Source organism: Microbulbifer sp. ALW1, from assembly GCF_009903625.1.
Lineage (GTDB): Bacteria > Pseudomonadota > Gammaproteobacteria > Pseudomonadales > Cellvibrionaceae > Microbulbifer.
The window spans coordinates 20,001-77,671 of record NZ_CP047569.1 but is presented as its reverse complement, the minus strand read 5'-3'; the positions used below and the strand labels follow the sequence as shown (position 1 = coordinate 77,671).

General features: G+C 60.1%; 49 protein-coding genes (1 of these 49 only partly in view). 23 read left to right on the top strand and 26 right to left on the bottom strand.

Annotated elements, in window-relative coordinates; genetic code table 11:
* Nucleotides 1-1,478: the 5' portion of an LPS-assembly protein LptD gene (locus tag GRX76_RS00345; RefSeq protein WP_160151473.1), read on the bottom strand. It extends 1,138 nt beyond the left edge of the window; 1,478 of the gene's 2,616 nt are visible here — the first part of the coding sequence; the start codon lies at nucleotides 1,476-1,478; its stop codon lies beyond the left edge, outside the window.
* Between the two features lie 375 nt (nucleotides 1,479-1,853).
* On the opposite strand from GRX76_RS00345, the gene GRX76_RS00340 reads away from it, so the two are divergent.
* The 8 genes from GRX76_RS00340 (at nucleotide 1,854) to trpC (ending at nucleotide 10,196) form a co-directional block, all read left to right on the top strand.
* Nucleotides 1,854-2,963 carry an aminoglycoside phosphotransferase family protein gene (locus GRX76_RS00340; protein WP_160151472.1) on the top strand — a complete coding sequence of 370 codons (1,110 nt, stop codon included), beginning with the start codon at nucleotides 1,854-1,856 and terminating at the stop codon, nucleotides 2,961-2,963.
* A gap of 7 nt (nucleotides 2,964-2,970) precedes the next feature.
* On the top strand, nucleotides 2,971-3,663 hold the full coding sequence (murU, locus tag GRX76_RS00335; protein ID WP_236250486.1) for an N-acetylmuramate alpha-1-phosphate uridylyltransferase MurU: 693 nt from the start codon (nucleotides 2,971-2,973) through the stop codon (nucleotides 3,661-3,663).
* Nucleotides 3,664-3,884: 221 nt separating this feature from the next.
* Nucleotides 3,885-4,553: a ribulose-phosphate 3-epimerase gene (gene rpe / locus GRX76_RS00330; RefSeq protein ID WP_160151471.1), complete on the top strand. Its 669-nt coding sequence runs from the start codon at nucleotides 3,885-3,887 to the stop codon at nucleotides 4,551-4,553.
* Nucleotides 4,554-5,195: 642 nt separating this feature from the next.
* Entirely contained in the window at nucleotides 5,196-6,677 is a 1,482-nt protein-coding gene (gene trpE, locus GRX76_RS00325; protein ID WP_160151470.1) for an anthranilate synthase component I, read from the top strand.
* A gap of 36 nt (nucleotides 6,678-6,713) precedes the next feature.
* Nucleotides 6,714-7,571 carry an ion transporter gene (locus GRX76_RS00320; protein WP_160151469.1) on the top strand — a complete coding sequence of 286 codons (858 nt, stop codon included), beginning with the start codon at nucleotides 6,714-6,716 and terminating at the stop codon, nucleotides 7,569-7,571.
* The gene (locus GRX76_RS00315; protein ID WP_160151468.1) at nucleotides 7,568-8,146 is read left to right on the top strand and encodes an aminodeoxychorismate/anthranilate synthase component II; all 579 of its coding nucleotides are present in this window, start codon (nucleotides 7,568-7,570) and stop codon (nucleotides 8,144-8,146) included. The genes GRX76_RS00320 and GRX76_RS00315 overlap by 4 nt, the downstream gene beginning before the upstream one ends.
* Nucleotides 8,147-8,362: 216 nt before the next feature.
* Nucleotides 8,363-9,397 carry an anthranilate phosphoribosyltransferase gene (gene trpD, locus GRX76_RS00310; RefSeq protein WP_160154740.1) on the top strand — a complete coding sequence of 345 codons (1,035 nt, stop codon included), beginning with the start codon at nucleotides 8,363-8,365 and terminating at the stop codon, nucleotides 9,395-9,397.
* A 4-nt stretch (nucleotides 9,398-9,401) separates the two neighbouring features.
* Entirely contained in the window at nucleotides 9,402-10,196 is a 795-nt protein-coding gene (gene trpC, locus GRX76_RS00305; protein WP_160151467.1) for an indole-3-glycerol phosphate synthase TrpC, read from the top strand.
* A 126-nt stretch (nucleotides 10,197-10,322) separates the two neighbouring features.
* Here the strand turns inward: trpC and GRX76_RS00300 are convergent, their stop codons facing one another.
* Entirely contained in the window at nucleotides 10,323-11,450 is a 1,128-nt protein-coding gene (locus tag GRX76_RS00300) for an S-(hydroxymethyl)glutathione dehydrogenase/class III alcohol dehydrogenase (RefSeq protein ID WP_160151466.1), read from the bottom strand.
* 161 nt (nucleotides 11,451-11,611) lie between these two features.
* Here GRX76_RS00300 and GRX76_RS00295 point away from each other — a divergent pair, with 161 nt between their 5' ends.
* Entirely contained in the window at nucleotides 11,612-12,499 is an 888-nt protein-coding gene (locus GRX76_RS00295; RefSeq protein WP_160151465.1) for a LysR substrate-binding domain-containing protein, read from the top strand.
* A 234-nt stretch (nucleotides 12,500-12,733) separates the two neighbouring features.
* Nucleotides 12,734-14,920: a M3 family metallopeptidase gene (locus tag GRX76_RS00290; RefSeq protein WP_160151464.1), complete on the top strand. Its 2,187-nt coding sequence runs from the start codon at nucleotides 12,734-12,736 to the stop codon at nucleotides 14,918-14,920.
* A 63-nt stretch (nucleotides 14,921-14,983) separates the two neighbouring features.
* Here the strand turns inward: GRX76_RS00290 and GRX76_RS00285 are convergent, their stop codons facing one another.
* Both GRX76_RS00285 and crp read right to left on the bottom strand, forming a co-directional pair.
* On the bottom strand, nucleotides 14,984-17,134 hold the full coding sequence (locus tag GRX76_RS00285; protein WP_236250485.1) for a transporter substrate-binding domain-containing protein: 2,151 nt from the start codon (nucleotides 17,132-17,134) through the stop codon (nucleotides 14,984-14,986).
* 276 nt (nucleotides 17,135-17,410) lie between these two features.
* Entirely contained in the window at nucleotides 17,411-18,046 is a 636-nt protein-coding gene (gene crp / locus GRX76_RS00280) for a cAMP-activated global transcriptional regulator CRP (protein WP_160151462.1), read from the bottom strand.
* Nucleotides 18,047-18,366: 320 nt separating this feature from the next.
* Here crp and GRX76_RS00275 point away from each other — a divergent pair, with 320 nt between their 5' ends.
* Nucleotides 18,367-18,774, top strand: a complete 408-nt coding sequence (locus GRX76_RS00275; protein ID WP_201276951.1) for an OsmC family protein — start codon at nucleotides 18,367-18,369, stop codon at nucleotides 18,772-18,774.
* Nucleotides 18,775-18,872: 98 nt separating this feature from the next.
* On the opposite strand, the gene coq7 is transcribed toward GRX76_RS00275, so the two are convergent.
* The 12 genes from coq7 to GRX76_RS00215 all read right to left on the bottom strand — a co-directional run bounded on the left by coq7 (nucleotide 18,873) and on the right by GRX76_RS00215 (nucleotide 32,004).
* Entirely contained in the window at nucleotides 18,873-19,517 is a 645-nt protein-coding gene (gene coq7, locus GRX76_RS00270; protein WP_160151460.1) for a 2-polyprenyl-3-methyl-6-methoxy-1,4-benzoquinone monooxygenase, read from the bottom strand.
* Between the two features lie 25 nt (nucleotides 19,518-19,542).
* Entirely contained in the window at nucleotides 19,543-20,838 is a 1,296-nt protein-coding gene (gene purD, locus GRX76_RS00265; protein ID WP_160151459.1) for a phosphoribosylamine--glycine ligase, read from the bottom strand.
* Nucleotides 20,839-21,125: 287 nt separating this feature from the next.
* A complete protein-coding gene (gene purH / locus GRX76_RS00260; protein ID WP_160151458.1) occupies nucleotides 21,126-22,700 on the bottom strand; it encodes a bifunctional phosphoribosylaminoimidazolecarboxamide formyltransferase/IMP cyclohydrolase in 1,575 nt (524 codons plus the stop codon).
* Entirely contained in the window at nucleotides 22,693-22,938 is a 246-nt protein-coding gene (locus tag GRX76_RS00255; RefSeq protein WP_160151457.1) for a hypothetical protein, read from the bottom strand. The genes purH and GRX76_RS00255 overlap by 8 nt, the downstream gene beginning before the upstream one ends.
* 58 nt (nucleotides 22,939-22,996) lie before the next feature.
* Nucleotides 22,997-23,302 (bottom strand): DNA-binding transcriptional regulator Fis, encoded by a 306-nt coding sequence (gene fis, locus GRX76_RS00250; protein WP_160151456.1) that lies wholly within the window; start codon nucleotides 23,300-23,302, stop codon nucleotides 22,997-22,999.
* Nucleotides 23,299-24,309 (bottom strand): tRNA dihydrouridine synthase DusB, encoded by a 1,011-nt coding sequence (gene dusB, locus GRX76_RS00245; protein ID WP_160151455.1) that lies wholly within the window; start codon nucleotides 24,307-24,309, stop codon nucleotides 23,299-23,301. Before dusB ends, fis begins: the two co-directional genes overlap by 4 nt.
* Before the next feature lie 209 nt (nucleotides 24,310-24,518).
* Entirely contained in the window at nucleotides 24,519-25,841 is a 1,323-nt protein-coding gene (locus GRX76_RS00240; protein ID WP_160154739.1) for a DUF3426 domain-containing protein, read from the bottom strand.
* 231 nt (nucleotides 25,842-26,072) lie between these two features.
* Nucleotides 26,073-26,963, bottom strand: coding sequence for a 50S ribosomal protein L11 methyltransferase (gene prmA, locus GRX76_RS00235; RefSeq protein WP_160151454.1), 891 nt, complete (start codon nucleotides 26,961-26,963; stop codon nucleotides 26,073-26,075).
* A gap of 418 nt (nucleotides 26,964-27,381) precedes the next feature.
* On the bottom strand, nucleotides 27,382-28,725 hold the full coding sequence (gene accC, locus GRX76_RS00230) for an acetyl-CoA carboxylase biotin carboxylase subunit (protein WP_160151453.1): 1,344 nt from the start codon (nucleotides 28,723-28,725) through the stop codon (nucleotides 27,382-27,384).
* A gap of 16 nt (nucleotides 28,726-28,741) precedes the next feature.
* Nucleotides 28,742-29,218, bottom strand: a complete 477-nt coding sequence (accB, locus tag GRX76_RS00225; RefSeq protein WP_160151452.1) for an acetyl-CoA carboxylase biotin carboxyl carrier protein — start codon at nucleotides 29,216-29,218, stop codon at nucleotides 28,742-28,744.
* A 116-nt stretch (nucleotides 29,219-29,334) separates the two neighbouring features.
* A complete protein-coding gene (gene aroQ, locus GRX76_RS00220; protein ID WP_160151451.1) occupies nucleotides 29,335-29,769 on the bottom strand; it encodes a type II 3-dehydroquinate dehydratase in 435 nt (144 codons plus the stop codon).
* A 339-nt stretch (nucleotides 29,770-30,108) separates the two neighbouring features.
* Nucleotides 30,109-32,004, bottom strand: coding sequence for a protein-disulfide reductase DsbD (locus tag GRX76_RS00215; protein WP_160151450.1), 1,896 nt, complete (start codon nucleotides 32,002-32,004; stop codon nucleotides 30,109-30,111).
* A gap of 291 nt (nucleotides 32,005-32,295) precedes the next feature.
* On the opposite strand from GRX76_RS00215, the gene GRX76_RS00210 reads away from it, so the two are divergent.
* The 4 genes from GRX76_RS00210 to GRX76_RS00195 all read left to right on the top strand — a co-directional run bounded on the left by GRX76_RS00210 (nucleotide 32,296) and on the right by GRX76_RS00195 (nucleotide 36,380).
* Nucleotides 32,296-33,075, top strand: a complete 780-nt coding sequence (locus GRX76_RS00210; protein ID WP_201276870.1) for an N-acetylglucosaminyltransferase — start codon at nucleotides 32,296-32,298, stop codon at nucleotides 33,073-33,075.
* 47 nt (nucleotides 33,076-33,122) lie between these two features.
* Nucleotides 33,123-33,674 (top strand): copper chaperone PCu(A)C, encoded by a 552-nt coding sequence (locus tag GRX76_RS00205; RefSeq protein WP_160151449.1) that lies wholly within the window; start codon nucleotides 33,123-33,125, stop codon nucleotides 33,672-33,674.
* A 116-nt stretch (nucleotides 33,675-33,790) separates the two neighbouring features.
* Complete coding sequence (locus GRX76_RS00200) at nucleotides 33,791-34,369, top strand: YajG family lipoprotein (RefSeq protein WP_160151448.1); 579 nt, start codon at nucleotides 33,791-33,793, stop codon at nucleotides 34,367-34,369.
* A 229-nt stretch (nucleotides 34,370-34,598) separates the two neighbouring features.
* Entirely contained in the window at nucleotides 34,599-36,380 is a 1,782-nt protein-coding gene (locus GRX76_RS00195; RefSeq protein ID WP_236250484.1) for a bifunctional diguanylate cyclase/phosphodiesterase, read from the top strand.
* A gap of 65 nt (nucleotides 36,381-36,445) precedes the next feature.
* Here GRX76_RS00195 and GRX76_RS00190 read toward each other — a convergent pair whose 3' ends face one another.
* Nucleotides 36,446-37,450 (bottom strand): adenosine kinase, encoded by a 1,005-nt coding sequence (locus GRX76_RS00190; RefSeq protein WP_160151447.1) that lies wholly within the window; start codon nucleotides 37,448-37,450, stop codon nucleotides 36,446-36,448.
* A gap of 305 nt (nucleotides 37,451-37,755) precedes the next feature.
* On the opposite strand from GRX76_RS00190, the gene mrcB reads away from it, so the two are divergent.
* The 4 genes from mrcB (at nucleotide 37,756) to GRX76_RS00170 (ending at nucleotide 44,102) form a co-directional block, all read left to right on the top strand.
* Nucleotides 37,756-40,494 carry a penicillin-binding protein 1B gene (gene mrcB / locus GRX76_RS00185; protein ID WP_160151446.1) on the top strand — a complete coding sequence of 913 codons (2,739 nt, stop codon included), beginning with the start codon at nucleotides 37,756-37,758 and terminating at the stop codon, nucleotides 40,492-40,494.
* A gap of 81 nt (nucleotides 40,495-40,575) precedes the next feature.
* Nucleotides 40,576-41,586: a response regulator gene (locus GRX76_RS00180; RefSeq protein WP_160151445.1), complete on the top strand. Its 1,011-nt coding sequence runs from the start codon at nucleotides 40,576-40,578 to the stop codon at nucleotides 41,584-41,586.
* Between the two features lie 202 nt (nucleotides 41,587-41,788).
* The gene (locus GRX76_RS00175) at nucleotides 41,789-42,115 is read left to right on the top strand and encodes a response regulator transcription factor (RefSeq protein ID WP_160151444.1); all 327 of its coding nucleotides are present in this window, start codon (nucleotides 41,789-41,791) and stop codon (nucleotides 42,113-42,115) included.
* 229 nt (nucleotides 42,116-42,344) lie between these two features.
* Nucleotides 42,345-44,102: a cellulase family glycosylhydrolase gene (locus tag GRX76_RS00170; RefSeq protein WP_160151443.1), complete on the top strand. Its 1,758-nt coding sequence runs from the start codon at nucleotides 42,345-42,347 to the stop codon at nucleotides 44,100-44,102.
* 50 nt (nucleotides 44,103-44,152) lie between these two features.
* Here the strand turns inward: GRX76_RS00170 and hemB are convergent, their stop codons facing one another.
* The 7 genes from hemB to GRX76_RS00135 all read right to left on the bottom strand — a co-directional run bounded on the left by hemB (nucleotide 44,153) and on the right by GRX76_RS00135 (nucleotide 52,040).
* Nucleotides 44,153-45,166, bottom strand: coding sequence for a porphobilinogen synthase (hemB, locus tag GRX76_RS00165; RefSeq protein ID WP_160151442.1), 1,014 nt, complete (start codon nucleotides 45,164-45,166; stop codon nucleotides 44,153-44,155).
* Between the two features lie 163 nt (nucleotides 45,167-45,329).
* Nucleotides 45,330-45,950 carry a GntR family transcriptional regulator gene (locus tag GRX76_RS00160; protein ID WP_160151441.1) on the bottom strand — a complete coding sequence of 207 codons (621 nt, stop codon included), beginning with the start codon at nucleotides 45,948-45,950 and terminating at the stop codon, nucleotides 45,330-45,332.
* An 8-nt stretch (nucleotides 45,951-45,958) separates the two neighbouring features.
* Nucleotides 45,959-47,155: a benzoate/H(+) symporter BenE family transporter gene (locus GRX76_RS00155; protein ID WP_201276869.1), complete on the bottom strand. Its 1,197-nt coding sequence runs from the start codon at nucleotides 47,153-47,155 to the stop codon at nucleotides 45,959-45,961.
* Between the two features lie 110 nt (nucleotides 47,156-47,265).
* Nucleotides 47,266-48,549 (bottom strand): glutamate-1-semialdehyde 2,1-aminomutase, encoded by a 1,284-nt coding sequence (hemL, locus tag GRX76_RS00150; protein ID WP_160151440.1) that lies wholly within the window; start codon nucleotides 48,547-48,549, stop codon nucleotides 47,266-47,268.
* A 141-nt stretch (nucleotides 48,550-48,690) separates the two neighbouring features.
* The gene (locus GRX76_RS00145) at nucleotides 48,691-49,482 is read right to left on the bottom strand and encodes a hydroxymethylpyrimidine/phosphomethylpyrimidine kinase (RefSeq protein ID WP_160151439.1); all 792 of its coding nucleotides are present in this window, start codon (nucleotides 49,480-49,482) and stop codon (nucleotides 48,691-48,693) included.
* A 185-nt stretch (nucleotides 49,483-49,667) separates the two neighbouring features.
* Nucleotides 49,668-50,102, bottom strand: a complete 435-nt coding sequence (gene hemJ / locus GRX76_RS00140; RefSeq protein ID WP_160151438.1) for a protoporphyrinogen oxidase HemJ — start codon at nucleotides 50,100-50,102, stop codon at nucleotides 49,668-49,670.
* A 102-nt stretch (nucleotides 50,103-50,204) separates the two neighbouring features.
* Nucleotides 50,205-52,040, bottom strand: coding sequence for a chloride channel protein (locus tag GRX76_RS00135; protein ID WP_160151437.1), 1,836 nt, complete (start codon nucleotides 52,038-52,040; stop codon nucleotides 50,205-50,207).
* A 131-nt stretch (nucleotides 52,041-52,171) separates the two neighbouring features.
* Between GRX76_RS00135 and argC the strand changes: the two genes are divergently transcribed.
* From argC to erpA, 4 genes are all read left to right on the top strand, one after another.
* A complete protein-coding gene (argC, locus tag GRX76_RS00130) occupies nucleotides 52,172-53,227 on the top strand; it encodes an N-acetyl-gamma-glutamyl-phosphate reductase (RefSeq protein ID WP_236250483.1) in 1,056 nt (351 codons plus the stop codon).
* A gap of 62 nt (nucleotides 53,228-53,289) precedes the next feature.
* Entirely contained in the window at nucleotides 53,290-54,030 is a 741-nt protein-coding gene (locus GRX76_RS00125) for a DUF6776 family protein (RefSeq protein ID WP_160151435.1), read from the top strand.
* Between the two features lie 115 nt (nucleotides 54,031-54,145).
* Nucleotides 54,146-54,553 (top strand): polymer-forming cytoskeletal protein, encoded by a 408-nt coding sequence (locus GRX76_RS00120; protein WP_236250482.1) that lies wholly within the window; start codon nucleotides 54,146-54,148, stop codon nucleotides 54,551-54,553.
* Between the two features lie 151 nt (nucleotides 54,554-54,704).
* Nucleotides 54,705-55,058, top strand: coding sequence for an iron-sulfur cluster insertion protein ErpA (gene erpA, locus GRX76_RS00115; RefSeq protein WP_160151433.1), 354 nt, complete (start codon nucleotides 54,705-54,707; stop codon nucleotides 55,056-55,058).
* A 90-nt stretch (nucleotides 55,059-55,148) separates the two neighbouring features.
* Here the strand turns inward: erpA and GRX76_RS00110 are convergent, their stop codons facing one another.
* Nucleotides 55,149-56,261 (bottom strand): anhydro-N-acetylmuramic acid kinase, encoded by a 1,113-nt coding sequence (locus tag GRX76_RS00110; RefSeq protein WP_160151432.1) that lies wholly within the window; start codon nucleotides 56,259-56,261, stop codon nucleotides 55,149-55,151.
* Nucleotides 56,262-57,644 carry a peptidoglycan DD-metalloendopeptidase family protein gene (locus tag GRX76_RS00105; protein ID WP_160151431.1) on the bottom strand — a complete coding sequence of 461 codons (1,383 nt, stop codon included), beginning with the start codon at nucleotides 57,642-57,644 and terminating at the stop codon, nucleotides 56,262-56,264.
* Nucleotides 57,645-57,671: the final 27 nt, after the last annotated feature.

The following is a 57,671-nucleotide window of genomic DNA, read 5'->3' as shown; positions in this document are numbered from 1 at the left end:
GGATCATCAACGTCGGCAATGAATTCGATGGTCTGGGTTTCCGCGTGGTCGAAGCTGGTGACCTCGTTCTGCATCAGCAGTTGCCAGTCGCCCCATTTGTAGTTGCCGTCCACATTCAGGCGAGGCAGCTGGCTGAAGGTGTCAAAGCGGTCCTTCACCAGCTGCTGGTACTCCTGGGCCCGCAGGCTGGCGCTCCAGTGCTCGGTGTTCAGGCGTGCTTCGGCCTTCTGGCTGAGCGCGGTCTCTGCAGAAGCGCGCACATTGTCCCGCACCTTGATATTGGCGGTGTCCAGGTCGCGGAAATAGTCGGCGTCGCTGACCTTGGTGTAGTCGATATTGGTTCGCCAGATACCGCCATTGCCGCCCTGCTGTTCCAGGTTGACCAGCCAGCGGTCCTCGCCCTTGGCGGGCAGTACCAGGTCTTCCGGAAAGCCGTCATTGATCAGCTTCTTGGCCTCATCGTCATTGCCGCCCTTGTCGTCAGGCAGGCCGGCGAGGCGTATTTCGGTATTGAACCAGGAGCTCAGGTGGCGGGTTTCCAGCTCCAGACCAGTGCCGCGATACTGGATATAGCGCGGGGTGATGGTGGCATCCATCTGCGGCGCAATGTTCCAGTAGTAGGGCACGGCGATATCCCAGCCGTTGTCTTCGTCGTTGCTGATACTGGGGAAGAGGAAGCCCGACATGCGATCGGTACCCACCGGAAAACGCAGGTAGGGGAAGTAAAAAACCGGCACGTCGGCAATTTCCAGGCGCACATTGCGCGCGGTGCCCTGGCGCTCCACATTGTCGATGGTGATCTCGCCGCCGGTCATTCGCCAGAAAACGTTGTCCGGTTCACAGCGGGTGTAGTTGCCTTCCGTCAGAATCAGCTCCCCGCTGGCCTCGCGGGATGCGTGGCGGGCAGAGCCGTGGACAAATTCGTCGTGGACTACATAGGTGGCGTCTTCGATAGAGGCCGCTTTACTGTCGGTGTGTATCTCTGCCGCCTTGCCGCGCACCAGCAGGCTGGGCTCGCGCATTTCGATGGCGCCGCTCAGATAGGCCGTACTTTCTTCGCGGTTGACATCCACCTGATCCGCGAAGAGCTGGCGGTTACCCTGGGTAATGTGGACCTTGCCGCGCAACTGGGCGGTGCCGTCTTCCAGCCAGTCGGAGCTGTCGGCGGTGGCGCGCAGTGGCGCTTCTTCCGGCAGCATGTCGGCATTGGGGTAGTTGCGTGTCGGCTCGATAAACATGCCGCCGCAAACCGGCCCCAGTTGCTCGCGTGTCAGTGGATCCAGCTGGCTCTTGGGGAACCAGTCGAGATACAGGTAGGGATTGTCTTCCGGTTGCGGCACAGTATCTTCGGCTTCCGCCGCAGTGGTTGCCTGAGCCCACAGGGGCTGGGCGGCGAGCAGGCCGAAAGCGAGAGTGCGCGGGCGTGATAATTGTCCAATGGCCAGCGCGAGACGGCGCCAGCGGGAAGCTTCCAGCATCGAGTGATTTGTTCCGGCTATCTTTAGAGTCTGTTCCGTTGGCGAGATTGCGCGATCCATATCGCGATTGCGCAGCCTGAACGCCCGGGTATCCAGTTCATGTGACAACGTTTATGCAACGTTTGTGGCATTGATTGTGCCATCAATTGTGACAATGACTGGAATTTCAGGCAGCGCCGGCAGGGCTGATGCGCAAAAATCAGCGGTCGATTCTACTTGAATGGCCGTGACCATGGAAACAATAGCGGGTGAACCGCGCCGCCAGCGCAGTTACAATGCGCAGTTTTTAGGCGGTCAGCGAGCAACCGCGCCGGAAAGTTGTCGTAAGTTATCGAAAGTTGTCGAAAAAAGTTGTCGAGTGAAAGCAGGTAACGGATGAATGAATGTGTAAACCCGGTTCCCGATGAGCGCCGCGAGCAGCTGCGCCAGTGGGCCGCCCGTGCCCTGCAGTCTGGCCACGAAGGCCTGCAAGTCGCGCCGCTTGAGAGCACCCTCGGGCTGAAGCCGCTGTCCGGAGATGCCGGCTTCCGCCGTTACTTCCGCACCGATACCAGCCCCTCGCTGATCGCGGTGGATTCGCCGCCGAGTAAAACCAACGTCAACCGCTTCGTAGCGCTTGCCGACTACCTGCGCCGCAATGGCATTCATACGCCACTGGTCATCGCCGCGGATATCGAACACGGCTATATGCTGCTCGAAGATCTGGGGGATACCCAGCTGCTGCGGGAGCTGAACCCCGACAGCGTCTCCGGCCTCTACGCCGAAGTCATGAATGAATTGCTGTGCCTGCAGCAGATCCAGCGCGCCGAGGGCATGTTCCCTCCATACAACCGCGAATTGCTGCACATGGAAATGCGCCTGCTGCCGGAGTGGCTGATCGGCAAACTGCTGGGGCGTGAACTGAGCGAGCAGGAAAACCATTTACTGGAGCGTACCTTTGCGCACCTGCTGGACAGCGCCTGCGCCCAGCCTCAGGTACTGGTGCACCGCGACTACCACAGTCGCAATCTGATGATTCGCGACGGCGAACGCCCCGGTGTGGTGGACTTCCAGGACGCTGTCTGGGGGCCTGTCACCTACGACCTCGCATCCCTCCTGAAAGACTGCTACATCCGCTGGCCCCGCGAACAGGTAGAAAACTGGACCCTGGCCTACGCCTCCAGCGCCATGGACGCCGGCGTCATCCCCGAAGTTGCCCCGGCGACCTTTCTGCGCTGGTTCGACTGGATCGGCCTGCAGCGCCACTTCAAAGTGCTCGGCCTCTTCCCACGCCTCTACCTGCGCGACGGCAAACACGGTTACCTGCCGGACCTGCCACTGGTGATCCGCTATACCCTGGAAGTGTGTGATCGATATGACGAAATGCAGCCCTTCGGCCAGTGGTTCCGCGCTGAAATCCTGCCGCTGATCGAGCAACAGGACTGGTATCGCGACTACCGCACCGCCGGCGAGCGGAGCGCTGTCGAAACGGAACTGCCTCAGTGATTGCACAATGACTAGCAACCAACAGCCGCCCGTCGCCATGCTCCTCGCCGCCGGATTCGGCAAGCGCATGCGCCCGCTCACCGACTACACACCCAAACCGCTGATTCCGGTACTGGGCAAGCCGTTGATCGAATACGCCATCGAGCGTCTCGCCGGCGCCGGTGTGAAAAAAGTGGTCATCAACCTCGCCCATCTCGGCAGCCAGATTCGCGACCACCTGGGTAGTGGCGAGGATTGGGGTGTGGAAATCCAGTACTCGGAAGAGCACGATCCCCTGGAAACCGCTGGTGGTATCACCAAAGCCCTTCCTTTACTTGGTAGCGAGCCATTTCTGGTGGTCAACGGCGATGTCTGGTGCGACTTTGACTTCTCCGGTTGGATCGCCAATCCACTCCCTGCGAACGTCCCCGGACGCCTGCTGATGGTGCCCAACCCGCCCCACAACCCGGAGGGGGATTTCGGAATCGAAAACGGCCTGCTTTCCGGCACCACCAAGCCCAGATTCACTTTCGCCGGAATCAGCTACCTGCGCCCCGAGATTCTCACCGGCTACCCCAATGCCCGCGAACGCTACGGCCTGGGCGAAGTATTCGCCCACAACGAAGACAAAATGCAGGCGGAAGTCTATGAAGGCGACTGGTGCGATGTGGGCACCCCGGAAAGATTGAACAACCTGGAAGAACGATTGCGAGCTGAATAATGGCTAAGCCTGAAGAAATGTATGGGCTTACTAAGTACGAAAACCAGAATTGAAGGCCGGGTGCCGGGAGGAGCTTTTCGGGATCGTCGCAAACAGGATGTTTGCGCCGAAGCGCCCAGGGATGGGTTCACAGCGGTCCCGAAAAGCTCCTCCCGGCGCCCGGCCGCCACCGAGCTGAAACAAAGCTCCGGGGCGAAACCTCCAAGCATCGAGACGAGAAAATGCCAGACTACAAAATTGCACCCTCCATCCTCTCCGCCAACTTCGCCCGCTTGGGTGAAGAAGTCGATAACGTCCTCGCCGCCGGCGCCGACTGGGTGCACTTCGACGTAATGGACAACCACTATGTCCCCAACCTCACCATCGGCCCCATGGTCTGCAAGGCGCTCCGCAACCACGGTGTAACTGCCCCCATCGACGTCCACCTAATGGTCGAACCCGTCGACGACATGATCCGCATGTTCGCGGACGCCGGGGCCACCTATATCACCTTCCACCCGGAAGCCAGCAAGCATGTCGACCGCTCCCTGCAACTGATCCAGTCCCTCGGCTGTAAATCAGGCTTGGTGTTCAACCCCGCCTCCAGCCTCGACGCCGCCAAATATGTCATGGACAAGCTCGACATGATCCTGCTCATGTCCGTAAACCCCGGCTTCGGTGGCCAGAAGTTCATCCCCGCCACCCTCGATAAGCTGAAGGAAGCACGCAAACTGATCGACGATTCCGGCCTCGACATCCGCCTCGAGATCGACGGCGGCGTAACCAAAGACAACATCCGCGAAATCGCCCAGGCCGGTGCCGACAGCTTCGTCGCAGGCTCCGCCATCTTCAATGCGGATGACTATGCGGAAGTGATCAAGGTGATGCGTTCGGAGTTGGCTCAGGCTTGAGCTTCGTAGCCTTGGAGGCTTCGTAGTGGGCTCCGTAGCGGCTGGGCACCGGGTGCTGCCTTTCGAAACCGCTGTGAATACATCCCTGTACGCTGCGTGAGCGACGTCCCTGTCGCTCACGCTTTCGAAAGGCAGCCCCCGGCACCCAGCCTTCGCATCTGAGTTCAGAGCTTCATTAGTCCGAATTGAAGCCGGAGTACCGGGTAAAGGTTTTTGAAAGCGTCGCAAACAGGATGTTTGCGCCGCAGCGCCCAGGGATGGGTTCACCGCGTTTTCAAAAACCTTTACCCGGTGCCTCGGCGCCTCCGCGACTGAAAAGAACCACCAAGGACCACAAATGGTCTAAAACGGCCAATTTCAAGTCACGAAATCCCAAGCTTGCCGCCTTTACCAGAGATTTGTACACTTGCTCGCCGGAATACAGGGAAGCAACTCGACGCTGCGACGTCAACGCTGTGAGAAAGCGAACATTGAACTGCACTGCCCCCCACATCAACAGCTGGCGATGGCGCCACTGATCCGCTGAAGCCTGAAGACCAGAACTGGTCCGACGGGCGCCTTTCTCGCGGGTAGGATTCCACCAAAGATGCGCAATCCAGGCCCGAATACAAAATACGAAGCATTGCACAGACCGGAGTCGCCATGACCCCCAGCGAATACGCCCAACTTGCGTCTGCAGGATACAACCGCATACCTCTTGTCCGCCGCGTACTGGCCGACATAGAAACCCCGCTGACGACTTATATGAAGCTCGCCGCCCGCGATGGCGGCCGCTACAGCTACCTGTTTGAGTCCGTACAGGGCGGGGAAAAGTGGGGGCGTTACTCCATTATCGGCCTGCCCGCGCGCACCGTACTGAGAGTGGCCGGTCACGATGTGGTAGTCGAGCGCGATGGCAAAATCGTCGAGCAGAAAACCGTTGCAGACCCGCTGGCCTTCGTCGAGGAGTTCCGCGGTCGTTACAAGGTGCCGGAAATCGAGGGCCTGCCGCGCTTCAACGGCGGCCTTGTGGGCTATTTCGGCTATGACGTGGTGCGCTATATCGAGCCCAAACTCGCCGACAGCTGCCCGCCCGACACCCTGGGTAATCCGGATATCCTGCTGATGGTCAGCGACGAGCTGGTGGTGTTCGACAATTTGGCCGGCGCGGTGCTGTTTATCGTGCACGCGGACCCGCAACAGGAAGACGCCTTCGAGTCCGCCCAGCGTCGCCTGGACCAGCTGGTGGGCCAGCTGTCGCAGCCGCTGGCCAGCGTCGAGCCATTGGGCATCGACGGCGAACACACCGCGGAAGACATTTTTACTTCCCATTTCGGCGAAGAAGCCTTCAAGCAGGGCGTGCACAAGGTCAAAGAGTACATCCTGGCCGGCGATGTCATGCAGGTAGTTCCGTCTCAGCGCCTGTCGGCACCGTTTACGGTTCCGCCGCTGAACTTGTATCGCGCCTTGCGCAGCCTCAATCCGTCTCCATATATGTACTTCCTCGACCTGGGGGATCATCAGGTAGTGGGTTCGAGCCCTGAGATCCTGGTGCACCTGGAAGATGGTGATATGACCGTGCGCCCGATCGCCGGCACCCGCCGCCGCGGCGCCACCGAGGAGCAGGATCTGGCGCTGGAAAAAGACCTGCTGGCGGACCCGAAAGAGATTGCCGAGCACCTGATGCTGATCGACCTGGGTCGCAACGACGTGGGTCGGGTTGCGCAAACTGGCACAGTGCAGGTGACCGAAAAGATGGTGGTGGAGCGTTACTCCCACGTAATGCACATCGTCTCCAACGTGACCGGCAAGATCAAACCGGAGCTGCACGCCATCGACGCCCTGCGTGCGGCCCACCCGGCAGGAACCCTGTCCGGCGCGCCCAAGATTCGCGCGATGGAAATTATCGACGAGCTGGAGCCGGAAAAGCGCGGTATCTACGGCGGTGCCGTGGGTTATCTGGCGTGGAATGGCAATATGGATACCGCCATCGCGATTCGCACCGCGGTGATCAAGGACGAAAAAGTGTACGTGCAGGCCGGTGCCGGCCTGGTCGCGGATTCCGATCCGCAATCCGAGTGGGATGAAACCATGAACAAGGCGCGGGCACTGTTTCGCGCTGTGGCCATCGCTACCGGGCAATAACCTTATTTTCTTGATCCATTGGAAGCTGTAGAACCGATGAGTAGTGAAGTATCAGTAGGGCAGAACAGCAGTTTTGCTGAACAGTGCCGCCGCTGGGTCGACGCACCGATTTTCAATCAGGTGATTATCGCCCTGATCTCGGTGAATGCCGTGGTGGTGGGACTGGAAACCTCCACCTGGGTGCTTGAGCGATTCAGCAGCACCCTGCACGGTATCAACCAGCTGATCCTGCTGGCGTTTATGGTGGAGGCCGCGATCAAAATAGCCGCGCACGGCAACCGCCCCTGGCGCTACTTCGCTAACGGCTGGAACTGTTTTGATTTCAGTATCATCGTGCTGAGTCTGATTCCGGCCGCGGGCCCCATGGCCACACTGGCGCGGCTGGTGCGCGTACTACGGGTTTTACGACTGGTATCGGCGTTTCCGGAACTGCGACTGCTGGTGGATACGCTGCTGCGCAGTCTGCCGAGCATGTTCCATATCAGCTTGCTGATGGGGATCATTTTTTACATTTACGGGGTGGCCGGTTATTTCCTGTTTCACGAAATCGACCCCACCCACTGGCGTACCCTGCCGATTGCTTTGTTGAGTCTGTTCCGTATCGTCACCTTTGAGGACTGGACGGACATCATGTACACCGCGATGGAGGCCATGCCCTATGCGTGGATTTACTTCATCAGCTTTGTGGTGATGGGCGCGTTTGTGATGATCAACCTGTTTATCGGGGTGGTTCTGAACAACCTGGAAGAGGCCAAGTTGCGCCGCCTGGACGAGCTGGCGATGCCGCCGAGTCAAACCGAAATTCTGCGCGAGCTCCGCGCAACCCAGGAATCCCTCGCCCGCTTGCAGAAGCGCTTGGGAGACATGGGAGATGAGAAAGGAAGCGAATCATGATCCTGATGATCGACAACTACGACTCCTTCACCTTCAACATCGTGCAGTATCTGGCGGAGTTGGGGGCTGACGTCGTAGTGAAACGCAACGACGAAATTACCGTTGCGGATATCGAGAAACTGAACCCGGAGAAAATCGTGATATCCCCGGGCCCCTGCACGCCGAACGAAGCGGGTATCTCCATGGAGACCATTCGCGCTTATGCGGGCAAATTGCCGATTCTCGGTATCTGCCTCGGTCACCAGAGTATCGGCCAGGTGTTTGGCGGTCGCGTGGTGCGCGCCGGAGAGGTGATGCACGGCAAGACCTCGCCGATCATTCACAACAACCTCGGCGTGTTTCACGGCCTGTCCAATCCGTTTGAGGCGACCCGCTACCATTCGCTGGTGGTGGAGAAGGGCAGTCTGCCGGATTGTCTGGAAGTTACCGCTTGGACCGAGACCGCAGACGGCGAGATCGATGAGATTATGGGAATTCGCCATCGCGAGTTGCCGATCGAAGGGGTGCAGTTCCATCCAGAGTCGATCCTGACTCAGCACGGTCACGATATGCTTCGGAATTTTTTGGAGTCTTGAGGTATTTGGTTCGGTGCTTCGCAAATGGTCTGGTGGCGGCGCTGCTACCGGTATCCGTTTGCGAGACACGCCGTGAACCCATCCCTGGGGGCTTTTCTAAAACATCCCTGTTTTAGAAGGTCTCGCAAACGGATCCCGGTATCAGCACCTTAGCTTTGGATGCCGGAGACATAGCGAACCCCCGGGAAACGAAAATCTTAGGGAAGGGGAAGAATGATGAATATCCAACAGGCCATCGGAAAACTGGTCGAGGGTGAGCATCTCACCCGCGGAGAAATGCGCGAGGCCATGGGCCAGATTATGCGTGGGGAAGCGGAAGACGCGCAGATTGGTGCGTTTCTTGTGGCGTTGCGTATGGCCGGTGAATCCGTGGAGGAAATCACCGGTGCGGTAGAAGTGATGCGCGAGTTGTGCACCAAGGTCGAGATCGATCAGACCAACGCGGTGGATATCGTTGGTACCGGCGGTGATGGTGCCAACCTGTTTAACGTCTCCAGTGCTTCCAGTTTTGTCGCCGCCGCAGCCGGTGCGCGGGTGGCCAAGCATGGTAATCGTTCCGTTTCCTCTTCTTCCGGTGCAGCAGACCTGCTGGAAAAAGCGGGTATCTATCTACCTTTGACTCCCGAACAGGTTGCCCGCTGCATCGACGGTGTGGGGGTGGGGTTTATGTTCGCTCCCAGCTATCACAGCGCCATGCGTCACGCCATAGGCCCGCGCAAGGCATTGGGACTGCGCACCATTTTCAATCTGCTGGGGCCGCTGACCAATCCCGCCGGCGTCAAGCGCCAGGTCATCGGCGTGTTTGATTACCACTACTGCCGCATGCTGGCGGAGGTGCTGCAGACCCTGGGTGCCGAGCATGTGCTGGTGCTGCACAGTGATGACGGCCTGGATGAAGTCAGTCTGGCCGCAGATACCCGCGGTTGGGAGCTGAAGAACGGTGAATTGAAAAAGGTCACCATCGCGCCGGAAGATTTCGGTATCGAGCGCCAGAATCTGGACGGGCTGTGTGTGGACGGTTCCGAAGCGTCCCTGGCCCTGATCCGCGATGCCCTCGGCAAGCGTGAAACCCCCGCAGGGGACAAGGCAGCTGATATCATTGCCATGAATGCCGGCATGGCCATCTACGTCAGTGGCGTGGCTGCAAGCCGGGCGGAAGGGGTGAGCATGGCGCAGGACGCCATCTACAGCGGCCTCGCCGGAGAGAAGATAAACGAGCTGGCCGCCTTTACCAGCGCATTCAGAGAGTGAAGTAATGAATACGCCAACAATTCTGAAAACCATTGTCGAGCGCAAATGGGAAGAAGTGGCCGAACGCAAGAAGCTGGTCAGTCAGGATGAAATGCAGCAGCGCGCCCTGCAGCAGCCTCCCTGCCGTGGTTTTGTGAATGCCATTGAGACCAAGCGCAATGCCGGTGAAGCGGCGGTCATCGCCGAGATCAAGAAGGCCTCGCCGAGCAAGGGTGTGATCCGGGAAGACTTTATCCCCGCGGAGATCGCCACCAGCTACGAGAAAGGCGGTGCCGCCTGTCTGTCGGTGCTGACCGATGTGGACTTTTTCCAGGGTGCCGACGAGTATCTGCAGCAGGCCCGCAATGCCGTGCGCCTGCCAGTGATCCGCAAAGATTTTATTGTCGATCCTTACCAGGTGTATGAAGCCCGCGCTATCGGTGCCGACTGTATCCTGCTGATTGCCGCCTGTCTGGACGACGCACAGCTCACCAGCCTGAATGACCTGGCGCTGGAGCTGGGCCTGGATGTGCTGGTGGAAGTGCACGACCGCCAGGAACTGGAGCGGGCCCTGAAGCTGCCCAACCGACTCATCGGTATCAACAACCGCAACCTGCACAACTTCGAAGTACAGCTGGAAACTACTTTCAAGCTGCTGGACCTGATTCCGGAAGATCGTATCGTGGTGACCGAAAGCGGCATCCACACCACTGACGATGTGGCGGCAATGCGCGGCCACAATGTGGATACCTTCCTGGTGGGGGAAGCGTTTATGCGGGAAGAAGAGCCGGGCCGTCGTTTGCTGGAATTGTTCAATTAAGTTGTGCCGTTCAGGAACGGCGTTCGCCGATAAAAAACCGGGCAGCGCCCGGTTTTTTTATGCCTGTGGGATAGGGCTGAGACCTAGCCTTAATTTCAGCCCTAATTTTCAGCCCCAGTTTTGCGCTCACCGATCGAAATGGATTACCGAGCGGATGCTCTCGCCACTGTGCATCAGGTCAAAGGCCTCGTTGATAGAGTCTAGCCCCATGGTGTGGGTGATGAAATCGCTCAGTTTGAACTCGCCTGCGAGGTAGCGCTCCACGTAGTCCGGTAGTTCCGAGCGACCCTTCACGCCGCCAAAGGCGGTGCCTTTCCACACCCGGCCGGTGACCAGTTGGAAGGGGCGGGTGGCGATTTCCTGGCCGGCACCGGCGACGCCAATGATGATGGACTCGCCCCAGCCCTTGTGGCAGCACTCCAGCGCGGAGCGCATCACATCCACATTGCCGATGCACTCAAAAGAATAATCCACACCACCGTCGGTCAGCTCGACGATCACTTCCTGGATCGGCCTGTCGAAGTTTTTCGGGTTGATGCAGTCGGTAGCGCCGAGCTGACGCGCCAGGTCGAACTTGCTCTCATTGATATCGATGGCAATGATGCGCCCGGCCCTGGCCATGGCCGCGCCAATCACCGCAGACAGGCCGATGCCACCGAGGCCGAAGATGGCCACGGTTGCGCCTTCCTCGACCTTGGCGGTATTCATCACCGCACCCATGCCGGTGGTGACGCCGCAGCCCAGCAGGCAGACCTCTTCCAGCGGCGCATCTTTGTTGACCTTGGCCAGGGAGATTTCCGGCAGCACCGTGTACTCGGAGAAAGTGGAGCAGCCCATGTAGTGGTAAATCGGCTGGCCGTCCCTGGAGAAGCGGGTGGTGCCGTCCGGCATCAGGCCCTTGCCCTGGGTCTCACGGATCTTGCCGCACAGGTTGGTCTTGCCGGATAGGCAGAATTTGCACTCGCCGCACTCAGGTGTATATAGCGGGATCACATGGTCGCCCACCGCCACACTGGTCACGCCTTCGCCCACGGATTCGACGATACCACCGCCCTCGTGACCGAGAATGGCCGGAAAAATACCCTCGGGGTCATTCCCGGACAGGGTGAACGCATCGGTGTGACAAACACCGGAGGCGATCACGCGGATCCGCACCTCGCCAGCCTGCGGTGGCATCACATCCACTTCCTCGATAGACAGCGGCTTGCCCGGGCCCCAGGCCACGGCAGCTCTGGATTTGATGGTCTCGGTCATATCTGACTCCTGTTCAGCTCCTGTTGATTTCTGGCGGCGGTCTGGTGCCAATTTGGGCGCAGTCTATCTTTTTCTGATTTGCGTATAATCCGTACCAATTGCAAAACATTTTTTCCATCTGGTAACAATCCAGTCCCGTGATTACGAGAGGTGACAGATCAGTGAGCGCAGGTAACTGGGAGGGGGTGAGTGAATTTGTGGCCGTGGCCGAGTCCGGCAGCTTTACCGGCGCTGCGCGCAAGCTGGGGATTTCCACGGCCCAGGTCAGTCGGCAGGTGAGCGCACTGGAGGGGCGGCTATCCACCCGATTGCTTTATCGTACCACCCGCAAGGTATCGATGACGGAAGTGGGGCAGGTCTACTACCAGCACTGCCGCCAGGTGCTGGATGGGCTGGCGGAGGCCGAGCGCGCGGTGACGGACCTGCAACAGGTGCCTCGGGGCCGATTGCGGCTGACGGCGCCGGTGACCTACGGCGAGACCACGCTGGCACCACTGGTCAACGATTTTGTCCTGCGTTATCCCGAGTTGCAGGTAGAAATGGAACTCACAAACCAGAAGCTCGACCTGGTAGCGGAAGGCTATGACCTCGCCATTCGCCTCGGCAAGCTGACAGACTCCAGCATGATGGCGCGACGGCTGGGGTCGCGCACCCTGTATGTCTGCGCCTCCCCACACTACCTGTCTTCCCACGGCGAACCACACAGCCTGTCCGAGCTGGCGCGACATAGCTGCCTGCCGGGCACTCTGGATTACTGGCGTTTTCGCGAGCAGGGGCGTTCGAGGAATATCAGGGTGAGCGGCAGCTTCCGCTGCAACAGCGGCCGTGCACTGGTGGACGCGGCACTGAAGGGCATCGGCATTGTGCAGTTGCCGGATTACTACGTGGATCAGGATTTGCAGGAGGGGCGGCTGGTGTCGCTGCTGGAGCCCTACCGCGAGGAGGATGACGGTATCTGGGGGATCTATCCCCACAACCGCCATCTGTCGCCCAAGGTCAGTATGTTGCTGGACTTCCTGGGGGAAGCTATCGGCTCCGTGACTGGTTAGTGTCGTAAGGGTGTTGCGTAAGGGAGTTACGTAAGTGTCGAGCCGAGCGACGGGATGAATGGTTGGGCTGTCGGGGTGAACGACATTGAGGTGAATTCCCAGTCATTCATGAAATGCTATATTGGCGCGTTAGACATTTTGAGTGGGTTCGGCAACGGCCTTTTCCGGAGGCCGTTGGAGTCGATACCTGAATCACAACCCCAAATACCCCCTGATGACATAGCGGAGAATGAAATGCGCAAATCCCTGCTCGCGGTCGCTATCGTGGCGATCGCTGCCTGTTCCGAGGCTCCCAAGCCGGATTCAGAAAAGTCCGTGCAGGCATCTGAAGTTGAAAAGAGCCAGGTGTCTGGAGATCAGGTGACGCCGGTAGCCGGAGATAACCCCCTGCTCAGCGCCAGTACTCTGCAATACCAGGCGCCGGACTTCGGCAAGATTGAGGACGCTCACTTTGAGCCCGCCTTCGAGCAAGGCATGAGTGAGCATCTGCAGGAAATCCAGGCGATTGCCAACAACCCGGAGCCGGCCAGCTTCAACAATACGATTGTGGCGATGGAAGAAGCAGGCTCTCTGCTGACCCGGGTATCCCGTATCTTCTTCAACCTGGTGGGCAGCGACAGCAACGAAGCCCGCCGTACCCTGCAAAGCAAGCTGGCGCCGAAACTGGCGGCACACTCCGATAGTATTTACCTGAACCCGGCGCTGTTTGCCCGTGTCGAAGCGCTGTACAACCAGCGCGTCGAGAAAGAGCTGGACGCGGAATCCGCGCGCCTGCTGGAAGACTACTACGACAACTTCGTGAAGGCCGGTGCCAAGCTTTCCGCGGAGCAGAAAGTAACCCTGCGTGCGCTGAACGAAGAGCACTCCAAACTTACCACCCAGTTCAGCCAGAATCTGCTGAAGCTCAGCAAAGACATTGCGGTGATTGTCGAGGAGAAGGGCGAATTGGATGGCCTGTCGGACAGCCAGATCAAAGCCGCCGCTGAGGCTGCAACCGCTGCCGGCCACGAAGGCAAATACCTGATCAGTATTACCAATACCACTCGCCAGCCGGTACTCACCTCCCTGAAAAACCGCGAGCTGCGCCAGCGTATCTGGGAAGCCTCGGCTCACCGCGGCACGTCCGGCGAGCTGGATAACCGTCCGCTGGTCAAACGCCTGGTGCAGATCCGTGCACAGAAAGCCGGCCTGCTGGGTTACGGCAACTGGGCCGAGTATCAGCTGACCGGCACCATGGCGGAAAAGCCGGAAAACGTGCTGAACATGCTCAATTCCATGGCGCCGGCGGTGGTCAACAACACCAAGGCCGAGCAGGCCGATATCCAGGCCATGATCGAGCGCGAAGGTGGTGACTTCGAGGTGCAGCCCTGGGACTGGGCCTACTACGCGGAAAAAGTGCGTCAGGAAAAATACCAGCTGGATGAAAGCGAAGTACGCGAGTACTTCGAGTTCAACCGGGTGCTGAACGATGGTCTCTTCTACACCATGAACCGTTTGTACGGCATCACCTTCAAGCCGCGCCCGGATCTGCCGGTGTACCACCCGGACGTACAGGCGTTTGAACTGTTCGATCACGACGGCGAGAGCCTGGCGATTTTCTACGCGGATTACTTCGCGCGCGACGGCAAACGCGGTGGCGCCTGGATGAGCTCCTTCGTGGGGCAGTCCGAGCTGCTGGAGCAGAAGCCGGTGGTGGTGAATGTCATGAACATTCCCAAAGGCCCGGAAGGCGAGGCCACCCTGGTGAGCTTCGACCACGTGACCACCATGTTCCATGAACTGGGCCACGGCCTGCACGGCATGTTGTCCAAGGTGCATTACCCCAGCCTGGCGGGCACCGCGGTATCCCGTGACTTCGTCGAGTTCCCTTCCACCTTCGAAGAGGATTGGGCGAGCCATCCGGAAGTGCTGGCGAACTACGCCTACCACTACAAAACCGGTGAAGCGATTCCCGAGGAACTGCTGGCAAAAGTGCTGAAGGCGAAAAACTTCAATATGGGCTTCGACACCCTGGAATATATGTCTGCGGCGCTGCTGGATATGGAGTGGCACTCACTGCCCGCCGACGCGGAGCAACAGGACGTGGAGAAGTTTGAAGCCGAAGCGCTGGCCAAGCACGGTGTTGACCTGGCGGCGGTACCGCCGCGCTATAAGTCCACCTACTTTGCCCACTCCATCGGTGGTGGCTACTCTGCCGGCTACTACGCCTATATGTGGAGTGAGATTCTGGCTGCGGATGCCTTTGCCTATCTGCGCGAACGCGGTGGCCTGACCCGCAAGAATGGCGACCTGTACCGCAAGAACATTCTGGAGGTGGGTAACTCCCGCGCGCCCATGGAGTCCTACGTGAAGTTCCGGGGCAAGGAACCTACCACCGATGCCCTGCTGATCCGTCGCGGTCTCAACCCGGAAAAAGGGTAAGTCTCAAGGGCTGCGCAGGGAGGCGCACGTAATAACTGAAAACCGGGCTTGCGCCCGGTTTTTTTATGGGGGCTGTGAGCGTATGGGGCTGAGCAGCGGTGCCGGCATACCTGTATCACCGGTGGCGACGCCGGTATAGGCCTTGTACAGCTGGCTGATGTTGCGCACATATTGTGCCGGCTCAGCGCCTCGTACATAGCCGTAGCGAGCATTCTGGAAGTATTTGGGCTCGGACAGCTTCAGCATGGCCTCTTCGACATTGCCAAACCAGACATTGGGGTCCAGCTCGAGCTCTTTTGCCAGCCGGCGGGCATCCAGCAAGTGGCCGTAGCCGGCGTTGTAGGAGGCGAGGGTGAACCAGAGCTTCTCGATGGCCGGCAGGTTGGGTTCAAAGCGGTCGCGCACCCAATTCAGATACTTGATACCTGCCTGAATATTGCGATCCGGGTCGAACAGCGGCGGAGGGAAGCCCATGTCTTCCGCCGTCAGCGGCATCACCTGCAGCAGGCCCTGGGCGCCAACCGGTGACACCGCATTGGGGTTGAAGTTGCTCTCCTGCCACATCTGCGCCACTACCAGGCGCCAGTCGAAGTTGTATTCCAGTGACTGCCCCTTGACCAGGGTGTCGAAGGGGGACAGGTCCTCACCCGGAATAACGCGCGCAGCGACCCGCTGGGTGAAGCGTTTGTTGGGCTGGAAGTAGGCGGCAATCTTCTGTTGGTACTGATCGCTCTTGCGGTACTTGGTGAGGAATTTATTGAGTTGCTTGAGCAGTTCCTGGTTCTGGGGCATCAGCATCCAGCCTTGCGGACGCGGGTCGCTTACCAGCGTGCCGGGTCTCAGGTCAGGTCGCAAAGACGCGGCCATCACCACATCATCGTTGTCGACGATGGTCGCATCGAGTTTTCCTTCGGATATCTCACTGACAATTTCCGCGATGGATACCTGCGGTGGAGCAATTTCCACGGCAACATCAATACCGCTTCGTTGGAGGGCGCGCGCTGTGGCGATGAACGGGGAAAACGCACGTAAGGTCAGGGTGCGGCCCGCAAGGTCCTGTACCTTTTCAATGGCCGGTCTCTTCTGGCTGCTGACCACCTGCTCCGGGGTTTCCCGGTAAGAAGTGGTAAAAACGATGCCCTGGTCGATGCGCTCCTGGGTAATGTTTTTCACCGCACCGGCAAAATCCCCGCGCCCGGCTTTCAGCCAGTCGATCAGGGTTTCGTCGTAGGGCACCACAATGATCTGCAATTGCAAATTGTGCTGTTCGGCAAAGGCCTTGGCCAGGTCATAGTCAAACCCCATCAGCACGCCTTTCCAAAGGTAATAGACTGAGGGGCGGTTGTAGGTCAGAAAGCGGACAACACCGGACTTCTTGATTTCTTTCCAGTCTGCAATCCGGTCGTCCGGCGGCTGAGCCAGGTTTCTGGTCAGGAAGTTATTCACCCGCGTTAGCAGGTGCTTTGAATCCTTGCGTACTGCCCAGGCTATGTTGTCCGGCTCGGTGACGGCAGCGCCGATACGCACATCCTTCCGGTAGCTGTCCATGTTATCGGTGATGTAGTCATCGAGAATCGCGACCCGGTTGCTCTTTTCATTCAGCAGATCCACGAGCGCATCCCGGTCTTCGTACACGATAGGTTGGATGATGCTCAGGTTGGCTTGCGGATACTCCGCCACCAGGCGGCGCGCCGTGTCGACGTAGGCGGATTCCGCTTGGGCGATCAGCTCCACATTGCGCAGTAACTTCGGGTCACTGATGTCTGGCCCATTTGTGCTGGTCATCAGCTTTTGTCGGGATTGCATCAGGGGCACGGTAAAGTCGACCAGCTTTCGCCGGGCCTCGTTATCCGTGAAGGAGTAGGCCGCGATATCGGCTTTGCCGGATTTCACCATCTCAAGCGCCTGCTGTGGTGTTTCTGCTTTGATCCACAGCGGCTCCAGCTTGAGCTTTGTGGCCAGCTTGTTGGCGAGCTCAACGCTTCTCAGGGTGACGATGCTGTCTCTGGGCAGCAGGTTTTCACCAGCAGGGCCGGACAGGTTGACGAAGCGAATAATGCCGCGCTTCTTTATCGCCTCCAGATCACCTGTTTCGATATAGGTGGCCGGAATCGGTGCCGGTGAGCTGGCAGGTGGGACTGTGCTCGAGTTTCTGGTCGCGTTTTGTGGATCCTGTTTTCCACAGGCGATCACTAACAACACAGTAACGATCAAAAAAATGATCGCGCTAAAAGATAGTCTGTTGCATCGCTGAGTTATCCGGCAACAACTGCGCATAGGCCGATACCTCGCATTTATATAGCGAAATATTAGTGTCGCAGTGGATGAATCAGTGCAGTGGAATTAGCGCCGGGGCCGTGTGGTACTCGCGGCAAAGTGCGCAGTTGTGATTGCTTGGGTCGGGACTGGGGTAGGGGAGCAAAGGGTACTGCAGGGATGGAAAGAGGGGGGCGAGCAGGGCGCGTGAAGCGGCCCCGCTCAACCGTGGAATCAGCGAGTGCCGAATACCACCATGGTTTTTCCCTTCACCGAGACCAGGCCCTGTTCTTCCAGGGTTTTCAGAACCCGGCCCACCATCTCCCGGGAGCAGCCGACAATACGACCGATTTCCTGGCGGGTGATCTTGATCTGCATACCTTCCGGATGGGTCATTGCGTCCGGCTCGTTACACAGGTCCAGCAGGGTGCGGGCCACACGGCCGGTCACGTCGAGGAACGCCAAGTCTCCCACCTTGCGGGTAGTGTTGCGCAGACGCAGGGCCATCTGGGTGGCCAGGTTGAACAGGAATTCCGGGTGTTGACGGGTCAGTTCCTGGAATTTGCTGTAGGAAATTTCTGCGACTTCACACTCGGTCTTGGTGCGCACCCAGGCGCTGCGGGTGTCCTGGTCAAACAGGCCCATCTCGCCGAAGAAGTCGCCGTCGTTCAGGTAGGCAACGATCATCTCGCGGCCTTCGTCATCTTCGATCAGTACGGTTACCGAGCCGCGCATAATGAAGTAGAGGGACTCGCAGCGGTCACCGGCATAAATGATGGTGCTCTTGGCCGGGTAACGGCGGCGGTGGCAGTGAGCGAGGAAGTCTTCGATATTGCCAGTAGTCAGAGTTTCTTCGGTAGCGACCGTCACGGATCTACTCCTTTTCTTGAATTTTTGTGCCTGATCCCGGGTAAGAGGACGATTATCCCGCTAAAAGACCGGTGCCGACAGGGGCAGGGCGCGGCAATGCTTCGCAATGTGATCTGGGCCACTATTTGCAAAGGGCTGGGACTGGGTGTTGTTTATAGCGGTTGTGGACTGTGCTGACAACCGCCGTGAGTAAAGGCTTACTTTGGTTTGTGAGCCGCTACAGAGTAATTCCATACCGGGGTGCTGCGGAACTGGGGTTCCCATGTGATAAGCTCCCGGCCCCCATCCATTTTGAAGGAGATTATTCCATGGCGGGTGTTATGCAGGGTCAGGTGACCTGGGTGAACGGTGTCACTTTTGTCGGTGAGTCCGGCAGTGGCAATTCGGTGGTCATGGAAGGTGGCCAAAAGAACAACGGTATCCGCCCGATGGAAATGATTCTGCTGGGGGTGGGCGGCTGCGCTTCCTACGACGTGGTAGGCATTCTGCAGAAGGCGCGCCAGGATCTGGTCAGCTGTCACGTTGAACTCAAGGGTCACCGCCCCGATGCGGTTCCGGCACCGTTTGAAAAGATCGAGATGGAATTTGTGGTGCGTGGGCGGAATATCAAAGAGGCGCAGGTGGCGCGCGCGGTGGAACTGTCCGCGGAGAAGTACTGCTCGGCATCCATCATGCTGGGCAAATCCGGGGTGGAAATCGTCCACAGCTACCGGATTGAAGAGGTGTGAATCGGACTTGTTAGCTGGTTCAGCCGGAAAAATAAAAAACCCCGGGTCTCGTCGAGAACCGGGGTTTTTTATTGGCGAGAAATACCCAGGGGCTGCGACTAGACCCGGTAAGTGACAGACGTCATCGCCTTGGACACCATCGTCATCAGTCCCTTGACCGGGCCGGGAAAGCGCGCGCCACCGGCATCCAGCGCCGCGTGCTGGTGCTTGGCTTCGTCCACCAGCATCTGCTCGACCACCGCGCGACTGCGTTGATCCTGAGCGGGTAAACGCTGGAGGTGATCTTCCAGGTGCTTGCACACCTGCTCTTCGGTCGCGGCCACAAACCCTAGGCTGACCTTGTCACTGATCTTGCCGGCGGTCGCACCAATCCCGAAGGAAAGGCCGTACCACAGCGGATTCAGCAGGCTGGGGCGGCTGTCGAGCTCCTGCAAACGCTGCTCACACCAGGCCAGGTGGTCGATCTCCTCATCTGCCGCATGTTCCATTTCCGCCCGTACCTGCGGCAGCTTGGCCGTCAGCGCCTGGCCCTGATACAGCGCCTGGGCGCAGACTTCACCGCTGTGATTGACCCGCATCAGCCCCGCCGCATGGCGGCGCTCGGCGTCCGACAGCTCGGCCTCGTCTGCGGATTTGGCTGGTGACGGGCGCTCGTGGCAGGGCGATCCCGGGCTCAGGGTGCGCAGGGCGCGATCCGCCTGCAGCAGCAGGCGGTCCAGTCCGGTCAGTTGGCGTTGGCTCATGGCAATTCTCCCACCGATGAGGCCATCAGGCCTCTTCAGACTGCTCGCGCTCGACCGCGCGGTAGCCGATATCCTTGCGGTAAAAAACGCCTTCCCAGTGGATATTGCGGGCGCACTGGTAGGCGTTTTCTTTGGCTTCCGCCACGGTGTCTCCCAGTGCAGTGGCGCAGAGCACACGGCCGCCGCTGGTCACAACACGCTCGCCGTCCAGGGCGGTGCCGGCGTGGAAAATCTTGGCATTTTCGCTGTCGGCCTTGTCGAGTCCGTTAATGGCATCGCCTTTGCGATAGCTGCCCGGGTAACCGTTTGCGGCCAATACCACACCCAGGGCCGGGCGCGTGTCCCACTCCACTTCCACCTTGTCCAGGCGCTTTTCGATGGCGGCCATACACAGCTCTACCAGGTCGGACTTGAGGCGCATCATGATCGGCTGGGTTTCCGGGTCACCGAAGCGGCAGTTGTACTCGATAACCTTGGGTGCGCCTTCTTCGTTGATCATCAGGCCGGCGTAGAGGAAGCCGGTGTAGGGCATGCCTTCGGAAGCCAGGCCTTTCACGGTGGGCTCGATGACTTCTTTCATCACACGGGCGTGGACATCCGGGGTGACTACGGGTGCCGGGGAGTAGGCGCCCATACCGCCGGTGTTGGGACCGGTGTCGCCGTCGCCAACGCGCTTGTGGTCCTGGCTGGTGGCCATGGGCAGGATGTTTTCGCCGTCGACCATGACGATGAAACTGGCTTCTTCGCCGGTGAGGAATTCTTCGATGACCACGCGGCAGCCGGCGTCGCCGAAGGCATTGCCGCTGAGCATATCGCGCACGGCCAACTCGGCCTGTTCCACAGTTTCGGCGACGATGACGCCTTTACCGGCGGCAAGGCCGTCAGCTTTGACGACGATGGGGGCGCCCTGTGCACGCACGTATTCGATGGCCGGTTCGACTTCGGTGAAGTTCTGGTAGGCGGCGGTGGGGATGGCGTGACGCTCGAGGAAGTCTTTGGTGAAGGCTTTGGAGCCTTCGAGCTGGGCGGCGGCTTTTTCTGGGCCGAAGATGTTGTGGCCGCGGGCGTTGAAGAAGTCGACGATGCCGGCAACGAGGGGGACTTCGGGGCCGACGATGGTGAGGTTGATGCCTTTTTCTTCGACCAGGTCAGACAGGGCGGAGAAGTTGTCGACGCCGATGTTGACGTTCTGGAGTTTGGGTTCGCGGGCGGTGCCGGCGTTGCCCGGTGCGACGAAGACGGTGTCTACGGCGGGGTTTTGGGCGGCCTTCCAGGCCAGTGCGTGTTCGCGGCCACCAGAGCCGATTACCAGGATATTCATTCTTGAGTTTCCCCGTGCCTGTTATTTAGGTGGGCTAGTTTAGCATTTTGCGCTGGGTTGCCGGGTAGAGACTGGTTTGGGAGGTAGTTAAGAGCGCTTCGTTGCCAGTCCTGTGGCGGTTCTGAAGCTGGTGCCCCTTTCCGAGACACGCCGTGAACCCATCCATGGGGGCTCGGCTGCGGCCGTCCTGGCCGCAGACGGTCTCGGAAAGGGGCACCAGCTCCAGAACCTTCCCGTATAACGCGGGAATATTACGTACCCGTGTCGGTAGTCGTATTAATTTGCGCTTAGTGACGGAAGTGGCGCATGCCGGTAAACACCATCGCCATACCGTGCTCGTCGGCAGCGGCGATCACTTCCTCGTCGCGCACGGAGCCGCCGGGCTGGATCACGGCGCTGATGCCGACCTTGGCGGCGTTGTCGATGCCGTCGCGGAAGGGGAAGAAGGCGTCTGATGCCATGACGGCGCCTTTGACTTCGAGGCCTGCGTGTTCGGCCTTGATGGCGGCGATACGCGCGGAGTTGACGCGGCTCATCTGGCCGGCGCCGACGCCGATGGTGCGGCCGTCTTTGGCGTAGATGATGGCGTTGGATTTGACCATCTTGGCCACTTTCCAGGCGAACAGCAGTTCGTCCATTTGCTCGTCAGACGGTTGCACCTTGGTGACCACTTTGAGGTCTTCCTTGGCGACCATGCCGTTGTCTTTTTCCTGGATCAGCAGGCCACCAGTGACGCGTTTGAAGTCGAACGCTGTCGGGCTTTCGCTGCCCCATTCGCCACATTCCAGCAGGCGCACGTTCTGTTTGGCGGAGACCGCTTTTGCCGCACCTTCGGAGACTTTGGGGGCGATGATGACTTCGGAGAACTGCTTGTCGACGATCAGCTGGGCGGTTTCGGCGTCCAGTTCACGGTTGAAGGCGATGATGCCGCCGAAGGCGGATTCCGGGTCGGTGGCGAAGGCCAGTTCGTAGGCGGTCTTGATGTCCGCGGCTACGGCGACACCGCAGGGGTTGGCGTGTTTGACGATGACGCAGGCGGGTTCGTCGAACAGTTTGACGGTTTCCAGCGCGGCGTCGGTGTCGGCGACGTTGTTGAAGGAGAGTTCCTTGCCCTGCAGCTGGCTGGCGGTGGAGACGGAGGCTTCTTCCGCGTCAGCTTCCACGTAGAAGGCCGCCTTTTGATGCGGGTTCTCACCGTAGCGCATGTCCTGGGCTTTTTCGAACTGCACGTTGAAGGTGTTGGGGAACTCGCGGGCTTCGTTGCTGGTGTTACGCGCGCCGAAGTGGTTGGCGATCATGCCGTCGTACTGCGCGGTATGTTCGAATGCCTGCACCATCAGGTCGTAGCGGGTTTCGTAACCCAGCTGGCCGTCGTTGGCTTTCATTTCCTCGATCACGGTGTCGTAGCTGTGGGCGTTGACCACGATGGCGACGTCTTTGTGATTCTTGGCGGCGGAGCGGACCATGGTGGGGCCGCCGATGTCGATGTTTTCGATGGCGGTGGGCAGGTCGCAGTTAGGGTCGGCGACGGTGGCCTTGAAGGGGTAGAGATTGACCACGACCATGTCGATGGGCTTGATGCCGTGTTCACTCATTACCGCGTCGTCTTTGCCGCGACGGCCAAGGATGCCGCCGTGCACTTTCGGATGCAGGGTTTTGACGCGGCCGTCCATCATTTCCGGGAAGCCTGTGTAGTCGGAAACTTCCACTACCGGGATACCGGCTTCGCCCAGCTGGCGGTAGGTGCCGCCGGTGGAGAGGATCTCCACACCCATTTCAGAGAGCTCGCGGGCAAATTCCACAATGCCGGTTTTGTCAGAAACGCTGATCAGCGCGCGGCGAACGGCCACCTTGTCAGTCATATTGCATCATCCATCTGAAGTTAAAAAAGAGCATTTGCGGCACATGCATGACAAACAGGTGCCGCCGCGGCCGGAGGCCGGCGCGAGCCCCCAAAATGTCAGTAGATTCACACATCTGCGCCAGCATTTTGGGGGCGACGATGAATTGGGCATGGGCCGAAGGCGCCGCGTTGAAGCGGCCGGACCGATCCAATTCATCATAAACAGAAAATAGCGAGGGGGGATGGGTAAAACCCATCCCCCCTCATCGAATTTTTACCGCTCCGGCTTATGTCTGCCGGTAGCGGTGGGCTGCCTTACAGCAGACCGTAGCGCTTGAGCTTTTTACGCAGGGTTCCCCGGTTGAGGCCCAGCATTTGCGCGGCGCGTGTCTGGTTGTGGCGGGTGTGTTTCATTACCACTTCCAGCATCGGTGCTTCAATCTCGGACAGAACCATGTCGTAGACTTCAGTCACCATCTGGCCGTCCAGGTGACGGAAGTAGTTTTCCATCGCCTGCTCAACCGCATCGCGCAGTGACTGCTGCTGCGGTTGTTGTAGTTGTGTCTGGCCCCCGGTGGATGCCACATCACTGGCATCCGGAATCAGTGCTTCATTATTCATGCCGCTTTTGCCCCTCTAGTTATTCGGCGTTCAAACCACTCACGAACGCTGGCATGTTGTGCTTCTGCGCTATCAATTTGGTTAAAGGTCTTGCGAAAGGACTCGCTGTCGGCGAGTGTTTTTACGTACCAACCCACGTGTTTGCGGGCGATGCGTACCCCCATAACCTCACCATAAAAACGATGTAGCTCACTCAAGTGAGTAAGCAATATGTCCCTGACTTCTTCCAGTGATGGCTCCGGTAGCTGCTCTCCCGTTGCGAGGAAGTGAGCAATCTCCCGGAAAATCCATGGACGTCCCTGAGCCGCACGGCCAATCATGACCGCCCTGGCGCCGGTGTAGTCCAACACCTTGCGGGCCTTTTCCGCGCCGGTGATATCGCCGTTGGCAAAGACCGGAATCTTTACCGCAGACACAATCTCGGCAATGGTATCGAATTCGGCCTGACCATGGTAGCCACAGGCGCGGGTGCGTCCGTGAACCGCCAGGGCAGTGATCCCGAGATCTTCGGCCATTTTGGCCACCGTCACTCCGTTGCGGGAATCCGGACACCAGCCGGTACGAATTTTCAGCGTTACCGGTACTGAGACGGATTGCACCACCGATTCCAGAATGTCGGCGACCAGTTTTTCGTCGCGCAGCAGGGCAGAGCCCGCCGCTTTTTTGCACACCTTCTTTGCCGGGCAGCCCATATTGATGTCTATGATCTGGGCGCCGCGCTCAACATTTGCCTGTGCAGCTTCGGCCATCATCTGTGGATCGCCACCGGCAATCTGAACGGAGATGGGGCCGGCTTCTCCGCTATGATCCAGGCGCATTCGCGATTTGCGGCTGTCCCACAGGCTGGTGTCAGAGGTAACCATTTCCGACACCACCAGGCCTGCACCGAGTTCGCGGCACAGTTGGCGGAAGGGGCGATCAGTAACGCCGGCCATGGGCGCCAGTATGACTGGCGCACCGATGTTATAGGGGCCTATGGCGAAGCTGCTTGGCAATTCCGTGGGCAACTGCGCCCTCCCGCGGGTTAATTCCTGCCGGGGATCTTGCTTTCGATCCCCGCGAGGGCAAATAGGGTGTCTGAAGAGCGGCCTATAATAGCGGCTGGTCGGCCGCTGGAAAAGCGAAAAAGCGCGCAAATTGTTCGATGGCTGGCCGTTTAGGGCGAAGTTTGTGCAGTAACACGAAGATTATTACGCCGCGCAGGGTTCTTTACTGCCTACTGCTTCGCGATGCGCAGCTCATAGTTCACGGCGTCCTCGCCCGGGTCGACAATATCGAGGGCGATATGTACCGGGTTGCCGCTGGGCATCAGCTGGCGCCCGGAAAGCTCGCCCTTGAGGTATTCCTGAGGCTGGAAACGACGGCTGGCGACAGGGGCGTTCTTCAGGTCGGTAAAGCGCAGCTGTAGTGCCGGGAAAGGCTGGTCAAAGGGTGCCCGGTTCAGTAGTACCGCCTCCACCGCCAGCGCGCCGGGAATGGAGGGGTGGCTGCGCACCACCAGGTTGGCGGTATGAATGGCATTGATGTCCACCTGTGCCGGCAGTTTGCACCCCAGTAGCGGACACAGTTGCGCATAGATACCGCGCCAGGGGTCGCGCTTGCTCAGGGTGTCGAAACGGAAGTAGGCGACCTGGGCTGCCAGTGTCAGCATTAAAAGTACGCTGCCGAGTGTCCACAGCCAGGCTGGCACCCGGTTGTGTCGCCGGGGCTGCCAGTTCACTTCGATGGGCGCCGGACCTATGGCGGAAATCAGCTGGTCTCTGGGGAGCAGTGGGGCCTGGTCGCGTTGCCGGGGGTCGATATGATCGTCGTGATCGTCCGGCAGGCTGCGCGGCTTCTGGTGCGTCGCACTTGCCCCGGTTAGGGGGCCGTTGTCGGAAAAGCGCTCGAGGTCCTCGTGCGCGTCGATATCGTCCGGCAGGATAAAAGGGTCATCTTCTGGTGCCTGGGGTAGTCCCAGGTCGTCGGTGAAGCTAAATTCGTCGCGGGCTGCTGCGGGCTCATCAAAGTCCGTCTGGGTACTGGGGGACTGGTCCCAGCTGTCTACACCACTGGATTCCTCCCGGGCGATCTCTTCAGCCCAGGGATCCTCGCTGGCAGCTTCCAGGTCTTCGCCGATACCCAGGTCCAGGTCTTGCTGGGCGTCTTTGTTATCCAGCTCCTGCCACTGCTGCTCGCCAAAAGCGTCATCGATCAGCGGGCTCTGGCGGGCGCGGTTCTCCGTGGCCGGCGCTCCCTGCGCTTTGTCGCCACTGGCCTTGCGGGCGGGGGCGATTTCGTCGGAAATACTTTCGGCGGAGTCGTCACCTTCCAGGTCAATATCGTCGTGGATCAGAAAGTCGTCGTCTTCCAGCAGTTCTTCAATGGCTTTCTTGCTCGCTGGCTGCGGGTCATCCTCGTTGAATACGATGTTTTCATCGGCGCGAAAGACTTGCAGGCAGGAGCCACAGCGCACGGCACCGCGAGCGGCGCGAAGCTGATCTTCACTGACGTGGAATGAGGTGCTGCAGTGGGGGCAGCGGGTGACCAGTTGCGACATGGATTTCGACGATTATTGCTTTGGCGGGGAAGTTTATCAGTCTGGTGGAGTTTGGCGTAGTGCCTACGTTTGGGAGCTTAAGGGTGAGCACAGTGGCGTCGCTGATGCCGATGGTCCTTTGCGGGACACGCCGTAAACCCATCCATGGGGGCTCGGCTGCGGCCGTCCTGGCCGCAGACGGTCCCGCAAAGGACCATCGGCATCAGCGCCTTAGCATTTGGCTTCAGGGGGTTATCTGATTCGTGTACCGCTGAGGCGAACCCAGTCTTCTTTCATACCGTCCGATTCAAAATCAATCCACTGGCTGTAAGCCGCCTTCACTTTGTCTGCCTGGCTGGAGAGGATGCCGGACAGGCAGATGCGGCCGCCGACCCGGGTGCGTTCTATCAGTTGCGGTGCGAGTTCTACCAGGGGGCCGGCGAGGATATTGGCCAGCATCAGATCGGCGCTGGCTTCACTGGCGGGCGGTGTTTTCTCCGGAAGGTATACCGGGAAGCGATCCGGGTCTATGCCGTTGCGTTTGGCATTGTCGCGACTGGCGATCAGGGCCTGGGGGTCGATGTCGGTGCCGAGGGCACTTTCAGCGCCGAGTAGTAGGGCGGCGATGCCGAGGATGCCGGAGCCGCAGCCGTAGTCGATGGCGGTTTTGCCGCTGACGGGTTCGCTGGCGAGCCATTGCAGGCACAGAAAGGTGGTGGGGTGGGTGCCGGTGCCGAAGGCGAGGCCGGGGTCCAGCAGCAGGTTGACGGCGTTGGGTTCCGGCGGTTCGCACCAGCTGGGGCAGATCCAGAGGTTGTCGGCGCACTGGATGGGTTTGTAGTGGCTCATCCATTCCCGCTCCCAGTCTTTGTCTTCAAGCTGTTCCCAGCGGGCGTTGGGGAGCAGTTCGCAGAGGTGGGAGGCGGCTTTGGCTTCGGCGATGTTGGTGTCAACTTCGGCGTCGAAGAGGCCGGTGACGAGGGTCTCGTCCCACAGAGGCGTTTCGCCGAGGCCCGGCTCTAGAATGGGCTGGTCGGCATTGTCTTGCAGGGTGACGGAGACGGCACCGGCGAACAGCAGGGCATCTTCGATTTTGCCTGCCTGTTCTCGATTGGTGTTTACGCGGAGTTGGAGCCAGGGCATTGAGTGTAATCCGAAGTTCGGTGGTTTAAGTTTTCCCGAAGTCCTGAGGCGCTGCTGCCCCCGGTAAGGCTTTGCGGGACACGCCGTGAACCCATCCATGGGGGCTCGACTGCGGCCGTCCTGGCCGCAGACGGTCCCGCAAAGCCTTACCGGGGGCAGCACCTTCGATTCGGACTGCGGTGCTACTTGGGTAGTGCGGAAATTGGCTTACAGGGTAAGAAAGGTCGGGCTAAAGGGGAAGTGCCGGGTATCGGTTTTCAAAAGCGTCGGCGACAGGGACGTCGCCGACGCAGCGTACAGGGATGTATTCACTGGGGGGCGCCCAGCTCGGTTTTGAAAACCGATACCCGGTGCTGCCCCGCCACGGTGGTGGGACAGAACTGCATACCTTCAGGTTGGGATACACAGTGCCGAGGGCTTATTCGAGACCCAGCTTCTTCTCGAGATAGTGGATATTCACCCCACCTTTAGCGAATTCCGCATCGCGGACCAGTTCTTCCTGTAGCGGAATATTGGTCTTGATACCGGTGATGATGGTTTCGCTCAGCGCCACTCGCATCCGCGCCAGCGCGGTTTCGCGGTCTTCGGCGTAAGTGATGATCTTGGCAATCATCGAGTCGTAGTTCGCCGGGACGGTGTAGCCGGAGTAGAGGTGAGAGTCCACGCGTACACCGAGGCCGCCAGGGGCGTGGTAGTTTTCTACCTTGCCGGGGCTGGGGAAAAAGTTCTTCGGGTCTTCGGCGTTGATACGGCACTCGAACGCGTGGCCGGTGATCTTGATGTCTTCCTGCTTGAACGACAGCTTCTCACCCGCGCACACGCGGATCTGTTCCTTGATCAGGTCCACGCCGGTCACCATTTCGGATACCGGGTGCTCCACCTGAATACGGGTGTTCATTTCAATGAAATAGAAACGCTCGTCTTCATACAGGAATTCGAAAGTGCCGGCACCGCGGTAGCCGATATCGATACAGGCCTGAACACAGGCATCCTGCACACCTTTGCGTACGTCGTCCGGAATGCCCGGGGCCGGGGCCTCTTCCAGGACCTTCTGGTGTCGACGCTGCAGGGAGCAGTCGCGGTCACCGAAGTGCACCGCATTACCCTGGCCGTCGGACATCACCTGGATTTCCACGTGGCGTGGGTTCTGCAGGAATTTTTCCATATACACGGTGCTGTCGCCGAAGGCGGCACCGGCTTCGGATTTGGTCACCGAGATGGCGTTCAGCAGGGCGCCTTCACTGTGCACCACGCGCATGCCGCGACCACCACCACCGGCGGCGGCCTTGATGATCACCGGCAGGCCGATTCGGCGGGCAATCTCCAGGCACTTTTCGCCGTCGGCGGGCAGTGGGCCGTCTGAACCGGGTACTGTCGGCACGCCTGCTTTTTTCATCGCGGCGATGGCGGATACCTTGTCGCCCATCAGGCGAATGGTATCGGCGTCGGGGCCGATGAAGGTGAAGCCGCTTTTCTGTACCTGCTCGGCAAAGTCAGCGTTTTCCGCCAGGAAACCGTAACCCGGGTGTACCGCTACCGAGTCGGTGATTTCCATCGCCGAAATAATGGCGGGAATGTTCAGGTAGCTCTGGGGCGAAGGGTTGGGGCCGATACAAACGGCCTCGTCTGCCAGACGCACGTGCTTGAGATCGCGGTCGATCTGCGAGTGGACGGCAACGGTGCCGATGCCCATCTCTTTACAGGCGCGCAGGATGCGCAACGCGATTTCGCCGCGGTTGGCGATCAGGATTTTTTCAAACATGTAATGGTGCCCCCGCTCAGGAAATGGTCACGAGCGGCTGGTCGAACTCTACCGGTTGTCCGTCTTCCACCAGGATGGATGCGATGGTGCCCGCTTTGTCGGCTTCGATCTGGTTCATCATCTTCATGGCTTCGACGATGCAGATGACGTCGCCCACTTTTACCTGTTGGCCAACTTTCACAAAAGGATCGGCGCCCGGGCTGGCGGCAGCGTAGAAGGTGCCCACCATTGGTGATTTCACCGGGTGGCCGGTCAGGGCCGGTACAGATTCTGCACTGCTTTCTGCGGCGGCGGGGGCTGCCGGAGCGACAGGTGCGGCGGCCGGTGCCGCAGGTGCCATCATCGGCATCGCCATTTGTTGTGCCTGCATGGCGGCAGCGCCGCTGACGCCGCGGCTGATGCGCACGGACTCTTCGCCCTCTTTGATTTCCAGCTCGCCGATGTCGGACTCTTCGAGCAGTTCAATCAGTTTTTTGATCTTGCGGATATCCATAACAGTGTCACTCTTGATCTTGTGATTTTGTGGTCAGGGTGCCGGCGCTTGGCGTGGACGGCCCCCATAAATGAAATTCTTTCGAAATCGATTCAACGTCGCTTTTAAAGTCGCGTTTAAAGCCGCTTCAGGGCCGCCTGTAGCGCCAAAGTGTAGCTATCTGCTCCAAATCCGCAGACAACGCCCAGGGCCAGATCCGATAAATAGGAATGGTGGCGGAAGCTTTCGCGGGCGTGGGGATTGGAGAGGTGGACTTCAATAAAGGGAATTGCCACCCCCGCCAGGGCGTCGCGCAGGGCGACACTGGTATGGGTGTAAGCTGCCGGATTGATGACAATAAAGTCCACTTTGTCGGCAAAAGCCTGGTGAATGCGTTCTACCAGCCCTGCTTCGCTGTTGCTTTGCAGGCAGTCAAACTCGCAGCCGGCCTCGGCGCACTGGGCGCGGGCGGCTTCATTAATCTGCTCCAGAGTAGTGGAGCCGTAAATCTGCGGCTCGCGGGTGCCCAGCAGGTTCAGGTTGGGCCCATGCAGCAAAAGCAGTTTAGCCATTCGGTGCCTCGCTCGATGCTTCACTCTTCGTATTGGAGGGGCGCAAGAAAATGTGACTAAAATCCGGGAAAAGTCATTCAACTTGCCGGAAAACAGCGTCAATCAGCTGATTTGCCGAAATTGGACGCGAGTTTGCCGCAAAAGTGACCCTCTGTCCATGCCCCAAAGTGGGAAATCGAGAAGTTGCGCGCAGTTCGGCGAATTTCCCGCCCATATTACTGCAAAGTTTTATAAGCGCTGGCTTATTCGCCTGATGGATTGGCTACAAAGGCTGGGTCGGGATCTTGGTTGGATGCAGGCCTGGATGGCCGGGCCGGGTGGCCGTGCGGGTAACTGGCGTTACCCGTTGTCCCCGGCCACGGCTTCGCTGCCGCTGGCATCGCGCATGGCGGCGAGAAGACCGTCACGCGTGAGAATCTGCGGCAGTATCTGGGCTTCGCCGCCACCGGCGGGGTAAAGCAGATAGAGCGGCACACTGGAGCGCCCGTAACGGGACAGCAATTCTGTAATTTGCGGGTCCTGGTTGGTCCAGTCACCCTTCAGCGCGGTAAAGCCAAGGTTGCCGACGGCGTCGACCACGGCGTCGCTGGAGAGCACCACTTTTTCATTGGCCAGGCAGGTAATGCACCAGGCGGCGGTCATGTTGATGAGTACCGGGCGGCCCTCGTTGCGGGCGGCCTGCAAGGCTTCCGGTGAATAGGGTTGCCAGTAGCCGCTCTTTTGCGTCTGTGCCATTTGCGTGCCGCTGGCACCCAGGTTCGGCAATACCCAGGCCGCCCCGGCGACGGCGGCGATGGCAAAGGCGCTGCGCAGCCAGGGTTTGTTGCTGGCGGTCTGTGGGCCTGGCCACAGCCATAGGGCAAAGGCGATGGCGACGGCGCCGGCGAGTACCAGTGCTACCCCGTCGCTGCCGGTTTGGCGCCCGAGCACCCACAGCAGCCAAACAGCGGTGAGATACATGGGGAAGGCCAGCAGCTGTTTGAGGTTTTCCATCCAGGGACCGGGGCGCGGCAGGCGCTGGGCCAGCGTCGGCAGGTACGTCAGTAGCAGGAAGGGGGCCGCCATACCGGCGCCGAGTGCGGCGAACACGGACAGGGCGACAGGTGCAGACTGGGTGACGGCAAAGCCCAAAGCTGAGCCCATTAAGGGCGCAGTGCAGGGGCTGGCCACCACCGTGGCCAGAGCGCCGGTGCTGAAGGAACTGCCCAGGCCTTTGCCCTGGCTGCCAGCGCCGAGACCCATCAAGCGTCCACCAAACTCAGTGACGCCGGACAGGCTGAGGCCCATGGCAAAAAACAGGTAGACCAGCACGGCAACCACCGCGGGGGACTGCAGCTGGAAGCCCCAGCCCACCGCCTCGCCGGCCGCGCGCAACAGCAGCATGATGGCGGCGATCAGGACAAAAGTACTGACGGTGCCGGCGGTATAGGCCCAGCCGTGCAGATGCTGGCGGTCACCGCCGTGGGTGATCGCCAGCGCCTTGATCGACAAAACCGGGAAGACACAGGGCATCAGGTTCAACAAAAGGCCGCCGCCAAACGCCAATAGGATGGCCAGCAGCAGACTACTGCTAGCCCCATTGGGTGCGTTGCGTTCCAGGGCCTGGCTGAGCGGGCCCTGGCTGAGCGGGACCTTGTTAGCCCCACCCGGACCGGTGCCGTCGTGGGGCACCGCGGTCTGGCCTGCCGGATCAATCTGGAAATTCCGCACCTGTGGCGGGTAGCAGAGGCCGGCATCCGCACAGCCCTGGTAGTGCACCTGAATTTGCAGCGGTTTGTCGCTATCCAGTTGCAGTGGAACTTCCAGCTGCCAGCGGTAGACCTCGGTGTCTTTTTCGAAGTAGTCGTCCCAGATAACCTCGCCTTTTTCCAGTGTCAGCGGCAGCTCGGTTTTCTGCTCGCCATCCACCTTGTAGAGGCGCAGCTTGTCGCGATACAGGTAGTACTCGGGCGCAATTTGGAACAGCGCGCTGGCGCCGCTGTCAGTAAACAGGAAATCCAGTTGGTAGGCCTGGTCGACCGGTAGGAATTCATCCTGGGCGCCGCCAAGTGCGCCAAAGCCTGAAGACTGTGCGCTGGCAACAGAGAAGCCGCCGCTGGCTACAGGCGATTTTTCTGCCGCAAGCAGGGCTGAACTGGTCAGCAGCAGCGCAAACAGCGCGGCGAGCTGTGCCGCCAGAATCGTCCGGAATGGCAGTGATTTTTTTTCTCGCAGGCCAGAAGTCTTCACAGTCATGGGTAACAAAATTCTTTATAGTCGGGATCACTTGGACTGAAATTGCAGGCTGCTGTTCCCGGTTTATCCAGCGGTCTTTCCAATGGTTGTGTCAGTGGTCGTTCCAAAAAGGGGCGGCATTGATCCGCCGGCTTGGCCTTGATGGGGCACCCCTGCAGTGAACGGGCAGTATAGCGGTGGTGGCGGTACAAAAAAACAACAGTCGAAGGGCACTTGCTCGGGACTACGTTGATAGGTACTCGGCACAAGGGTGACAGGTATCAGACAGCGATCAGGACGGATATCAGAAACGTGAACTCCATTGCAAATTCGAACGCCGATAGCAGCTCCGGACATTTTTTGCAGGCAGCGCGCACTGCCAAGCTGGTTGCCGGCGCCTTGCTGCTCACGCTGTTTGCAGGCTGTGCATCAACAACGCCACCACCGGCGTCGCCACAACCGCCCCCACCCCCGCCGCAACCGGTGGGTCCCAGCCCGGAGGAAATCAAGCGTCGTACCGTGCAGCACTTTTTACAGCGGGCCGAGGTGGCCCAGCGCGAGGGCTTTATCACCATGCCCGCAGGCGCGAGCGCCTACGACTTTTATCTGCAGGTGTTGCAGCTGGATCCGGGGAATACTCAGGCGACCGCGGGCGTTCAGACCCTGGTGATGGATCTGGTTGGCAGAGCGCGCGATGCCCTGCGCCAGCGCGCTTTTGGGCAGGCCAACAGTTTACTGAATACCGCGGATGAGATTGCGCCGGGGAACCCGCTATCGAAAGAAGTGCGCACGCAGGTGCAGCGGGAGCAGCGTCGCGCCAGAGAGGATGTCACTCTCGATGGTCCGGCGGCACAGACAGTCGCGCTGCCTCCGGCTGAATTGTCGGCACAATCGGCATCCATGGTGCAGATGCTGGCGGCCACGGCCGAGCGCATCCGCCAACACCAGCTGCGGGTGGTGATTGTGGCGCGCACCGATGCCGAGGGCCGCTGGATTTACGGCCAGTTGCGTCAGGCGGTACCCGGCTACCGGGTGCGGGGTGATATAAAGCTCGGCAATCCTCCGCGATTACTGTTACAAAAGATGCAATAACCTTGTCACCGGGCCAGGTGTCGTAAAGACACCGCGGGAGCGAATGTATGAAGCGAGAGAAAACGGTTTGTAATGACCGCCGAGCTGCGGGGTTGCCTGTGGCGCTGGCGTCGGTACTGGCGTGGATGCTTGCGCTGGCGAGCGGCTTCGCGGCCGCTACCGCTACCGCAGAAATCGAGGCCAACGGCTTTGCCCGGGAGATGCCTCCGGGGGCGCCCATGGGGGCGGCCTATGTGACGCTGCGGAATCTTTCGGGCAAAGCGCGGGAATTGACCGGGGTGGAGTTGCCCGGGCATCCGCGGGGCCGCGTGACCATGCACGACACGCTGGACGTCGCGGGGGTAAGCCGGATGCGGGCACTGGAAAAAATTACCCTGCCGGGCAGTGGCACTGTTGAAATGCGCCCCGGGGCTACCCATCTGATGGTTGAGGGCGTGGCCCTGCGGGCGGGAGAAATACTGCCGGTGAAACTGGTGTTTGCCGATGGCTCCAATATCCAACTGGCGTTGCCGGTGCTGGGCCTGAACGACAGCGCTGCAGGCACGCGGGCGGCTCCGGATGCCGCGGGGCACGCGCATCATCATCACCACGAGGGTTGAACGTTCGCGCCAAAATGCACTCTAGGAGTGCTCGAAAATTCGAGATGCTTGATAACCAATAACCGTTGGGCGAGATGCGTCTGCGCCCATTTCCCAAACAATGCAGGAGGGGGATCATGAAGAAATTAACCGCAATATTGGTGACCGGCCTTGCCGTTATCCTGGCCGCGTGCGCCCACAGCCCGGTACAGGTGGTGGTAAAGCCCCAGGTCCAGGTGGCGCCCGACAATATTGGTTCCGGCTACAGCATTTATGTTCGCGGTGCCAACCAGCTGCAGGGAGGTGGCCTTGGCTCCCTTGGCGGTATCTATGCGGATTCCTCGAACGTGACCCTGGCGAACGATATTGAACAGTCCATGGCGACAGCGCTGTACCAGGGGTTTGAAGCCTGGTCCTTCCGCGGGGTGGAAACCGGGGGGGATGTCCAGGTGGTCGCTAACTTGACGGACCTCAGCTACGACAGCCCCAACAAGCTGTATACGACCAAAGTTGATTCCGGTGCCTCGATCCAGTTGCAGGTCATGGTGAAAGGTGCAACTTTCTATGGCAACTACAGCACCAGCGGCAAGGATCGCAATTTGATCAAACCGAGCCGGGAGGAAGTGGAGGTCACCATCAACCAGTTGCTGAGTGCGACTTTGCAGCGGGCGTTTGAAGATGAAAAACTCAAATCCTTTCTGCGCCAGCACCTTTGATCCGGTTAACCTGTTATCCAGAGAGGCGCTTCAGGTTTAGATGAGACCAGCACCTGTGAATCGGGTCACAATTGTTGTTGGGGGCTAAGCCCTGAACCGCAAATGGTGGTTTCCGCGCCGCCAAAGAAGCCGGTATTATTTTCCCTGACGCGAGCGCCTTACGCCCACTTATGGCAGCCTGCAGAAGTCTGCCCGAGAAGTGCCGGCTCCCCGAGCCGGCCGAGATGGAATGCCATTGACTGAGTTCACGCCGAAAAACGCCGAATACCACGGCCAGCTGCAAGAGGTTGATACGGACGCATCGTCTGTAGGGCACCTCAGTGCAGCGGCTGCGGAACTGGCGCTGGGAGAAGTTGCCGATGGGGTCGTGGTTACCGATTGCAGTGGCCGCATTCGTTACAGCAATCCTCTGGCGGGAGAGCTCTGCGGCAATTTGATGGGGCTGTTACCGGGGCAGTTACTCGCCGATGGCCTGCCGCTGGTGGATGATCAGGGCAGCCGGCTTGACCTGAATCTGGTGGGGGATGAGAGCGCCGAAGGGGATATACCCAGCCGGCGCGAATTGCGCGCCAATATTCGCCGTGACACCGGTGAGCTGGTCGAGGTCAGCGTCCAGATCAACAGCCTCCGTGACGGGGTAAACCTGGAAGGTTATGTGCTGATACTGCGGCATACCTCCGAAGCCCGCAGAATTTCTTCCCGCCTCAGCTGGCAAAGCAGCCACGACGCCCTGACCCATCTCCCCAATCGGCAAACCTTCGAGTATGCGTTACAGCAGTTGCTGAACCAGGATACCGGACCCAAACAGCGCCATATCCTGCTGTACCTCGACGTATACCAGTTCAAAGTGGTCAACGACACCCTGGGTTACAGTGCCGGTGATGCCCTGCTGATTGCGCTGGCCAAGATTCTCACCCGTTGCCTGGGCAACGGCGATCTGCTCGGCCGCGTTGGCAGTGACGAGTTTGCATTGCTGTTGAAAGACTGCACCCTCGAGGAAGCCAAGCGCATTGTTACCCGCTTGCGCGAGGCGGTCAGTGGTTATGTATTCCAGTGGGACGACAGTGAAACCCGCCCGGCACTCTCCATTGGCGCGGTGAGCGTGGACACCCATGCTCCCCCCGCCAGCCAATTGCTGGCCTCGGCCAACGATGCCTGCAGCGCAGCGCGCGACCAGGGGCGCAACCGGGTGAAGTTTTTTGGTGACTCCCGCAAGGCACTGGAAAAGCGCCGCGAGAGTACCTGGCTGGCCGAGATTCACGCGGCCATCCGCGAGGATCGCTTGCTGCTCTACCGCCAGCCGGTCGTTGCCCTGCAAGACAAAAATCGGGTGCACCACTACGAGGTATTGGTGCGCATGCAGGGGCGCGATGGCGATGTGATCTCCCCCGGATTGTTCCTGCCGGCCGCAGAGCGCTACGGCATGATCGATGAGGTGGACCGCTGGGTAATCCGCAATATTTTCCGCTACATGGCGCTGGAGCAGAGCAGCGGCGCCGGTGGCTTCCACTACGCCATCAATATTTCCGGCATCAGTCTCGGGGATGAATTGTTTGCAGATTTCGTGCTGCGGGAGCTGACCGAGGCCGGGGTAGCGCCGTCGCGGGTACAGTTCGAGATCACCGAAACCTGCGCCATCAACAACCTGGATCGGGCGCTGGTGTTTATTCACAAGTTGCGCGCGGCGGGCTGCAGTTTTGCCCTGGACGATTTCGGCCGCGGCGCTTCGTCACTGGCGTATCTGCGCCAGTTACCGGTGGACTACCTGAAGATCGATGGTTCTTTCGTGCGTAATATGCTGGAAGACGAAATTGACAGCGCCATGGTCAGCACCGTGGATCACCTGGCCAAGCGCATGGGCATCAGCACCATTGCAGAATTTGCCGAAACCCCGGAGCTGCTGGAAAAGCTGCGGATTATGGGGGTGGATTACGCCCAGGGTTTCGGAATCGCCGCCGCTTCCTGCCTGCCAGAAATCAGCGGACCGCGGCCGACGACGGCAGTAAATTAGCGGCAAACGCGGTGAATCGTTAATGATTCGGTGAAACGGGCCCGCTCTTTCGCGGGCCCTTATCGTTATGCCTTGGCAGACCGGGCCAGCAGTCCCTGATGCTGCTCCGCGCGCAGTCTCGGGCCGTACTGGCTCACTACCTGTGCCGCAGCCCTGCAGGCCAATTCTCCCGCCTCCGCAAAACCCATGTCGCGGTTGATGCCGTACAGGAAGGCGCCGGCAAACATATCGCCTGCGCCATTGGTGTCGATCGCCTTGATACTTGGCGCCGCAACGCGGACTTCCTGTTCGCCGTCCCACAGCAGCGCGCCGTCCGCACCCAGGGTGATGGCGAAGGCTTTGCTGTAATTGCGTAGGGTTTGAGCCGCCTCTTCCAGGGACTGGGTGCCGCAGAACTGCAGGGCTTCGTCGCGGTTGCAGAACAGCAGGTCGACGCCGTTGCCGAGCATTTCTTTCAGGCCGTCGTGGAACAGTTGCACCATCATGGGGTCGGATAGGCTCAGGGCGGTTTTTACGCCGCTGGCTTCCGCCTGTTCGCGTAGGGCAATGGCCGCGGCGCGGCCGGTGGGGGAGGAGACCAGATAGCCTTCGATATAGGCCCAGCGGGACTGGCTCAGGGCACTGCTGTCCAGTTCTGCGGTGGAAAGCTCCGCGCTGATACCGAGAAAGGTATTCATACTGCGCTCGGCATCCGGGGTAATCAGTACCAGGCATTTACCGGTGGTACCTGCATCGGCGTTCTGTAGCGCTGCGGGATAGGCGACGCCGGCGGCGGCGAGGTTGTCGCGATAGAAATCGCCATTATCATCGGCGGCGACCTTACAGGAATAAAAGGTATCGAGGCCAAAGTAGCTGGCAGCGATCACGGTATTGGCGCCGGAACCGCCACAGGCGTGGCTCGCTGTGACCAGGTGGTTTTTGAGGTCGTCCACCAGCTGTTGCTGACGACTGTCGTCCACCAGTGTCATAACCCCCTTGTCGACGCCCAGGTCTTGCAGGTCACTGTCGGTGACTTCAATTTCGGTATCGAGGAGAGCGGCGCCGATGCCGTAGAGGTCGTACTGGTGCATAGTGATTTCCGTGGGGTTCCTTAGGGTTCGGTTGAGGATTCCGTTGCGGCTAGCCGCTGTATTCGGGCGTCTGTATTCAGGTGAGTGTGCAAAAGTAGTTTACAAACTCGGGCCCGCATCGGGCGGGCGCCGGGGCATTATGGCGGCCAGACGGTCAAGTGCAAGTTTGCAGCGGCGGCGGGAAATGACCCGCCGGGTTTGACTTGTGCCAAGCTGACCTTATAAAAGCTGGCTATAAAAAGGCGAGGGTGTGCCTGTGCTACCCGGCCGATTTCCTTTAGAGCAAAGAGTTTATTTAAAGCGATATGGCATCAACCAAGCGCCGTAATAACACAAGTAGTAACACAAAAGGCCGAAGAAACAGCTCTGGAAGGCTGCGCCGCTGGATCAAGCGCCTCAGTCTGCTGGCTCTGCTGGGAGTGCTGCTGCTCGCCGGCTATATGGTGTGGCTGGACGTGCAGCTGCGCGAGCGCCTCGACAGCCGCCAGTACCAGCTGCCGGCGCGGGTCTACGCGCGCCCGCTGGTCCTGCACTCGGGTATGGTCATGCGCCCGGATGAGCTGGAGTCGGAGTTTGCTGCGCTCAATTACAAGAAAGTCCCGGCGGTGGAAGAACCGGGGCAGTGGCAGCGCGACGGCATGGAATACCTGGTGTGGCGGCGCGACTTTATCCACGCCGACAAGCGCGAAGCAGCCGCCAAGGTTCGCTTCCGCCTGCGCAATGACGAGCTGACCGGGCTGCGCGACGAGGCTGGCGGCAGCCTCAAAGAGTTCCGTCTCGACGCGGCACCCATCGGCACCCTGCTCGGCGGTGGCGACGACCGTACGCCGGTGCGCGTAGAGGAGATACCACCGTTGCTGGGGGCCACCCTGATTGCGGTGGAAGACCAGGACTTTGTGCATCACTTCGGGGTGTCACCCCGGGGCATAGCCCGCGCCATGGTCGCCAATTTCAAGGCCGGCGGCGTGGTACAGGGTGGCTCCACCATCACCCAGCAGCTGGTGAAGAACATCTTCTTTGACCACAAGCCCAGCCTGTGGCGCAAATTCAATGAAGCCCTGATGGCCATCCTGATGGAGGTCCATTACGACAAGGCGTACATCCTGCAGGAATACATCAACGAAGTCTGGCTGGGGCAGCAGGGCAGTCGTGCCATTTACGGCTTCGGCCTGGCGTCGGAATTCTATTTCCAGAAGCCTCTCGCCCAGCTGGAACCGCACCAGATTGCACTACTGGTGGGGTTGGCCAAGGGCGCTTCCTACTACAACCCCTGGCGCAATCCGGAGCGGGCGCTGGAGCGGCGCAATACGGTGCTGGATGTGATGCTGGAGCAGAAGCTGGTCACCCAGGAACAGTACGACCGCCTGCGCAAAAAACCGCTGGAAGTGGCGGCTGCCGGCGCGGCGGCACAGAATCCCTATCCCGCCTTTACCGAGCGTCTTCTGGAAGAGTTGCGCCCCTATTACTCCGTTGAGGAATTGCGCACCGCGGGCCTGCGGGTATACACCACACTGTCTCCCTCGGTGCAGCAGCTGGCGGAAGACGCCATCAGCCAGGGCGCGGACAAGCTGGAAAAGGATCGCGGTATCAAAGCGGATTCCCTGCAGGGGGCCACGGTGATTCTGGAAAATGTCAGCGGCAATGTGCTGGCCATGGTGGGGGACCGCCGCCCCCACTATCCGGGATTCAACCGCGCTTTGGAGGCGCGTCGCCAGGTGGGTTCTCTGATCAAGCCGGCGGTTTACCTCACTGCGCTGGAGCGCACCCATGAATACAACCTTGGCACCCTGATCGATGATGCGCCCATTCGTGAAGTGACCCAGGATGGCCAGGTGTGGATGCCGGCCAACTTCAATAACCGCAGTCACGGCCAGGTGCCGCTGTATGTCGCCCTGTCGCGTTCCTACAATCAGGCCACCGCGCGCCTGGGCCTGGAGCTGGGCATAGAAAATGTGCGCCAGACCATTCGTCGCCTGGGGGTCCAGGCCAGCCTGCCGCGGTTGCCGTCTCTGTTTCTGGGGGCGGTGGAGATGACCCCGTTTGAAGTGGCGGGCATGTACCAGACCTTTGCCAATGGGGGGGAACACGTGGAACCGCGCACCCTGCTGGCAGTATCCGACGCCGATGGCAATCAGGTGCAGCGTTTTCGACCCAAATCCAATCGAGGAGTGGATGAAGTGCCCATCTACCTGCTGCGCTACGGCATGGAACAGGTGATGCGCGAGGGTACCGGCAAGAGCGCCTATCGCCGCCTGCCCAACAGTGTGCCCTTTGCCGGTAAGACCGGCACTACCAACAACTATCGCGACAGCTGGTTTGCCGGTTTTAGCCCGGGAGTGACAGCGGTGGTATGGCTGGGCCGGGATGACAACGAGCGCACCAGTCTCACCGGTGCCACCGGCGCCCTCAGTGTGTGGACCGAAATCATGCGCAAGCTGCCCCATCGCCATGGCCGCATCCAGGCGCCGCGCGGCGTGGAATGGAAGCCGGTCAATGAGAAAGGCGAGTATATGGATCCGCGCAATTGCCAGGGCGGGCGCGAGATTCCGGTGTCGGTGGAAAGCCGGCTGGAAACCGACCCCCGCTGCCAGAGCCGCGGCTGGTTCCGCAACTGGTTTGACCGCGAGGAAGAGAAGGACGTGGCGCCACGGGAGGATATGACCCCGGGCTGGGGTATCGACCCCGAGCAGCAACGCCGCGAGCAACTGCAGCGACAGCGGGAGCAGGAGCTGCGCGAACAGTTGCAGCGGGAGCAGCCCCAGTCGATTCCCCAACAGCGCGACGACCGCATCCGGGAAGAGGCGGTGCCACAGACGGAAGCGGAGCGCCTGCGGCGCCTGGAGGAGTCCGGCCGTATTCAGGAGCAGCGCTATCTCGAGGAGGAGCGCCGCGCCCAGGAAGAGCGCCGGGTTCTTGAGGAGCGCCTGCGGACGGAGGAGCTTCAGCGAGAACAAGAGCTTCAGCGAGAGGATGATCGCCGCCGCGGAGCGCCGGTTGAGGATGCGCAGCCCTGGCCGCCCCAGCAGGATGACCAGTGGCCGTAAACAACAGACTATGGCGTCATTGGTACTGAATCGGTCATAATTCACGGCGAAAGTGATTCTTATTTCACAAACCTGTGACTCATGCAGTACGGCTTTGATAAATTCATACTCGATACCGGGCAGTGGCACCTCACTGCTGGCGGTGCTGCGTTGGACGCAGATGCGCGCCAGTTACACCTACTTTCCCTTCTGATCGGGGCCTATCCCGACTGTTGCGAGCGCCAGTTTCTCCTCGACCAGCTGTGGCCAAATACGGTGGTATCGCACTGGTCCCTGGGCCGCCTGGTGTCTGACACACGCAAGTGGTTTCGCGAGCAGGGTTATCAGGGGCCGCTGATCCAGACACTGCATGGCCGCGGTTATCGGCTGTCGCCGGAACTGGCCGAACGGATGCAGCCGTTGGCAGAGTCCGCGGCGGAGGAATTACCCCTACCTGACAGGCCCGACGTGGCCATGATCCCGGAACCGCTCCCGGCAATGGAGGGCGGGGCCGCTACCGAGTTCTCGGAGCATTCTCCCGCCCCTGCGCCTGCCCCCGACAGTGCCGCGGCAGCGCCGCCCCGTCTCTCCTACTGGCGGACTCTGGCTGGATTGGGGGTATTGTTGCTAATCACCGCCCTGACGGTGTACCTGATTACCGCGCGCAGGATTCCCAGCGAAGGCGTGCCGCTGGTGATCGGTGAGGCGCCCAACGTGCGCGGTCGCCTCCTGTGGGTGGACGACAACCCGGACAACAATATTGCCGAGCGCAGCTACTTCGAATCTCAGGGAGTTGCGGTCTATATTGCGACCAATACGGAAGACGCACTGGTGCTATTGTCCATGTACCGCTACGACGCGGTGATCTCCGACATGGGGCGCGGGGATGAGCCGTTGGCCGGCTTTAAATTGATGGAGCGTATCCGCAGCAAGCAGAATCAAACTCCGTACTTTCTGTATACCATCATGCCGTCGGAATCCCAGCGACAGCTGGTGCGTCAGCGGGGCGGTAACGGCGTGGCGGTGACCTCCGAGGAACTTTACCAGCTGGTTTTGCCTCTGCTCGAGCGTCAATCGGGCGCCGAACCCGAGGGGCAAAGCTCTCTTCCCTAGCCTCTTCCTTAGTCTCTTCCTGGAGCTGCCCGGTTCCCTGCAGCCCCCGTAAATCGGGGGTTTCACAAGGTTTCAAAAGCTTTCAAAGACCGCAACCCCTCTTCCTAGCTAAATTCCCGCCAGCAGTTGGCTCTAAAGCGTCCCGTTCTGGGGAAAGCCACTGCGGCTGGGGGTAATTGGGAATTTAATGGGGGGAGATACGATGTTGGGGGCAGGTTTTCGGGTGCTGCTGGTGGGGGACAATGAGACCAGTGGTACCCTTGAGGGACCAGAGGTGAGCAGGGATTTACCGGGGGAACTGCCCTCGGTCAGGGAGGCTGCGGACTCCAGTCCGGCAACCCTGTTCAGCCGTCGGGAAAAAGAAGTTCTGGCACTGATTGCCGTGGGGGCGACCAGCGGGGATATCGCCGATCGACTGAGTATCTCCACGCACACGGTGAAGAATCATCGCAAAAATATTCTGCGCAAGGCCGGGTGCCGCAACTCGGGTCAGTTGATCGCCAAGTGTGTCGCGCGCAATATCGTGTGAAGCACGCGCTGAAACAGGCAAGCGAGTGCTGGAGAAGACAGGCAAGCAGCCCTGGCTAGGAACTGGATATCGCGAGTGCGTAAAACTTAACCGGCTTTTGCCGGTTTTTTTGTGGTCCCGGTTTGTGGTTCCGTGTCAGCTTGCGCCCTGCCCGCAAGTGGGACGAAGTGCTCCGGGGGAGTGTGCGTCAATGGGCCCTGACCAATAAGGTCGATCAAAGGGGGCCCAGATGCCGAAACAGGCAATACACACTTTATTCGCAATCGCTTTGGCGGTTTTGTTCGCCAGTAACGTGCAGGCAGACGGCTATGTGCGCGCCGAGGGCACTGCCATCGTCGATGCCGACGGCGAGCCGCTACTGCTGCGGGGGATGGGGCTCGGGGGCTGGATGCTGCAGGAAGGCTACATGCTGGGACTGGGCAACCTTGGCCAGCAGCATGTGATCCGTGAACATATCCGGGCCTTGATCGGTGAGGAAAAAACGGAGAATTTCTATCGTGCCTGGCGAGCCAATCAGGTGCGGGAAGAGGATATTCGGGCGATGGCGGCGTGGGGCTATAACTCCGTGCGCCTGCCGATGCATTTCAACCTGTTCACGCTGCCGGTAGAACAGGAGCCAGTACCCGGGCAGAACACCTGGTTGGAAACCGGTTTCGCGCTCACCGACCAGCTGCTCGCCTGGTGTAAAAAATACAATCTCTATCTGATCCTCGATTTGCACGCCGCACCTGGCGGCCAGGGCAATGACTTCGCCATTTCCGACCGCAACCCGGAGCTCCCCTCCCTGTGGGACAGCCCCGCCAATCGCGCCAAAACCGTCGCCCTGTGGCGCAAGCTGGCGGCACGGTATAAAAATGAGCCGGCCATCGCGGCTTACGATCTGATTAACGAACCGAACTGGGGCTTTGCCGGCACCGATGACCCGCACGGCTGTGCAGAGAAGGGCAACGAGCCGTTGCGCACGCTGATGATGGAGATCACTGCGGCGATCCGCGAGGTGGACCGGGAGCACATGCTCATCATCGAGGGCAACTGCTGGGGCAATAACTACGCCGGCGTGATGCCGCCCTGGGACGACAACCTGGTGGTGAGTTTCCACAAGTACTGGAATGACAATAACCGGGAGAGCATCGCCAGTATGCTGGCGCTGCGGGACCAATACCGGGTGCCCCTGTGGCTCGGGGAGTCCGGCGAGAACTCCAATGCCTGGTTTGCCGACGCCATCGAGCTGGTGGAGTCCGAGGGGATTGGCTGGGCGTTCTGGCCGCTGAAAAAAATCGGCTTCAATAACCCTCTGGAAGTACACCCCAATCCCGGCTTTCAGGACCTGGTGAACTACTGGAAAGGGGAAGGTCCGCGGCCGACCGCGGAAGCAGCTTATGCGGCGCTGATGCAGCTGGCCGAGGTGGATATTCGCTATGAGCACGCCGAAGTGCACCGGGATGTGGTTGATGCCATGTTGCGCCAGCCCGGAGATCGCAGCCCGCGGGCATATCGCCCCCACAGTGTCGACCGCGAGGCCGGGGGTGTCATCGCCGCGGTGGACTACGACCTTGGGCGCCCCGGCATCGCCTACCTCGATCATGACACTGCCAATTACCACGTCAGTACCGGCGGCGAGCGCACGCCGTGGAACCGCGGGCGCCGCTATCGCAACGATGGAGTGGATATCGGTGCCGGAGCATCCGGCAACAATCTGGTAGAGCTGGATTCGGGGGAGTGGCTGCGTTACACCCTGGAAGTGCAGCACGCGGGGAGCTATGTATTGGAGGCTCTGCTGGATGAGACCGGCAGTCCGCTGGCGCTGGAGTTTTGGTTAAACGATGGCGACCCGGCGCCGTTGGCAGAGCAATCGCCCTCGCGCCACTCGGCCGTCGTGCGCCTTGCAGCGGGTCCGCAAACGCTGGTGGTGCGGGCCGCTGCCGGCAGTGCCCGGCTGGGGACACTGCAGCTGGTACCCGCAGCGCCTGACGGAGCGGGCGGTTGAGGTCCCGCCGCTTGGTGCTGCGTCTGGTGTGACGGTAATTGAGGGCGGGGTCAGCCCGCCTGAATCAATTTTGCCGCCTCTTCCGCGAAGTACGTCAAAACACCGTCGGCGCCCGCGCGCTTGAACGCGATCAGGGACTCCAGAATCACCTGCTCACGGTTCAGCCAGCCATTTTCAAAAGCCGCGCAGTGCATCGCGTACTCTCCGCTGACCTGATAGGCGAAGGTTGGTACGCGCAGTTCGTCTTTTACCCGCCGCACAATATCCAGGTAGGGCATGCCCGGCTTCACCATGATCATGTCGGCGCCTTCCTGGATGTCCAGGGCACATTCGTGCAGCGCCTCATCGCCATTGGCCGGATCCATCTGGTAGCTGAACTTGTTGCCGCCTTTCAGGTTGCCGGCGGAGCCTACGGCATCGCGGAAAGGCCCGTAGTAGGCCGAGGCGTATTTGGCGGCGTAGGACATGATCAGAGTGTTCACGTGTCCGTCCCGCTCCAGCGCCGTGCGGATGGCGCCGATGCGTCCGTCCATCATGTCGGAGGGGGCCACCATATCGGCACCGGCAGCGGCGTGGGACAGTGCCTGCTGCACCAGGACCTCGACGGTGTCGTCGTTGACGATGTAGCCATTGTCGCCCATCAGCCCGTCTTGGCCGTGGCTGGTGAAGGGGTCCAGGGCGACATCGGTAATGACACCCAGCTCCGGCGCCGCGTCTTTTAGCGCGCGCACCGCGCGCTGGGCCAGGCCGTCGGCATCATAGGCGGCGCGGGCATCGTCGGATTTGTGCGCGGCATCCACTACCGGGAAAAGGGCCACGGCGGGAATCCCCAAGGCGACCAGTTCCTTGGCTTTTCGGGCCAGCAGGTCGACGCTCAGGCGCTCGACGCCGGGCATGGAGGCGACCCGTTGGGTTTCACCGCGGCCCTCGATCACGAACAGCGGCAATATCAGATCGTCGCAGCTGAGCTGATGCTCTCGTACCAGGCGGCGGGAAAAATCCTGGGCGCGCAGGCGGCGGAGGCGGGTGTTGGGGTAGGCGCCGCGCTGAAGACTGATACTCATGGGTGGTCACTCCGGCTGGAAATAGAAACTAGGTTCGGTCGTTGGCGGGGCAGCGGATGTACAGGCTGGCACCTGGCCGGCCCCTGGCTGGCGGCAATCATAGCAAAACGCGCGCACCTGTTGATCACCGCTTGTTCCTGGTTCCTGCGGGAACGGGGGCTCGTCAGCTGCGCGACAGGTGTTCAACCAGGGCGCGCCCGGCGCGGGCAATATGCTGTTCAAGCAGGGCTACCGCCGCTGCGCTCTCGCCCCGCTCCAGAAATTCGAGCAGCTGATAGTGTTCCCCCTGACTGGTGGACTGATAGTCGAGGCTGCGGGATTGGAAGCCAATATACCGCTCGCACTGGCGGTGCAGCTGCTCCACCGCGGCAAACAGGGTAGGGCGCTCGGCCGCGCGGTAGAGGCAGGTGTGGAACTGCCAGTTAAGTGCGCCAATCTCTGCCGCCCCGAGTGCTGGTGACGCCTCCATAGCATCCAGAATATCCCGCGCCCGACCCAGGGTTTCGCGGTTTAGATTCGGCGCGGCCAGCTCTTGGAGCAATGGTTCCAGGCGCATGCGCATCAGGTACAGATCTTCCGCTTCCTGCGGGTCGAACTGCGGTACGGCCAGGCCGCGCTTCCCGTGCCCGGTGAGCCAGCCTTCACTTTTGAGGCGGGCGAGCGCGTCCCTTACCGGAATCCTGCTCACACCATAGAGCTCGGCCAGTAGCGTCTGCTTCAGTACAGCACCGGGGGCGAAGCGACCCTGTTGCAGGTCCGCTTTTAATTGTTGGTAAAGATCCATTTAGCCTCTTAACCTCTCCGCAACATATTCTTGGTCAGAAGCAGGTGGCAACTGAGGCCACAGAAAAGACCCCAGAAGGCAGAGCCGATACCGAAGAAACTGACCCCGGATGCGGTAATCAGTAGGGTAACCAGCGCGGCTTCGCGGTGGTGCGGGTCGGCAGTGGCGCCGGCGAGGCTGGAGCCGATGACACCGATCAGTGCGAGTCCGGCGACACCGGCGATCATTGCCTGGGGCAGTGCGGCAAACAGTGCCACCACGCTGGCGCCAAACAATCCCGCCAGCAGATAGAAAACACCTGCCGCAATACCTGCGGCATAGCGGCGCGACGGATCCGGGTGTGCCTCGGGACCGGTACAGATAGCCGCGGAGATGGCCGCGAGATTAAAGGCAAAGCCACCGCAGGGGGCCAGCAGCAGAGACATCAGCCCGGTGCCGCCGATCACTGGGGAAACGGGCACCTGCGAATAACCACTGGCGCGCAGAGTGGCGACCCCGGGTATGTTCTGTGACGTCATGGTGACAATGAACAGCGGCAGGCCCACACCCAGTAGTACCTGGACGTTGAATTCCGGCGCGATCCACTGCAGTCGCCCGAGGGACCACGCCAGTTGTTCTGTGTGCACTTCTCCCAGCAGCCAGCTGGCTGCAAACCCCACCGCCAGTACCAGCAGGATACCGTAGCGTGGCAGCCAGCGACGCCCGATCAGGTAAGTGGCGAACATGGCGCCCACCAGCAGTGGCTTTGCCTGCAATGAGGTGAAAATCGATAAGCCGAACTGCATCAGGATGCCGGCCAGCATGGCGCTGGCAATAGGCAGGGGTACCCGCTGCATGATGCGCTCGAAGGCGCCGGAAACTCCCAGTATCAGGGTCAGCAGTGCACAGAACATAAAGGCCCCCACCGCTTCGGCCAGTGAAACACCGTGCAAACTGGTGATCAGCAGTGCCGCACCGGGCGTGGACCAGGCCGTAACCACCGGCGCCCGGTAGTACCAGGAAAAACCGATGCAGGTGAGTCCCATGCCCAGGCCGAGGGCGCCGATCCAGGAGACCATCTGTGTCTCACTGGCGCCAGCGGCGGCTGCAGCCTGCAACACGATTGCCACGGAACTGGCAAAACCCACCAGCACCGCGGCAAAGCCGGCGCTGATCGCTGACAGGGTGGTATCGGCTAACAGTGAGCGCTGGGCGATCTGCTCCATAAAATGTATACCTTGAGAAAAATGTATACATTTTATGGGGCGAGTCCCCCCAGGGCAAATCAGTAGAGTTTGCCCTGGGGGTTGTCAGAAGAGTTTGTCAGAAGGGCTCGTCAGGAGAGTTTGGCAAACACCCGGCGCGCGGCGGCGATGGTGTTGTCGATGTCCTCGTCGCTGTGGGCGGCGGACATAAAGCCGGCTTCGTAGGAGGCCGGCGCCAGGTAGACCCCCTCATCCAGCATGCCGTGGAAGAAACGGTTGAAACGCTCGGTATCGCAGGCCATTACCTGCTGGTAGTTGGTCACCTGTTCCGCATCGGTAAAGAAGAAGCCGAACATGCTGCCCACCTTGTTGGCGGTCAGCGGAATACCTGCTTCTTTTGCCGCGCTCAGAATGCCTTCCACCAGACGGTCAGTCTTGGCGGTGAGTTGCTCGTACAGGCCGGGCTCCTGGATCAGTTGCAGGGTTTCGAGGCCGGCGACCATCGCCATGGGGTTGCCCGACAAGGTGCCTGCCTGGTACACCGGGCCCAATGGCGCGATCTTTTCCATGATCTCGCGCTTGCCGCCGAAGGCACCCACCGGCATGCCGCCACCGATCACTTTGCCGAGTGTGGTGATGTCTGCGTCGATACCGTAGTAGCCTTGGGCGCCAGTCAGGCTCACGCGGAAGCCTGTCATTACCTCGTCCAGGATCAGTACCGCACCGGACTGATCACACACTTGCCGCAGGGTTTCCAGGAAGCCCGCTACCGGCGGGATGCAGTTCATATTGCCCGCAACTGGCTCAACGATGATGCAGGCAATCTGGTCGCCGATCTCCGCAAAGCACTTTTTCACACCCTCGATATCGTTGTAGGTCAGGGTAATGGTGTGATCGGCCAGGGCCGCCGGCACGCCGGGGGAAGAGGGCACGCCCATGGTCAGGGCGCCGGAGCCTGCTTTTACCAGCAGGGAGTCGGAGTGGCCGTGGTAGCAGCCTTCAAATTTGACGATCTTGTCGCGGCCGGTGTGACCGCGGGCCAGGCGGATGGCGCTCATGGTGGCTTCGGTGCCCGAGTTGACGAAGCGCACCAGGTCCATGTTCGGCCACAGGCGGCACAGCTCTTCTGCCAGCTCGGTTTCCAGCTCGGTGGGCGCGCCGAAGCTGAGGCCGGACTGGGCTTGTTCCACCACGGCGTCGATCACATCCGGGTGCGCGTGACCCAGCACCATCGGGCCCCAGGACTGCACATAGTCGATGTATTGCTTTTCGTCGGCGTCATACAGATAGGCGCCGGCGGCGCGCTCGATAAATATCGGGGTTCCACCCACCGCGCGGAAAGCGCGCACGGGTGAATTGACGCCACCGGGGATGACCTTCTGGGCTTCGGCAAAAAGGGATTCGGATTTGCTCATAGGGTACAGATACTGGGTTGAAATTAAGGGAAGGGAAACGAAAGGATTGATTACTGCGCGCTATTATCTTCACCGCCGCCTGCGGTCGCAAACGGCGCGGTGGATTGCGCAGAATTTTTATGGCGCAGTCGTGGCTGCGGCTCAGTCCTTCTTGGTCCAGAAGAGGCGATTGGGCACCGGGCGGCCCATGCCCAGGCGGCGACTGTCGGCAATGGCGCTCCAGGTGAACTGCTGGCTGCGGTTGACGGCCTCCAGCATGGTCAGACCGTGGGCAATGTGACACGCAATGGCGGTGGTCAGTGTGCCACAGGCACCATAGGCTGCCGGTGGTAGGCGCTGCCAGCGGAATTCCCGTACCAGCCCGCGCACGTCGTAGAGCCTGTTTTCAAGTTGCTGATCGCAGGCCGGGACACCGGTGAGTAGCAGGTAGCTACAGCCGCTTTCCAGCAGTTCCTGGGCCTGGGCATCGTGCACATCGGCCTCCCCAGCCATGGCGCGGGCTTCCCGTCGATTGGGGGCCACCAGTGTGGCCAGGGGCAGTAGCAGGTCGCACATGGCCCGCCACAGCGGCGGTGCCAGCAGGCTTTCTTTGTCCGCCAGGGTGGCGTCGGGATCAATAATCAGGGGGATGTCAGGGTAGTCGCGCAACACACTGTGCAGGGCGTGCACATTTTCCACGGAACCCAGATAGCCGATTTTAATCGCTGCAACCGGCATATCTTCCAGTACCGCGCGCGCCTGTTCAATCAGCAGGCTCTCGTCTACCGGAGCTACCCCGGCCAGTTCCCGGGTGTCGCCAACCGTGATGGCGGATACCACCGAGGTGCAGTGACAGCCGAGGCTGGCGGCGGTTTCGGTATCGGCGGCAATGCCGGCGCTGCCACTGGGGTCGTGGTGGGTAACGGTGAGAACAATGGGCTGGCGCGTATCCATGATGCTGTGTGCACTTCCCTGACTGTGGGCTCTTTCCCGGCTGTGGGCACTTCCCCTGACTGTGGGTACTTTGCCTGAACGGTGGTTTTATTCTAGCTCTGATCAAGGGGGCGACGCTGCCCCCTCGGTTGCTGCAGGCGCCCCACTTCGCAAAAATGCGAATTGTCGCGGCAACAAATGTTAGGTCAGAAGGGTTTCACCACCGCGAGAATCACGATCGCGATCAGTGCCAATACCGGAAGCTCATTGAAGATACGGAAATAGCGCCCGCTTTTGGTGTTGGTACCAGCCGCAAATTTTTTCACATAGCTGCCGCAGATATGGTGGTAGCCGATCAGCAGCACCACCAGAGTGAGTTTGGCGTGCAGCCAGCCCGAGGTCTTGAAGTAGTCCGGGTTGTAGGAGTAATTGATATGAATCAGCCAGATACCAAATACGATGGTGGCAATCATCGATGGGGTGGCAATGCCCCGGTACAGCCGGCGCTCCATGATATTGAAGCGGTCTTTACTCAGGGCATCGGTGGCATCAACGTGGTAGACAAACAGGCGGGGGAGATAGAACAGCGCTGCAAACCAGCAGACCATGGAAACAATGTGGAAAGCTTTGACCCAAAGCATTGAAGCTCCTTATCCGGATACCTATCCGGTTATGTAATGATTGCGTGTGTTGCGCACTTGGCCAGTGTCGAACATCCGTTTCGGGCAACTATCTACGGACAACTACTGCCGGTAATAGTGTTCGATATGCTGTGGCAGGATGATACCCGCCACTTCGCTGTCCAGTACACCGGGGTTACCCTGATCGTAATCGCGTCCGATATAGAGGGCGTCGGCACCTCGCTGGTCCAATTGCTGCTGGGCCTCCAGCAGGGTCGCGCGCCAGCTCAGTGGGGCCAGCTGCAGGCGCTCCCCGGGCAGGCGTAGCAGGTCGATCTTTTCTTCCGGCGCTTCTTCCTGGGTCGGTTCGTCGGACTCTTCGGTTTTCGGGCGCTGTAAAAAGTTCGCCAGGTCCGCGGTGCGCAGCGCCTGGGGTGTCCCTTCTGCACCCACCAGCAGCCAGGCCGGCTGTTGCTCAATCAGTCTTTCTGCCTGCGCTTTGTCCAGGAGTTGTGGCGTAACCACTACGGCTTTTTCCATCACGCTGGCAACGCCCACCCGGTTAAGCATTTGCGCGCGCCAGCTGGGCGTGCCGCTTTTCCCCAGGGCGCGCAGGGACTCTTGATAAATACCGTCGGTGGAAAAGAACTGGCGGCTGACCAGGCAGGCAACGACGATGGTCATCATCCCCGGAAACAGCACGTTGGGGTTGTAGGTCAGCTCAAGTATGGCGAGCAGTGCCGCAAGGGGGGCATTCAGCAGTGCCGCCATCATTGCCGCCATGCCCACCATGGCATAGAGCCCGGGGCTGGCGGTAGCGGCACCCAGCCACAGGTTCGCCAGGTGCCCCGCAGTCCCGCCAATACAGGCGCCCAGAATGAGACTGGGTCCGATAACGCCACCGGGAATCCCCAGCCCGGTCGCGAGTGCGGTGGCGGTCAATTTCGCGAGTGCGATCGCAATCAGAGCGACGGTACCCAGCTGCCCGAGCATCGTTAGTTCCAGCGTGTCGTAGCCGGCGCCGAGGATTTCCGGAACCCACAGCGCGAGGATACCGGTGGCGATACCGGCGGCGGGCAATCGAATCAGCGGTGAGTGCTTCTGTTGCAGCGGCACCAGGTGGCGCTGGCTGATAATAAATATTGATGCCAGTGCGCCGATAACCAGTGCGCAACAGAACAGGATGGGAAGCTCTGCGAGGGACTGCAGTTGGGTGGCGGGCACACTGAAGGCGGCCTGGTGGCCGAACGCCAGGCGCGTGGCCGCACTACCGCTGACGGCGGCAATCATTACCGGCAGGAACCCACTGACCGTGTACTCCAGCATCACCACTTCCATGGCGAAGATCACGCCAGCCAACGGTGTGTTAAAGGAGGCGGCAATGGCCGCAGCAACCCCGCAGGCCAGCATGGTGCGCGCCGAATTGTTCGGTAGCCGCAAACGCTGCGCAACCCAGCTGCCGCTGGCCGCACCCAGGTGCACCGACGGGCCTTCGCGGCCGATGGACTGGCCGCTGAGGAGTGCCAGGGAGCCGGCAAGAAATTGCAATGCCGCGTTTTTCATTGGCATTCGACCCTGGTGATTGTGCAAGCGATCCAGCACGTGCACCACACCGGTAGGGCGGCCCGAGGGGGCTACCCAGTGGAAAATCAGGCCGAGCATCAGGGCGCCACAGACGGGTAGCAGGAAACGCCAGAGGGACGGCAGGGATTCGAAATCTTCGAGCTGTGGCAGGTAGAGAATGGCGGGGCCTTCACTGATTTGCCGAAAGCCGATCACCACCAGACCTGCGCAGATACCGATGACCAACGCCAGCAGTATCAGTAGTGACAGGGCGTTCTGGGCAGACAGCTGCAATTGCACCCTGCTCAGTACACCGCTGCGGAGCCCCAGCAATCCCCCGCGGCGTAAGCGTGCATAGGCGGATGATCGGGAGTCTGGCTGCTGGCGAAACCGCACGGTTAGTCCTTTAAATTCGGTAGCTTATGGTAGAGTGCACGGCTCAGTATACAGGGGCCGTCGCCAGCCAACAGATCCCGGCGATGGTCCGCAAACCGCAGTGCAGGGACAGAGGACAGCGAGGAGTCACAGTGAGCGTCATCAAAGCGGCAATCGTAGGTGGAACGGGGTACACGGGCGTGGAATTACTGCGCCTGCTGTCGGGCCATGCCCAGGTAGAGGTGGCTGCGATCACCTCCCGCGCCGAAGCTGGCACCCCAGTGGTGGAACTCTTCCCGAGCCTGCGCGGTCACTATGACTTGAAATTCAGTGCCCCGGATGTGGATCAGCTGGCCCAGTGCGATGTGGTGTTTTTTGCCACGCCCCACGGCGTTGCCCAGGCTCAGGTGCCGGAGTTGATTGCCCGCGGCGTGCGCGTGATCGACCTGTCCGCGGATTTCCGCCTGAAGGACATCCCCGCTTGGGAGCAGTGGTACGGCCAGCAGCACGCCTGCCCGGAACTGGCGGCGCAGGCGGTGTACGGTCTGCCGGAAGTGAACCGCGCGCAGATTGCAGAAGCGCAGCTGATCGCCTGCCCGGGTTGTTACCCCACGGCCATTCAATTGGGTTTTATCCCCCTGCTGGAGGCGGGCCTGGTTGAGCCGAAAGGGTTGATCGCGAATGCGGCCAGCGGCGCCAGTGGCGCCGGCCGCCAGGGCAAGACGGACCTGCTGTTTGCCGAGAACAACGACAGCTTCCGCGCCTACGCCGCATCCGGTCACCGCCATTTGCCGGAAATCGAACAGGGGCTGGGCTTGGCTGCGGGCGCCGAGGTGGGGCTGACCTTTGTCCCACACTTGCTGCCCATGGTGCGCGGTATCCACGCGACGCTCTACGCGAAACTGAAGTCCGCTGGCGATGCGAAGGCTACCCAAGAGGCGTTACAGCAGTTATTTGAACAGCGTTATCAGTCCGAGCCCTTTGTCGATGTGATGCCGGCGGGCAGCCATCCTCAGACCCGCAGTGTGCGCGGAACCAATGTGTGCCGAATCGCCGTTTTGCGGCCCCAGGAGCGCGATACCGTTGTGGTTCTCTCGGTCATCGATAACCTGGCGAAAGGCGCATCCGCACAAGCGGTGCAGAACATGAACATCATGTTTGGCCTAAATGAGAACCAGGGGCTGGAGAGCCCGGCACTGCTGCCTTAGAATCTGGCACAGCACTAAAAAACAAAATACACGACACCGATTAAAGAGCTTTTCCTGATCCCATGGCGCGCAAAGTAAAAGGCAGCAAACAGTACCGCATGAAGGTGGTGGCCCACAGGCCCTTCCACGGCGTTTTTTCTGTGCTGGGGGTGACCCTGCTGGTGCTATCGACCAGTGCCGGCGCCTACTTTGCCGGGCAGTATCAGCTGAGCAAAAACCTGGATGAAAAGACCCGCGCCTACGCCAAATCCCTGGATGAGGTGGATCGCCTCAAGGCCGAAATAGAGGCATTACGGGTGAGGGCGGCGACCGCCGAGCAATCGGTGACCATCGGTGAGCAGGCCAGTGAGTCGGTGCGCAGCGAGCTGGTTGCCAAGGAAAACCAGATCGCGGAGCTGCGCCAGGAGATTTCTTTCTATCGCGGCATTATGGCGCCCTCCGAAGGGAGCGACGGGGTATCCATCGGCCGCTTCAGTATTTCCGAGGCCGGCGAGCGTCGTTACCAGTACAAATTATTGGTGCAGCAGTCCGCGGCCCGCCATCAGGTGGTAACCGGCGCGGTACAGTTCACTATCGTTGGTCAGGTTGATGGCGAGCTGCGGCGCTATGCGCTGGCAGATCTGTCGCAGCAGGTGGAGAGTGAATCCATCCCCCTGCGGTTCAAGTATTTCCAGAATATCGAGGGAGAGCTGCAGTTGCCGGAAGGTTTTGTGCCGGAAGGTGTGGAATTGTCGCTCAAATCCAGCAAACGCAATGGGTTCAGTATTGACCAGCGTTATGGCTGGCTGGTGCAGCAGAGCTGAGTTTCTGACTGGGTTTCTGACAACAGGAAGCGCAGCATTGCTTCACAGGAGTTACCAGGCTCCACTCTATTCATGAGGTTTTGGTTGAATTATGTTGAAGAAAAAAGAGAAAACTATGGCTAACACTGGTGGCAACAATACGACCCTGATCGCCCGTCACACCGAAGTAACCGGCGACCTGCACTTTCGCGGCAACCTGGTGGTTGAAGGTCGGGTGAACGGCAATGTTTGCGCGCACAGTGACAGCGACGCCCGTCTGCAAATCGTTGACGGCGGTGTGATCGAGGGCGAAATTCGTGTGCCGAATGTCGTGGTGAACGGCAATGTGAAAGGTGATGTACACGCCAGCGGCCACTTGGAGCTGGCTTCCAAGGCGATCGTGGAAGGCAATGTGCACTACAAGCTGATCGAGATGGTCAAGGGTGCCCAGGTCAACGGTTCTCTGGTGTCCAACGTAGAAGTCGATACTGCGGGCGAGCCCCGTATGCTTGGCTACTCTGAAGAGACCGTAGAGGCTGAGTAAAGCCTTTTTATCGGGGGTAATTGGTGAAACCTGGCAAATTTGGCAATACTTGACCTGTTTGCTGGGTTTTACCCATAATGCGCCCGCACCACGGCCAATCCGGAAGTGGGCAACCTGCTTGCGGGTTGCGAACCTGTCTCGAGAGTGATCTATGTCTGAAGCTGTTTCCTTTTCTCCCGATCCGGTCCAGGTGACCGAAAAGGCTGTTGCCAAGGTGAAGGGGTTGCTGGAAGAGGAAGGCAATCCTGAGCTGAAGCTGCGCGTGTTTGTGACCGGTGGCGGCTGCTCTGGTTTTCAGTACGGTTTTACCTTTGATGAGCTGGTAGCCGAAGATGACGCTGTGGTCGAGAAAGACGGGATTCAGGTGTTGGTCGATGCCATGAGTTATCCCTATCTGGTCGGCGCCAGCGTGGATTATGAAGAGGGGCTTTCCGGCTCCCGTTTTGTGATCCAGAACCCCAATGCCTCATCGACCTGCGGTTGCGGTTCGTCCTTCTCTATCTGAGCCCGCCCTGGCTGGATACCCGGAAGTTGCCATTGTGCCTGTTCCGGGTGTCGCGCCTGAATTGCCCTTCTCGCCGTATCCCGGCTGTGCCTAAGCCGGGAAGATACCACCCAGTATGGTTTCCTTCTCCGCACCGGTTACGGCGGGGCAGTTTCCGCTAAGCCCCATTATCGTCTGTCGTGCCAGCCACGCGAATCCTGCGCCTTCCACCCAATCCGCATCGATACCGTACTGATCCGTTGCCGCGACCGACCAGGTAGGCAATCGTCGGCGCAGTCTCTCCATCAGATCCTGGTTGCGGGCACCGCCACCGCAAATCAGCAGTTCGCCACCGGGGGCAAATTCGTGCACCCCGTCGGCAATGGAGGCTGCGGTTACTTCCGCCAGGGTGGCCTGAACATCGACCGGTGCCAGTTCCAACCCGGCGCAGGCGCGCTCCAACCAGCTGGGATTGAATGCCTCTCGGCCAGTACTTTTCGGCGCTGGCGCACTGAAGAATGGATCGGCCATCAAGCGGTTCAGTAGCTCCGGATGCGGCCTGCCACTGGCGGCCCAGCCACCGTCGGCATCGTAAGCTTTGCCGCGGTGCAGCTTGACCCAGTAATCCAGCAGGGCATTGCCCGGGCCTGTATCGTAGCCACGTACACCGCCGTCGGCCGACAGCTCCGTAATGTTTGCCATGCCACCGATATTGACTACGGCTCTGTCCCGGTCGGCGCGGAATACGGCATTGTGAAACGCTGGCATCAGCGGTGCGCCCTGGCCACCCAGGGCCATATCCCGACGGCGGAAGTCGGCGACGGTGGTAATGCCGGTCACTGCGGCAATGGTGTTGGGGTCTCCGAGCTGGAGAGAGAAAGGGGTGGAAACTGAACCCGGGGGGCGGTGCCGCACCGTTTGGCCGTGGCTACCTATGGCGGTTACCGCAGTCGGCTGGACGCCGGCCTCGCGCAGAACCGCCAGGGTGGCATCGGCAAATTCCTGCCCCAGCAGACGATCCAGTTGCCCCGCGCGATCAAGCTCCGATGGGCCCGGGGCGCAAAGTGCCAGGATTGACTCGCGCATTTCCGAGTTGATGGGGTGTCCCAGTGCTGCCACGGTCTTGCAGTGGAGTGCGCCGTCGGAATCCGAAAACTCCACCAGCACCGCATCGATACAGTCGATGCTGGTGCCGGACATCAGGCCTACGTAGAGGTCCGTCATTCAGTTTACGGAATCCTTTGTTTCGTCACTCTCGTCCTGGTTCTGGGCCAGTGCTGGTTGTCCGAAGCGCTCCAGCTGGGCGATCAGCGGTTGGGTCTGGGCCTGGAAACGGGCCATTTCCGCAGAGGGAATGGCTTTCGCCTTCGGCAACTGGCGCACAATGGTCGCCGGGTTGCGGTGGTGGCCATCCACCAGGAATTCATAGTGCAGGTGGGGGCCTGTGGCATAGCCGGTGGATCCTACGGTTCCGATTACCTGGCGCTGCTTGACGCGTTGTCCACGTTTAACGCTGCGCTTGTTCAGGTGCAGGTAGCGGGTGATGTAGCGCTCACCGTGTTGTACGAACACATAGTTGCCGTTGGCTTTGCTGTAACCGGCCTTGATCACGCGGCCATCACCGGCGGAGTACACTGGGGTGCCCCGCGGGGCGGCGTAATCCGTGCCGTTGTGGGGGCGGCGCGTTTTGAAGATCGGGTGCAGGCGGCGCGGGTTGAAGTGGGAGCTGATGCGACCAATATCCACCGGGGTGCGGATAAACGCCTTGCGCATACTCTTGCCGTCCGGGGTGAAATAGTTGGTGTCACCGTTGCTGTCGGTATAGCGCACCGCGCTGAAGGTTTTGCCCTGGTTGGTAAAGGTCACCGCCTGGATGGCGCCGTTACCGATTTTCTCTCCGTCCAGGAACTCTTCGTTGAATACCACGCTAAAGCTGTCGCCCTTGCGGATATCCAGGGCGAAGTCGATATCGGAGCCAAAGATGTCCGCCATTTCCATGATCAGGTTGTTGCTCAGTCCTGCCTTGCTGCCATCGACAAACAGTGAGCTTTGGATCTCGGCCTGGCGGAAGGCGGTGTAACTGTCGGGCTGGCGCTGGTGCAGCGCATACTTGTATTCGTCGGAGCTGTCGCGGCTGAATTCCACCTTGCTCAGGCGATCGCGATGCAGCTCTAGAGTTTGCAGGCTGCCCTCGCCATTAATCTGGAAGGTCAGTTCCTCACCGGGTACCAGCTTCGCCAATTGCTTGGCTTCTTTGCCACTGGCCAACAGCTGGTACATTTCCGCACTGCTGATGCCGGCACGCTGGAACAGGTCAGAGAGGGTGTCACCGTTGCGCACAGTTTCCTGTACGACCCGCAGTCCCTCCATAACACTCGCGGAGGCGTTAACTTCCGGCTCGGCGACGGCTTCGGCGATGACTGGGGCTTCTTCCGGGGCGCTGAGCGACACCGGCAGCGCAGTGCGCTTGGCCTCTACTTCCGGCGGGGAAATAAACAGTGTCAGAGCAAGCGCGAAGCTGGCGGCGCCCGCTGCGAGGGCGTGTGTGCGGGGGAAATGCTTACCCATGGAGCCCAGCAGGCGGGGGTTTTTGCGATGATCTTGCATGGTGTTATACAGGGGTTGCGCTGACAG

Coding starts and splice junctions, on each gene's coding strand:
- GRX76_RS00340 (WP_160151472.1), top strand. CDS start 1,854: ATGAATGAATGTGTAAACCCGGTTCCCGATGAGCGCCGCGAGCAGCTG.
- murU (WP_236250486.1), top strand. CDS start 2,971: ATGACTAGCAACCAACAGCCGCCCGTCGCCATGCTCCTCGCCGCCGGA.
- rpe (WP_160151471.1), top strand. CDS start 3,885: ATGCCAGACTACAAAATTGCACCCTCCATCCTCTCCGCCAACTTCGCC.
- trpE (WP_160151470.1), top strand. CDS start 5,196: ATGACCCCCAGCGAATACGCCCAACTTGCGTCTGCAGGATACAACCGC.
- GRX76_RS00320 (WP_160151469.1), top strand. CDS start 6,714: ATGAGTAGTGAAGTATCAGTAGGGCAGAACAGCAGTTTTGCTGAACAG.
- GRX76_RS00315 (WP_160151468.1), top strand. CDS start 7,568: ATGATCCTGATGATCGACAACTACGACTCCTTCACCTTCAACATCGTG.
- trpD (WP_160154740.1), top strand. CDS start 8,363: ATGAATATCCAACAGGCCATCGGAAAACTGGTCGAGGGTGAGCATCTC.
- trpC (WP_160151467.1), top strand. CDS start 9,402: ATGAATACGCCAACAATTCTGAAAACCATTGTCGAGCGCAAATGGGAA.
- GRX76_RS00300 (WP_160151466.1), bottom strand. CDS start 11,450: ATGACCGAGACCATCAAATCCAGAGCTGCCGTGGCCTGGGGCCCGGGC.
- GRX76_RS00290 (WP_160151464.1), top strand. CDS start 12,734: ATGCGCAAATCCCTGCTCGCGGTCGCTATCGTGGCGATCGCTGCCTGT.
- GRX76_RS00275 (WP_201276951.1), top strand. CDS start 18,367: ATGCAGGGTCAGGTGACCTGGGTGAACGGTGTCACTTTTGTCGGTGAG.
- coq7 (WP_160151460.1), bottom strand. CDS start 19,517: ATGAGCCAACGCCAACTGACCGGACTGGACCGCCTGCTGCTGCAGGCG.
- purD (WP_160151459.1), bottom strand. CDS start 20,838: ATGAATATCCTGGTAATCGGCTCTGGTGGCCGCGAACACGCACTGGCC.
- purH (WP_160151458.1), bottom strand. CDS start 22,700: ATGACTGACAAGGTGGCCGTTCGCCGCGCGCTGATCAGCGTTTCTGAC.
- GRX76_RS00255 (WP_160151457.1), bottom strand. CDS start 22,938: ATGGGTTTTACCCATCCCCCCTCGCTATTTTCTGTTTATGATGAATTG.
- fis (WP_160151456.1), bottom strand. CDS start 23,302: ATGAATAATGAAGCACTGATTCCGGATGCCAGTGATGTGGCATCCACC.
- GRX76_RS00240 (WP_160154739.1), bottom strand. CDS start 25,841: ATGTCGCAACTGGTCACCCGCTGCCCCCACTGCAGCACCTCATTCCAC.
- prmA (WP_160151454.1), bottom strand. CDS start 26,963: ATGCCCTGGCTCCAACTCCGCGTAAACACCAATCGAGAACAGGCAGGC.
- accC (WP_160151453.1), bottom strand. CDS start 28,725: ATGTTTGAAAAAATCCTGATCGCCAACCGCGGCGAAATCGCGTTGCGC.
- accB (WP_160151452.1), bottom strand. CDS start 29,218: ATGGATATCCGCAAGATCAAAAAACTGATTGAACTGCTCGAAGAGTCC.
- aroQ (WP_160151451.1), bottom strand. CDS start 29,769: ATGGCTAAACTGCTTTTGCTGCATGGGCCCAACCTGAACCTGCTGGGC.
- GRX76_RS00215 (WP_160151450.1), bottom strand. CDS start 32,004: ATGACTGTGAAGACTTCTGGCCTGCGAGAAAAAAAATCACTGCCATTC.
- GRX76_RS00205 (WP_160151449.1), top strand. CDS start 33,123: ATGAAGCGAGAGAAAACGGTTTGTAATGACCGCCGAGCTGCGGGGTTG.
- GRX76_RS00200 (WP_160151448.1), top strand. CDS start 33,791: ATGAAGAAATTAACCGCAATATTGGTGACCGGCCTTGCCGTTATCCTG.
- GRX76_RS00195 (WP_236250484.1), top strand. CDS start 34,599: ATGCCATTGACTGAGTTCACGCCGAAAAACGCCGAATACCACGGCCAG.
- GRX76_RS00190 (WP_160151447.1), bottom strand. CDS start 37,450: ATGCACCAGTACGACCTCTACGGCATCGGCGCCGCTCTCCTCGATACC.
- mrcB (WP_160151446.1), top strand. CDS start 37,756: ATGGCATCAACCAAGCGCCGTAATAACACAAGTAGTAACACAAAAGGC.
- GRX76_RS00180 (WP_160151445.1), top strand. CDS start 40,576: ATGCAGTACGGCTTTGATAAATTCATACTCGATACCGGGCAGTGGCAC.
- GRX76_RS00175 (WP_160151444.1), top strand. CDS start 41,789: ATGTTGGGGGCAGGTTTTCGGGTGCTGCTGGTGGGGGACAATGAGACC.
- GRX76_RS00170 (WP_160151443.1), top strand. CDS start 42,345: ATGCCGAAACAGGCAATACACACTTTATTCGCAATCGCTTTGGCGGTT.
- hemB (WP_160151442.1), bottom strand. CDS start 45,166: ATGAGTATCAGTCTTCAGCGCGGCGCCTACCCCAACACCCGCCTCCGC.
- GRX76_RS00160 (WP_160151441.1), bottom strand. CDS start 45,950: ATGGATCTTTACCAACAATTAAAAGCGGACCTGCAACAGGGTCGCTTC.
- GRX76_RS00155 (WP_201276869.1), bottom strand. CDS start 47,155: ATGGAGCAGATCGCCCAGCGCTCACTGTTAGCCGATACCACCCTGTCA.
- hemL (WP_160151440.1), bottom strand. CDS start 48,549: ATGAGCAAATCCGAATCCCTTTTTGCCGAAGCCCAGAAGGTCATCCCC.
- GRX76_RS00145 (WP_160151439.1), bottom strand. CDS start 49,482: ATGGATACGCGCCAGCCCATTGTTCTCACCGTTACCCACCACGACCCC.
- hemJ (WP_160151438.1), bottom strand. CDS start 50,102: ATGCTTTGGGTCAAAGCTTTCCACATTGTTTCCATGGTCTGCTGGTTT.
- GRX76_RS00125 (WP_160151435.1), top strand. CDS start 53,290: ATGGCGCGCAAAGTAAAAGGCAGCAAACAGTACCGCATGAAGGTGGTG.
- GRX76_RS00120 (WP_236250482.1), top strand. CDS start 54,146: ATGGCTAACACTGGTGGCAACAATACGACCCTGATCGCCCGTCACACC.
- erpA (WP_160151433.1), top strand. CDS start 54,705: ATGTCTGAAGCTGTTTCCTTTTCTCCCGATCCGGTCCAGGTGACCGAA.
- GRX76_RS00110 (WP_160151432.1), bottom strand. CDS start 56,261: ATGACGGACCTCTACGTAGGCCTGATGTCCGGCACCAGCATCGACTGT.
- GRX76_RS00105 (WP_160151431.1), bottom strand. CDS start 57,644: ATGCAAGATCATCGCAAAAACCCCCGCCTGCTGGGCTCCATGGGTAAG.